The 55,305-nt window shown below is 60.2% G+C and carries 56 protein-coding genes, 1 other RNA gene and 1 pseudogene (1 of these 58 only partly in view); 22 read left to right on the plus strand and 36 right to left on the minus strand.

The window, feature by feature from the left end; all coding sequences use genetic code 11:
• The 8 genes from GA0061102_RS15790 to ybgC form a co-directional block, all read right to left on the minus strand.
• On the minus strand, positions 1-291 hold a 291-nt coding region (locus GA0061102_RS15790; protein WP_139115063.1), incomplete at its 3' end, for a transposase.
• Positions 292-397: 106 nt separating this feature from the next.
• Positions 398-931 (minus strand): peptidoglycan-associated lipoprotein Pal, encoded by a 534-nt coding sequence (gene pal / locus GA0061102_RS15795; protein ID WP_092850471.1) that lies wholly within the window; start codon positions 929-931, stop codon positions 398-400.
• 152 nt (positions 932-1,083) lie between these two features.
• Positions 1,084-2,388, minus strand: coding sequence for a Tol-Pal system beta propeller repeat protein TolB (tolB, locus tag GA0061102_RS15800; protein WP_092850837.1), 1,305 nt, complete (start codon positions 2,386-2,388; stop codon positions 1,084-1,086).
• Positions 2,389-2,408: 20 nt separating this feature from the next.
• The gene (locus tag GA0061102_RS15805; RefSeq protein ID WP_092850473.1) at positions 2,409-2,792 is read right to left on the minus strand and encodes a hypothetical protein; all 384 of its coding nucleotides are present in this window, start codon (positions 2,790-2,792) and stop codon (positions 2,409-2,411) included.
• Between the two features lie 56 nt (positions 2,793-2,848).
• Positions 2,849-4,108, minus strand: a complete 1,260-nt coding sequence (locus tag GA0061102_RS15810; protein ID WP_092850476.1) for a hypothetical protein — start codon at positions 4,106-4,108, stop codon at positions 2,849-2,851.
• Positions 4,109-4,117: 9 nt separating this feature from the next.
• The gene (gene tolR, locus GA0061102_RS15815) at positions 4,118-4,576 is read right to left on the minus strand and encodes a protein TolR (RefSeq protein ID WP_092850478.1); all 459 of its coding nucleotides are present in this window, start codon (positions 4,574-4,576) and stop codon (positions 4,118-4,120) included.
• A 27-nt stretch (positions 4,577-4,603) separates the two neighbouring features.
• Positions 4,604-5,326: a protein TolQ gene (gene tolQ, locus GA0061102_RS15820; protein WP_092850481.1), complete on the minus strand. Its 723-nt coding sequence runs from the start codon at positions 5,324-5,326 to the stop codon at positions 4,604-4,606.
• A gap of 417 nt (positions 5,327-5,743) precedes the next feature.
• Positions 5,744-6,199, minus strand: a complete 456-nt coding sequence (ybgC, locus tag GA0061102_RS15825; RefSeq protein WP_092850841.1) for a tol-pal system-associated acyl-CoA thioesterase — start codon at positions 6,197-6,199, stop codon at positions 5,744-5,746.
• A gap of 136 nt (positions 6,200-6,335) precedes the next feature.
• Here ybgC and GA0061102_RS15830 point away from each other — a divergent pair, with 136 nt between their 5' ends.
• From GA0061102_RS15830 to GA0061102_RS15840, 3 genes are read left to right on the plus strand one after another with little or no spacing between them, the layout of a single operon-like run.
• Complete coding sequence (locus tag GA0061102_RS15830) at positions 6,336-7,556, plus strand: NAD-dependent epimerase/dehydratase family protein (protein WP_092850491.1); 1,221 nt, start codon at positions 6,336-6,338, stop codon at positions 7,554-7,556.
• On the plus strand, positions 7,556-8,419 hold the full coding sequence (locus GA0061102_RS15835) for a glycosyltransferase (RefSeq protein ID WP_245298028.1): 864 nt from the start codon (positions 7,556-7,558) through the stop codon (positions 8,417-8,419). The genes GA0061102_RS15830 and GA0061102_RS15835 overlap by 1 nt, the downstream gene beginning before the upstream one ends.
• Positions 8,416-9,342 (plus strand): NAD-dependent epimerase/dehydratase family protein, encoded by a 927-nt coding sequence (locus tag GA0061102_RS15840; protein ID WP_092850499.1) that lies wholly within the window; start codon positions 8,416-8,418, stop codon positions 9,340-9,342. The genes GA0061102_RS15835 and GA0061102_RS15840 overlap by 4 nt, the downstream gene beginning before the upstream one ends.
• On the opposite strand, the gene GA0061102_RS15845 is transcribed toward GA0061102_RS15840, so the two are convergent.
• From GA0061102_RS15845 to ruvC, 6 genes are all read right to left on the minus strand, one after another.
• Positions 9,311-9,874, minus strand: coding sequence for a DinB family protein (locus GA0061102_RS15845; protein ID WP_092850504.1), 564 nt, complete (start codon positions 9,872-9,874; stop codon positions 9,311-9,313). The two genes, GA0061102_RS15840 and GA0061102_RS15845, sit on opposite strands and share 32 nt — an antisense overlap.
• Before the next feature lie 12 nt (positions 9,875-9,886).
• Positions 9,887-10,396: an NUDIX hydrolase gene (locus GA0061102_RS15850; protein WP_092850511.1), complete on the minus strand. Its 510-nt coding sequence runs from the start codon at positions 10,394-10,396 to the stop codon at positions 9,887-9,889.
• 5 nt (positions 10,397-10,401) lie between these two features.
• Positions 10,402-11,304, minus strand: a complete 903-nt coding sequence (locus tag GA0061102_RS15855) for a metallophosphoesterase (RefSeq protein WP_092850514.1) — start codon at positions 11,302-11,304, stop codon at positions 10,402-10,404.
• 1 nt (position 11,305) lies between these two features.
• Positions 11,306-12,346 carry a Holliday junction branch migration DNA helicase RuvB gene (gene ruvB / locus GA0061102_RS15860; protein WP_092850517.1) on the minus strand — a complete coding sequence of 347 codons (1,041 nt, stop codon included), beginning with the start codon at positions 12,344-12,346 and terminating at the stop codon, positions 11,306-11,308.
• Between the two features lie 153 nt (positions 12,347-12,499).
• Positions 12,500-13,114, minus strand: coding sequence for a Holliday junction branch migration protein RuvA (gene ruvA / locus GA0061102_RS15865; RefSeq protein WP_092850520.1), 615 nt, complete (start codon positions 13,112-13,114; stop codon positions 12,500-12,502).
• 47 nt (positions 13,115-13,161) lie between these two features.
• Positions 13,162-13,689 carry a crossover junction endodeoxyribonuclease RuvC gene (gene ruvC, locus GA0061102_RS15870; RefSeq protein WP_092850523.1) on the minus strand — a complete coding sequence of 176 codons (528 nt, stop codon included), beginning with the start codon at positions 13,687-13,689 and terminating at the stop codon, positions 13,162-13,164.
• 190 nt (positions 13,690-13,879) lie between these two features.
• Between ruvC and GA0061102_RS15875 the strand changes: the two genes are divergently transcribed.
• Positions 13,880-14,878, plus strand: a complete 999-nt coding sequence (locus tag GA0061102_RS15875; protein ID WP_092850526.1) for an LLM class flavin-dependent oxidoreductase — start codon at positions 13,880-13,882, stop codon at positions 14,876-14,878.
• Between the two features lie 69 nt (positions 14,879-14,947).
• Here GA0061102_RS15875 and GA0061102_RS15880 read toward each other — a convergent pair whose 3' ends face one another.
• The 3 genes from GA0061102_RS15880 to GA0061102_RS15890 all read right to left on the minus strand — a co-directional run bounded on the left by GA0061102_RS15880 (position 14,948) and on the right by GA0061102_RS15890 (position 16,953).
• On the minus strand, positions 14,948-15,385 hold the full coding sequence (locus GA0061102_RS15880) for a DoxX family protein (RefSeq protein ID WP_092850529.1): 438 nt from the start codon (positions 15,383-15,385) through the stop codon (positions 14,948-14,950).
• A gap of 106 nt (positions 15,386-15,491) precedes the next feature.
• A complete protein-coding gene (locus tag GA0061102_RS15885) occupies positions 15,492-15,953 on the minus strand; it encodes a tetratricopeptide repeat protein (RefSeq protein ID WP_092850531.1) in 462 nt (153 codons plus the stop codon).
• 25 nt (positions 15,954-15,978) lie between these two features.
• On the minus strand, positions 15,979-16,953 hold the full coding sequence (locus GA0061102_RS15890; protein ID WP_092850534.1) for an MBL fold metallo-hydrolase: 975 nt from the start codon (positions 16,951-16,953) through the stop codon (positions 15,979-15,981).
• A 343-nt stretch (positions 16,954-17,296) separates the two neighbouring features.
• Between GA0061102_RS15890 and GA0061102_RS15895 the strand changes: the two genes are divergently transcribed.
• Both GA0061102_RS15895 and GA0061102_RS15900 read left to right on the plus strand, forming a co-directional pair.
• On the plus strand, positions 17,297-18,052 hold the full coding sequence (locus tag GA0061102_RS15895; protein ID WP_092850540.1) for a sigma-70 family RNA polymerase sigma factor: 756 nt from the start codon (positions 17,297-17,299) through the stop codon (positions 18,050-18,052).
• Positions 18,049-18,852 carry an anti-sigma factor family protein gene (locus GA0061102_RS15900; RefSeq protein WP_092850548.1) on the plus strand — a complete coding sequence of 268 codons (804 nt, stop codon included), beginning with the start codon at positions 18,049-18,051 and terminating at the stop codon, positions 18,850-18,852. The genes GA0061102_RS15895 and GA0061102_RS15900 overlap by 4 nt, the downstream gene beginning before the upstream one ends.
• A 55-nt stretch (positions 18,853-18,907) precedes the next feature.
• Here the strand turns inward: GA0061102_RS15900 and GA0061102_RS15905 are convergent, their stop codons facing one another.
• The 8 genes from GA0061102_RS15905 to GA0061102_RS15940 form a co-directional block, all read right to left on the minus strand.
• Positions 18,908-19,654 carry a YebC/PmpR family DNA-binding transcriptional regulator gene (locus tag GA0061102_RS15905; RefSeq protein ID WP_092850553.1) on the minus strand — a complete coding sequence of 249 codons (747 nt, stop codon included), beginning with the start codon at positions 19,652-19,654 and terminating at the stop codon, positions 18,908-18,910.
• 134 nt (positions 19,655-19,788) lie between these two features.
• Complete coding sequence (locus tag GA0061102_RS15910; protein WP_092850559.1) at positions 19,789-20,631, minus strand: MBL fold metallo-hydrolase; 843 nt, start codon at positions 20,629-20,631, stop codon at positions 19,789-19,791.
• A 125-nt stretch (positions 20,632-20,756) separates the two neighbouring features.
• Complete coding sequence (locus GA0061102_RS15915) at positions 20,757-21,581, minus strand: TIGR00282 family metallophosphoesterase (protein WP_092850568.1); 825 nt, start codon at positions 21,579-21,581, stop codon at positions 20,757-20,759.
• A 3-nt stretch (positions 21,582-21,584) separates the two neighbouring features.
• Positions 21,585-22,172, minus strand: coding sequence for a 5-formyltetrahydrofolate cyclo-ligase (locus tag GA0061102_RS15920; protein WP_092850575.1), 588 nt, complete (start codon positions 22,170-22,172; stop codon positions 21,585-21,587).
• Between the two features lie 105 nt (positions 22,173-22,277).
• Entirely contained in the window at positions 22,278-22,952 is a 675-nt protein-coding gene (locus GA0061102_RS15925) for an HAD family hydrolase (RefSeq protein WP_342588036.1), read from the minus strand.
• A gap of 345 nt (positions 22,953-23,297) precedes the next feature.
• Complete coding sequence (locus GA0061102_RS15930; RefSeq protein WP_092850581.1) at positions 23,298-24,695, minus strand: virulence factor; 1,398 nt, start codon at positions 24,693-24,695, stop codon at positions 23,298-23,300.
• A complete protein-coding gene (gene mprF / locus GA0061102_RS15935; protein ID WP_092850586.1) occupies positions 24,692-27,301 on the minus strand; it encodes a bifunctional lysylphosphatidylglycerol flippase/synthetase MprF in 2,610 nt (869 codons plus the stop codon). Before mprF ends, GA0061102_RS15930 begins: the two co-directional genes overlap by 4 nt.
• Before the next feature lie 498 nt (positions 27,302-27,799).
• Positions 27,800-28,240 (minus strand): MarR family winged helix-turn-helix transcriptional regulator, encoded by a 441-nt coding sequence (locus GA0061102_RS15940; protein ID WP_092850595.1) that lies wholly within the window; start codon positions 28,238-28,240, stop codon positions 27,800-27,802.
• Between the two features lie 125 nt (positions 28,241-28,365).
• Here GA0061102_RS15940 and GA0061102_RS15945 point away from each other — a divergent pair, with 125 nt between their 5' ends.
• Positions 28,366-30,165 carry a chloride channel protein gene (locus GA0061102_RS15945; RefSeq protein WP_092850597.1) on the plus strand — a complete coding sequence of 600 codons (1,800 nt, stop codon included), beginning with the start codon at positions 28,366-28,368 and terminating at the stop codon, positions 30,163-30,165.
• A 74-nt stretch (positions 30,166-30,239) separates the two neighbouring features.
• Here the strand turns inward: GA0061102_RS15945 and ssrS are convergent.
• From ssrS to GA0061102_RS15960, 3 genes are all read right to left on the minus strand, one after another.
• A non-coding RNA gene (ssrS, locus tag GA0061102_RS15950) (6S RNA) lies at positions 30,240-30,398 on the minus strand.
• A gap of 66 nt (positions 30,399-30,464) precedes the next feature.
• Complete coding sequence (locus GA0061102_RS15955; protein WP_092850600.1) at positions 30,465-30,842, minus strand: cell division protein ZapA; 378 nt, start codon at positions 30,840-30,842, stop codon at positions 30,465-30,467.
• 45 nt (positions 30,843-30,887) lie between these two features.
• Positions 30,888-31,163: a DUF4164 domain-containing protein gene (locus GA0061102_RS15960; protein ID WP_004117381.1), complete on the minus strand. Its 276-nt coding sequence runs from the start codon at positions 31,161-31,163 to the stop codon at positions 30,888-30,890.
• A gap of 402 nt (positions 31,164-31,565) precedes the next feature.
• Here GA0061102_RS15960 and tkt point away from each other — a divergent pair, with 402 nt between their 5' ends.
• The 6 genes from tkt (at position 31,566) to GA0061102_RS15990 (ending at position 40,704) form a co-directional block, all read left to right on the plus strand.
• Positions 31,566-33,548 (plus strand): transketolase, encoded by a 1,983-nt coding sequence (gene tkt / locus GA0061102_RS15965; RefSeq protein WP_092850603.1) that lies wholly within the window; start codon positions 31,566-31,568, stop codon positions 33,546-33,548.
• 63 nt (positions 33,549-33,611) lie between these two features.
• A complete protein-coding gene (gap, locus tag GA0061102_RS15970) occupies positions 33,612-34,622 on the plus strand; it encodes a type I glyceraldehyde-3-phosphate dehydrogenase (protein ID WP_092850606.1) in 1,011 nt (336 codons plus the stop codon).
• Positions 34,623-35,121: 499 nt separating this feature from the next.
• Positions 35,122-36,972, plus strand: coding sequence for a potassium/proton antiporter (locus tag GA0061102_RS15975; RefSeq protein ID WP_092850611.1), 1,851 nt, complete (start codon positions 35,122-35,124; stop codon positions 36,970-36,972).
• A 72-nt stretch (positions 36,973-37,044) separates the two neighbouring features.
• Positions 37,045-38,247, plus strand: coding sequence for a phosphoglycerate kinase (locus GA0061102_RS15980; RefSeq protein WP_092850614.1), 1,203 nt, complete (start codon positions 37,045-37,047; stop codon positions 38,245-38,247).
• A 213-nt stretch (positions 38,248-38,460) separates the two neighbouring features.
• Positions 38,461-39,486 (plus strand): class I fructose-bisphosphate aldolase, encoded by a 1,026-nt coding sequence (locus GA0061102_RS15985; RefSeq protein ID WP_092850617.1) that lies wholly within the window; start codon positions 38,461-38,463, stop codon positions 39,484-39,486.
• A gap of 300 nt (positions 39,487-39,786) precedes the next feature.
• Positions 39,787-40,704, plus strand: coding sequence for a PhzF family phenazine biosynthesis protein (locus GA0061102_RS15990; protein ID WP_092850623.1), 918 nt, complete (start codon positions 39,787-39,789; stop codon positions 40,702-40,704).
• A 47-nt stretch (positions 40,705-40,751) separates the two neighbouring features.
• Here the strand turns inward: GA0061102_RS15990 and GA0061102_RS33180 are convergent, their stop codons facing one another.
• Positions 40,752-40,913 (minus strand): hypothetical protein, encoded by a 162-nt coding sequence (locus tag GA0061102_RS33180; RefSeq protein WP_092850845.1) that lies wholly within the window; start codon positions 40,911-40,913, stop codon positions 40,752-40,754.
• A gap of 227 nt (positions 40,914-41,140) precedes the next feature.
• Between GA0061102_RS33180 and GA0061102_RS16000 the strand changes: the two genes are divergently transcribed.
• The 4 genes and pseudogenes from GA0061102_RS16000 to GA0061102_RS16015 all read left to right on the plus strand — a co-directional run bounded on the left by GA0061102_RS16000 (position 41,141) and on the right by GA0061102_RS16015 (position 45,715).
• Complete coding sequence (locus GA0061102_RS16000; RefSeq protein ID WP_092850846.1) at positions 41,141-42,415, plus strand: MFS transporter; 1,275 nt, start codon at positions 41,141-41,143, stop codon at positions 42,413-42,415.
• A 27-nt stretch (positions 42,416-42,442) separates the two neighbouring features.
• Positions 42,443-42,634, plus strand: coding sequence for a DUF1192 domain-containing protein (locus GA0061102_RS16005; protein ID WP_092850634.1), 192 nt, complete (start codon positions 42,443-42,445; stop codon positions 42,632-42,634).
• A 369-nt stretch (positions 42,635-43,003) separates the two neighbouring features.
• The gene (gene rcdA, locus GA0061102_RS16010) at positions 43,004-43,519 is read left to right on the plus strand and encodes a protease adaptor protein RcdA (protein WP_004117396.1); all 516 of its coding nucleotides are present in this window, start codon (positions 43,004-43,006) and stop codon (positions 43,517-43,519) included.
• 259 nt (positions 43,520-43,778) lie between these two features.
• A pseudogene (locus GA0061102_RS16015) lies at positions 43,779-45,715 on the plus strand (GTP-binding protein).
• 157 nt (positions 45,716-45,872) lie between these two features.
• Here GA0061102_RS16015 and rpmE read toward each other — a convergent pair.
• Positions 45,873-46,094 carry a 50S ribosomal protein L31 gene (rpmE, locus tag GA0061102_RS16020; RefSeq protein ID WP_004117397.1) on the minus strand — a complete coding sequence of 74 codons (222 nt, stop codon included), beginning with the start codon at positions 46,092-46,094 and terminating at the stop codon, positions 45,873-45,875.
• Between the two features lie 174 nt (positions 46,095-46,268).
• On the opposite strand from rpmE, the gene GA0061102_RS16025 reads away from it, so the two are divergent.
• Complete coding sequence (locus tag GA0061102_RS16025) at positions 46,269-48,086, plus strand: ABC transporter transmembrane domain-containing protein (RefSeq protein WP_425348536.1); 1,818 nt, start codon at positions 46,269-46,271, stop codon at positions 48,084-48,086.
• 108 nt (positions 48,087-48,194) lie between these two features.
• The gene (locus tag GA0061102_RS16030) at positions 48,195-48,383 is read left to right on the plus strand and encodes a YegP family protein (protein WP_047629082.1); all 189 of its coding nucleotides are present in this window, start codon (positions 48,195-48,197) and stop codon (positions 48,381-48,383) included.
• Positions 48,384-48,675: 292 nt separating this feature from the next.
• Here GA0061102_RS16030 and GA0061102_RS16035 read toward each other — a convergent pair whose 3' ends face one another.
• The 5 genes from GA0061102_RS16035 to GA0061102_RS16055 form a co-directional block, all read right to left on the minus strand.
• Positions 48,676-49,707, minus strand: coding sequence for a peptidoglycan -binding protein (locus tag GA0061102_RS16035; protein ID WP_092850646.1), 1,032 nt, complete (start codon positions 49,705-49,707; stop codon positions 48,676-48,678).
• A gap of 3 nt (positions 49,708-49,710) precedes the next feature.
• A complete protein-coding gene (locus GA0061102_RS16040) occupies positions 49,711-50,754 on the minus strand; it encodes a flagellar motor protein MotA (RefSeq protein ID WP_092850649.1) in 1,044 nt (347 codons plus the stop codon).
• 133 nt (positions 50,755-50,887) lie between these two features.
• A complete protein-coding gene (locus GA0061102_RS16045; RefSeq protein WP_092850651.1) occupies positions 50,888-51,688 on the minus strand; it encodes an inositol monophosphatase family protein in 801 nt (266 codons plus the stop codon).
• 192 nt (positions 51,689-51,880) lie between these two features.
• The gene (locus GA0061102_RS16050) at positions 51,881-53,107 is read right to left on the minus strand and encodes a tetratricopeptide repeat protein (RefSeq protein ID WP_092850658.1); all 1,227 of its coding nucleotides are present in this window, start codon (positions 53,105-53,107) and stop codon (positions 51,881-51,883) included.
• 9 nt (positions 53,108-53,116) lie between these two features.
• Entirely contained in the window at positions 53,117-53,770 is a 654-nt protein-coding gene (locus GA0061102_RS16055; RefSeq protein WP_092850847.1) for a thiamine phosphate synthase, read from the minus strand.
• 222 nt (positions 53,771-53,992) lie between these two features.
• On the opposite strand from GA0061102_RS16055, the gene GA0061102_RS16060 reads away from it, so the two are divergent.
• Positions 53,993-54,253 carry an ArsR/SmtB family transcription factor gene (locus GA0061102_RS16060; protein ID WP_034476040.1) on the plus strand — a complete coding sequence of 87 codons (261 nt, stop codon included), beginning with the start codon at positions 53,993-53,995 and terminating at the stop codon, positions 54,251-54,253.
• Positions 54,254-54,504: 251 nt separating this feature from the next.
• On the opposite strand, the gene GA0061102_RS16065 is transcribed toward GA0061102_RS16060, so the two are convergent.
• Positions 54,505-54,678: a YdcH family protein gene (locus GA0061102_RS16065; RefSeq protein WP_037151622.1), complete on the minus strand. Its 174-nt coding sequence runs from the start codon at positions 54,676-54,678 to the stop codon at positions 54,505-54,507.
• Between the two features lie 231 nt (positions 54,679-54,909).
• On the opposite strand from GA0061102_RS16065, the gene GA0061102_RS16070 reads away from it, so the two are divergent.
• Both GA0061102_RS16070 and purE read left to right on the plus strand, forming a co-directional pair.
• A complete protein-coding gene (locus GA0061102_RS16070) occupies positions 54,910-55,113 on the plus strand; it encodes a YdcH family protein (RefSeq protein WP_037151625.1) in 204 nt (67 codons plus the stop codon).
• Between the two features lie 19 nt (positions 55,114-55,132).
• A protein-coding gene (gene purE / locus GA0061102_RS16075) for a 5-(carboxyamino)imidazole ribonucleotide mutase (protein WP_092850848.1) crosses the window boundary here: on the plus strand, positions 55,133-55,305 show its beginning. 322 nt of this gene lie beyond the right edge of the window; 173 of the gene's 495 nt are visible here — the first part of the coding sequence; its start codon is at positions 55,133-55,135; its stop codon lies off the right edge, out of view.

The following is a 55,305-nucleotide window of genomic DNA, read 5'->3' on the forward strand; positions in this document are numbered from 1 at the left end:
ACGCAGCAGCCACATCGTCTCCACATTACGCCGGCATTCACGCTCCAGTCGCCGGGAGGAGCGCACCTCGTTGAAATAGCCGTAGATGTAGAGCTTCAGCAGATCACGCGGATCGTAGGGGGGACGACCTGTCGAGGCCTCAACCGCTCGCCTGAATCCGAGCTGCGCAACATCAAGCCCATCGACAAAGGCATCGATCACCCGCACCGCAGCATCTGCCGCAACGTAATCCTCGATCCGGGCTGGCAACAGCGACGTCTGACCCCGATCAGTCCCTGAAATGTATCCCATGAAAATGGCCGCATCGTTTCCAATGCGGCCACCTTAATTGATTTGCCGGACTTCTCACACAGGCTGCTGAGGCCGCCTTTATCATCTGGACTGGCCGTTTGACCGATCAGGAACCGGCGCCGTTCAGCACAGTAACGGCGCGGCGGTTCTGCGACCAGCAGGAAATATCGTCGCAGGTGGCGACCGGGCGTTCCTTGCCGTAGGAGATCGTCTTCATGCGCTTGGCCGGAACACCACGCGAAGCGAGGTAGTCGCGGGTGGCAGCCGCACGACGGGCGCCGAGCGCCAGGTTGTATTCGCGTGTGCCGCGTTCGTCGGCATGGCCTTCGACGGTGATTGCGTAGTTCGGATAACGAGCCAGCCACTGGGCCTGACGATCGAGCGTCTGCGCAGCATCGGTGCGGATCGAGGTGCTGTCGGTGTCGAAGAAGATGCGATCGCCGACATTGACCGTGAAGTCCTGCGGCGAACCCGGAGTAGCATTGCCGGCACCATTCAGGCCAAGACCGTTGGCATCGTTCGGCAGACCCTTCTTGGAGGCGCAGCCGGCCAGAGAAAGGCCAACGAAAAGCGCGATCATGATCGGGTTGCGGGCGAGGTTCTGCATATGGCCAACGGCCGGGGTTGCGATGCGGCTCATGGCCGGTCTCTCCTTAAGTCTCTATCAGGGTTGCCAGACTGTAACCGGGTTCGGTTAATCCAATTCCAACGACTATGGTTAATGATGTCCTAAAATTGTCCGGAAAAGGTCCAGTCACAGGACTTTGCGGCGATAAAGTGGCAGTCTCTCTACTACTCGAGAAGCGGCGACCATGCCGGGTCGGAAGCAAAGCCGGGAGTCGGAATTTTCTGCTCGTTATATCCGGTCAGGTCGATGGAGAAGAGCTGCGGGCCACCGGAGCCAGCCGGCTGGCGGAAGAACATGATGACGCGGCCGTTCGGAGCCCAGGTCGGACCTTCGTTGTGGAAGCCCGTCGTCAGCAGGCGCTCGCCGGAACCATCCGTCTTCATCACGCCGATAGAGAAACTGCCGCCGGACTGCTTGGTGAAGGCGATGAGATCGCCGCGCGGCGACCAGACCGGCGTGGAATAGGAGCCGTCGCCGAAAGAGACGCGGCGCTGGTTGGAGCCGTCTGCATTCATCACATAGATCTGCGGCTTGCCGCCGCGGTCGCTTTCAAAGGCGATCTGCCTGCCGTCAGGCGAATAGGAGGGAGAGGTATCAATCGCACCCGTCGACGTCAGACGCGTGGTCGTGCGCGAGCGCAGGTCCATCGTATAGATATTGGCGTTGCCTTCCTGCTGAAGGCTCATGATCACCCGCTGGCCATCCGGCGAGAAGCGCGGCGAGAAGGTCATGCCCGGGAAGTTGCCGACCAGCTCGCGCTGACCCGTCTGCAGCTGCAGCAGATAAACGCGCGGCTGCTGATTGGCGAAGGACATGTAGGTCACCTCCTGCCGGTTCGGCGAGAAGCGCGGCGTCAGCACGAGGTCGCTGCCGTCGGTCAGCATGCGCACATTGGCGCCGTCCTGGTCCATGATGCCGAGCTGCGTCTTGCGGGCCGTCTTCGGGCCGCTTTCCGCGACGAAGACGACGCGGGTATCGAAGTAGCCCTTCTCGCCGGTGATCTTCTGATAGATCGCGTCAGCGATGAGATGGGCGACACGGCGCCAGTTATCGGGCTGGGCATAAAACTGCTGGCCGACCATCTGGCTGTTGCCAAACGTATCCCACAGGCGGAATTCGGCGCGAAGACGGCCGCCTTCCTGCGTCACGCGACCGGTCACCAGCGCCTGCGCGTTGATCGCCGTCCAGTCCGGGAAGCGCGGCGTCGAATCCGGATTGCTGATCTTCTCGATGAAGGCCTGCTTGTTGATCGGTGCGAACAGACCGGAACGCTGGAGGTCGGCTGCGATCACACCCGAGATCTGCGGACCGAGGCTGTCATTCGACAGAAGATCGGTGATCGCGATCGGCATGGGCTGGACATTGCCCTTGTTGATGTTGAGCTCCACCACGGCATAGGCCGGAGTGGCGAAGGCTGCCGTCAAGCCTGCCAGCACCAGCAGGAGACGAACGAGGGAGTTTCTGATCATATGTGCCAAGCCTTTCAGCATTAAAGCGCCATGTCGCCGGGTTCGAAGTTCAGGATGACTTCGACCGAACGAGTTTCATTGTCGAATTGAGTCTGCGGCAGGTCCTTGAAAGGTGCCGCCCGAAGGACGGCGCGAACTGCACTTGCCGCAACAGCAGTCTGCGTCTCTTTGGGGCCGCCCTTTGTGGCGACTTCAGGCTCGCCCAAAATCCGCCCGCCGCGATCAAGTCTGATGCGGATCCGAACGTGAGCATTCTTCACGCCAGGCAGACCCGGAATGAGGTTCCAGTACTTAGCGACTTTCTCGCGAATACTGTCCGCAGCCGCGCGCTCAAGAGGGTGCACGCCTGTTGCGTTCACGGGCCGCACTGACAAGAAGCCTGCCAGCGTAATCCCAAAGGCCATAAGCAAGCTCAGGCTGAAGCGGGAACAGTGTTTCGTCGAAAGCTGTACTCCCCGCATCACAGCCCCAAGTCCCTCGGATCGAAGTTGAGCACCAGCTCGTTCCAACCATCCGCGCCGTCATATTTATCCGGTGGCAACAGCCCTCCGCCGTTCACTTCCTTCTGCAAATCGGTTCGGCTCTTTAACACCGCACGCTCGGCCGCGCCCCTTAGGGCTTCCTGTGTCGTGGCCGGCCCGCCGCTGACGGCGACCTCCGGTGCACCAACAATCTGACCTGACTTGTCAAGACGAACATGAACTTTGATCTTTACATCGCTCGCCCCTTCCATTCCGGGGACGACATTCCAGTTCTTGGCGATCAGATCGCGCAAACCGTCCTTTTGGCTCTGGCTGAGCTTGCCGCCGCCGAGCGATTTCATGCCGCCGCGCGAGGCGACCTGCGTATCAGCGCCGGCTGAGGCCTGCTGGGACGAGCGCTTCGCACCGCCCTTCGACGATGTGTTGTTCAGCATCGCCGAGATTTGATCCTCATTGAAATCGCTCGCAGTCGACTTGGCTCCCTTGGCGGACTCGCGCTTCTTATCTGCGTCTTTTTTACCATCATCAACGGACTTTTCCTTGCTGATGCTCTGAGTCGCGGTCTTGTCCGTCGGCTTAGCGGCGGCCACTTTGGTATCCGGCTTCGTCGCGGGCGTGGTCTCCTGCTTTGGCTCAACAACTTTCGGCGGCGTCGGCTGAGGTTTGATAACCGGCACGGGAACGTTGTTCGGCGTTGGGATTTCGGCCTGCTGCGTCGGCTGTTCGGTCGGCGGCGGGGTCGGCGTCGCATCAGCCTTCGGTGTCGGCGGCGGCGGATCAGCCTTCGGCGTCGGAGTTGGCGTCACATCCGGCTTCTGCTGCGGAATGGCGGCCACTTCCTTCGGCGCAGCCTCTGTTTCCTGCTGTTCAATGGTCTTGGCGTCGTTCGGTCGCGGATCGTCCTGCGGAACGGGAGCATCTACCTTCTTCGGCGCCAGGGCCGCGGTGTCGCTCTCCGGCCGTTGGGTCGGCACGACCGGGTTCTTGATATCGACTTTGTTCTCGCCGACATTCTGAGCGTTGGCGACCTGGTCTTGCTTCGTGGTCTGCTTGCGCGAGACGTGATCCGTCACCGGCGCCTTCTTCTCACCCTGCTGGAGCTGGTCTGCCGTGACGATATCGACATCCATCGCCGTGCTTTCCGGCGTCTCGAGAGGCGCCGGCGCGCTCAGCGTCACCATGGCGCCGATCAGCACCAGGATGTGAAAAACCGCAGATGTGGCAAGACTGCGTTTCATGGCGATCCGTCAGTGATCCGTTATCTGCTGCGTGACCAGACCGATATTCTTGTAGCCGGCCTCCTGGATGCGCGACATCACGTCTGCGATCACGCCATAGGGCGCCTTGCCGTCGCCGCGCACGAAAATGCGTTCATTATAGCCGGTGGTCGCGATCGCCTTCAGCTTGGCGGCGATCTCGGTCACGTTGATCTGCGTTTCCTGCAGGAAGACCTGACCGTCGGCCTTGATCGAAATGGTGATGGGCTGGGTCTGGGCGTTGAGCGCGCCCGCCTGCGTCTGCGGCAGGTCGATCGGCACACCCGAGGTCATCATCGGCGCCGCCACCATGAAGATGATCAGCAGAACAAGCATGACGTCGACCAGTGGCGTCACGTTGATATCGGCGATCGGGCCGCCTCGGCCTCCGCCACGACGACCACCCCGGCGGCGGCCGCCACCGCCATTGCCTCCAACAGACATTGCCATGTGAGCTACTCCGGTTCCGTCCGCTGTTTACTGCGCCGCCTGGCGCGGCTGCAGCTTCTCATCGATCTGGCGCGAAAGGATGGCGGAGAATTCGTCCGCAAAACCTTCCATACGCGCCGAAAGCTTGCCGGCATCGCCAGAGAATTTGTTGTAGGCGATAACGGCGGGAATAGCCGCGACCAGACCGATAGCGGTCGCAAGCAGCGCTTCGGCGATACCGGGCGCGACGACCGCAAGGTTGGTCGACTTCGAACCGGCGATGGCCTGGAACGAGGTCATGATACCGACGACCGTACCGAACAGACCGATGAACGGACCGGCGGAACCGATGGTCGCGAGCGACGCGAGGCGGGCGATCAGATGTTCCGACTCACGCGCCAGCGTGACGTCCATGGCGCGATCGATACGCATCTGCAGACCGATCGGCGAACGTGCGCCGCGCTCGAACGACTTCTTCCATTCCCGCATTGCTGAGACGAAGATAGCGCTCAAGCCCGTGTTGTTGCGCTCCGAAAGCGTGCGGTACAGCTCTTCGAGCGACTGGCCAGACCAGAAGACCTGCTCGAATTGATCGAATTGCCGACGTGCTCGCGCATAGCTCAGATACTTGTCGATAACGATCGCCCAAGTCCATACGGACGCGGCCAAAAGGCCGATCATGACGAGCTTGACCACGAGGCCCGCCTGCATGAAGAGCGACCAGAGCGTGATGTCCGATGTGGTGGCCGCTGCCAATGCTACTTGTTCCATTGATCCAAAATCCCCGAATCCAAACGCCCGGCGCTAGACCGGGCGGCTAAAAGTGATCTCACAAGAAATGTTTGGCAGCCGCCGCTGAACGCCCTGGTCAAGCCTTCCAAGCTTACAACTGCCTTCTTGCCGTCAAATTTGGTCAAAGGAAGGCGTGCACCGCACAAACTCCGACATAAGCAGTAAGACACTATTATGGTTAAAAGAATGTTAGCGTCAAAACATGAAGGATTTAACGGCGGGCGAAGGCTATTCTGGCTCCTGGAAAGAATTGACCGGACGAAACCGGCGGCAGACGCAGACATAACTTGCGCGGCAAATTCCTTCACATAAAACTCAAGTTTTTGCAAGCGCCAGCAGGCGAACGGTCATATCTTTGCATCCCGCCGCCCACCGTCAAACGAACGAAATGCCTTGCTAGCCAGCGGATTCCGCGGCAGTGAGCATCTGCGCAGCGAGCTTTTCCGGCAACCGACGCGGCCGTCCTTTGGCGTTGATCACGGCGATGATGACCTTGGCGGCGATCAGCAAAGTATCGTCGCGACGTATCTCCTGGGAAAGCACCATCTTGGCACCGCCGGCCTTTTCAGTGACGGTGCTGATCGTCAGCACGTCATCCATGCGCGCCGGTCCCTTGAAATCGATCTCCATGCGATGGACCACGAAAACAAGCCCCTCCTCGTCGGCATTCAAGAGTTCGCGCTGTTCCACGCCGAGACAACGCAGATAATCCGTACGCCCGCGCTCGAGGAAATGCAGGTAGCGCGCGTGATAGACGAGCCCGGAAAAATCCGTATCTTCGTAATAGACTCGCTGCACCAGCCGATGGCTTCCGGCTTCCAGTTCCCCAGCAATCAGAAAGGGGCTGTTCATCGTTGCCGCATCTCCTTGAATGTCCGGCACCTCTTTGGCCGAAGTTCTGCCATCAAGCAAGCTTTGAACAATTGTCATAAACTCCGACTATCCGGGATGGTGCCGGAAAGCGGATCGGCGCAGAAGGAAAAACCTCATGAAAATAGCGGTAATGGGTGGCGACGGATTCATCGGTTGGCCAACCTCGCTTCACCTGTCCGACGCTGGTCATGAGATCCACATCCTCGACAACCTCTCCCGCCGCTGGATCGACACGGAACTGGGCGTCCAGTCGCTGACGCCGATGGATTCGATCCAGGAACGCACCCGCATCTGGCATGCCGAAACCGGCCGCCGCATCCATTTCAACCTCATCGATCTGGCCAAGGACTACGAGCTTCTGAAGAAGTGGCTTGCCGAGCATCGCCCCGATGCGATCGTGCATTTCGCCGAGCAGCGCGCCGCCCCCTATTCGATGAAGAGCGACCGCCACAAGAACTACACGGTCAACAACAATGTCAGCGCCACGCATAATCTGCTGAATGCGCTCGTCGAACTCAATCTCGATACCCATCTCGTGCATCTCGGTACCATGGGCGTCTACGGTTATTCCACGGTCGGCGCCGCCATTCCCGAAGGCTATCTGCCTGTTGGCATCGATACGGCCGATGGCCGCACCGTCAGCCAGGAAATCCTTTACCCCGCCAATCCTGGCTCCATCTATCACATGACCAAGTGCCTCGATCAGCTCCTCTTCCAGTTCTACGCCAAGAACGATGGGCTCAGGATCACCGACCTGCATCAGGGTATCGTCTGGGGCACACACACCGAACAGACCCGCCGCCACGAACAATTGATCAACCGTTTCGACTATGACGGCGACTACGGCACCGTGCTCAACCGCTTCCTCATTCAGGCAGCGATCGGCTATCCCCTGACCGTGCACGGCAGCGGCGGCCAGACCCGCGCCTTCATTCATATTCAGGACTCGGTGCGCTGCATCGAGCTTGCGCTGAAGAACCCGCCGGCCCGTGGCGCTCGCGTCGAAATCTTCAACCAGATGACGGAAACACACCGCGTGCGCGATCTCGCCGAGATGATCGCCAGGATCAGCGGTGCGGAAATCGTCCGCCTGCCGAACCCACGCAAGGAAGCCCCCGAAAACGAACTGATCGTCAAGAACGACAAGTTCCTCGAACTCGGTCTGGAACCGACCACGCTGGAGGCCGGTCTCCTCAGCGAAATCGTCGATGTCGCCAAGAAATATGCCTACCGCGTCGATCGCTCGCGCGTTCCGGCGGTCTCAGCATGGACGAAGGATCTCGCCACGACAGTCAACCATGATCCCGAGGGCAAAAGGTTGAAGTCCGTGTCATGATGCTGGGAAGCGAAATGCTCCAGGGGCTGCGCCCGCACAGCCGTCCCCGTGCCGGACAGGCATTCGTGACCCTCGTCACGAATGCAGATTATGCCATGGGCGCGCTGGCGCTGGCGCGTTCGATTGTTCGCACCGGCACCAGGGCCGATATCGTCGTGCTGCATACGGCCTGCGTTCGCGAAAGCGACCTCGCCCCGCTCGTTGCGCTCGACTGCCGTCTCATCGAAGTCGAACACCTGCCGCTGTCGGATGCTTTCAACGAGCGGCATGCGCGCGGTAATCTCCACGCCGCAGCTCCCTTCACAAAGGGCCGCAAGCCTTCCTTCCACACGCCACTCGACAATTTCTGCAAGCTGCGGCTCTGGCAGCTCATCGAATACGACACCTGCGTCTTCATCGATGCCGATGCTCTCGTGCTGAAGAATGTCGACCGGCTCTTCGATTATCCGGAGTTTTCCGCCGCGCCGAATGTCTATGAGAGCCTCGCCGATTTTCATCGGCTCAATTCCGGCGTTTTCGTCGCCAAGCCGTCGCTTGCGACGTTCCAGGATATGCTGCAGCAGCTCGATCGCCTCGATGCTTTCTGGCGGCGCACGGATCAGACTTTTCTCGAGGCTTTCTTCCCGGATTGGCACGGCCTGCCGATCTTCATGAACATGCTGCAATATGTCTGGTTCAGCATGCCCGCCCTCTGGAACTGGAACAGCGTTTCGATCCTGCACTATCAGTACGAAAAGCCCTGGGAGGAAAACCATCCGAAGGCGGAGCTGCTGCGACCCTTGATCGATTTGTGGCATAGCTTCCATACCGGAGAGGATGTGCCCGACATCGCGACGCTTGCAAATCCGAAAGAAGCCGCATGAAGGTTCTGATATCCGGGGGAACGGGTCTTGTCGGCCGATACATCGCCGAGGAGTTGCTTTCCGTCGGATACAAGGTAGCCGTCGGCGGGCGCAACGCGCCACCCGCAGGTTTCTTTTCCCAACCCGTCTCCTTCGTACCGCTCAGCCTGGATCCCGCCGAAACCCAGAGTCATGCCTTCGATGACGTCTATGTCTTCGTGCATGCGGCTTTCAGCCATATCCCCGGCAAATACCGCGGCGGTGAGGGAGAGGACCCCGAGGGATTTCGCCGGCTCAATCTGGATGGCACGGTCAAGCTGTTCGAAACGGCCAGAAAGTCCGGCATCCGCCGCTGCATCTTCCTCTCCTCCCGCGCCGTCTATGGCGATGGGATCGCGGGGGAGCCGACCGAGGCGACCAAGCCGATGCCAAACACGCTCTACGGTGAGGTCAAGCGCGATGCGGAGCATGCCCTGTTTTCCCTGTCCGCACCCGATTTCGCGACCGCGAGCCTGAGGGCGACGGGCGTCTATGGCGACCTGCGACCCAACAAATGGGATGACCTGTTCGACGACTATCTGAAAGGCAAGCCGGTTCCGTCCCGTGCGGGAACCGAAGTTCACGGCCGCGACCTCGGCCGCACGGTTCGTCTTTTGCTGGAAACGGAAGCGGGACGGATCGACGGCGGGGCTTTCAACCTGTCGGATATTCTGACTGATACACACGAAATCCTGGGACACCTCCAGAGCGCAACTGGCTGTCCTCACGCGCTGCCCGTGGCTGCTCCGCATAGCGCGGTCAGCACCATGGATACGTCGAAGATCCGCGCGCTTGGTTGGCAAGGCGGCGGCAAGACCTTGCTCCGGCAAACCATAGAGGCGCTGGCAAAGTCAGCGCCGCGCCATGCCGGCATCAGCGCATCAGCTTTGTCTCATCCCAGCTGAGTGCCGCCAATTCCTCACCCCTGAAACGCGCATCGTCGGCAACGATGAACTCATCAAGCTGTGGCGGAGCGACGCTGGTTCCGGCAAGCATGGCATGCACCTGGCCGCGATGATGCGTCTGATGCTGGAAGAGATGGTTCAGCACATCGTCGGTTCTCTCCCGCTGGATGCGGCCGGTGTGTTGAATATCGATGATCCGCATCGCCGTCTCCGGCGTCAGCCCCTCGCAGAAAGCCACCAACCGGCGATCGACATCCGCCTGCTGCCCGGTCAACTCGTTCAGGCGATCATACGGCTCCTCGATGTCGAAAGCTTTCTGGCCCAGCGTGCCGCCTTCCAGCGCATCGACATAAAACCAGTCCACCGTCAGGATATGATTGAGGGTCCCTTTGATCGACGGAAAGAAGCTGACGCGCTTCGCTTCGAATTCGCCCGGCTGCGATGCCGCACAGGCTCGATGCAGCCGGACATTCGCCAGCGCGTTGTTATAGGCAAGCTTGCGAAAGCTGCGAACAGGATCGAAAGCAGACATGAAGCCTCCTCGCTAGGCCTTGTCGAGATCGCCATCCCGCCAAACGAGATGACGCGGAGCCAAGGGCAAGGTCTCGATTTCCTCGGCGATGAAATAGGGCGGTATGTCGAGTGCAACCAGCGCTTCCCGCGTCGCCCGCACCCATTTGAATTCCAGATCGTTATCGCCATCCTGGACGCGGTGCACGATGTCCTCAGGATGGAAGTGGAAGCTGGCGGGTATGTCCATCAGATAATAGAGGCCGAGCTCGTGCCAGTCGCGCTGCTCATAATGAAAGAAATTCTCCACCGACCAGAGCAGGCGCTCCACCGTGACGTCGACGCCAAGCTCCTCCTGCATTTCCCGCCGCAGGGTCTCTTCGGAGGTCTCGCCGATCTCGGCGCGGCCACCTGGGAACGTCCAGAATTTTTCATGCACGGCGCGATGCACCAGAACATGCCCGTCGCGAAAGCCCAGGCCAGCCACGCGCATCTGAAAACGTGAGCGACCGGCATTCAATCTGATGAGCTTGCGTTTCGACACTATCTTTACCCCACATCGACCACGACGATTTCCGGTGGAACTCCGAAGCGAACGGGCACAATGGAGCAGCCGAGGCCGCCGGAAACGATGATATGGCGGTCTTCCTCGATGATATGGCCATAGACATACCGGTCGCCATAGCGCGACGGCGAATAGGGTGACCAGCCGAAGACCCTCACCTGCCCGCCATGTGTATGACCCGAGAGAGTGAGCGACACCCGCGAGGGAACGGCGGGAAAAACATCCGGCTCATGTGCAAGAAGGATAACCGGCGCATCATCGGTGATCTGCGCCAGCGTCCCGCCGAGATCCTCGAGCCCCTTCGTGAACGGCCGCTTCCAGCGGATGCTCCGGCGCAGCGCAAGCTGATCCTCAATGCCGGCAAGCCAGAACCCATATCCGTCCTTTTCCAGACGCACGGCGCGATTGGAATAGACCTCGATCCCGACGCTGCTCAATGCCCGATGGCTGAATGTGGGACCTCGACCGCTTCTTTGAGCGGCCGCATCGTGCCACCAGTCGTGATTACCGACGATGGCATGGACGCCGAGCGGCGCCTTCAGTGTCGCGAGTTGCTCGGCCCACGCGCGATGACCGACCTTGCCGGTGATGAGATCGGTTCCCGATGTATAATCGCCGAGCAGGACGATGATATCGCCGCCGAGCTCGTTGGCATGGGCGCAGATCGAGCCCATGCGCTCGGCCGACATCCACGGTTCGCAGGCATGAAAATCGGCAAGCGCCACGATGCGAAGCTTCAGCCCCGGCGCCCATCCCGGCGGCGTCAGGGCATAGCGGGTCACCTCCAGGCGGATGACGGGCTCATATCCGAAGGCATAGCCGCCGAGTGCCATCAAACCGAATAGGCTGCCGCCGAAAAGCTTCAGAAAGGCGCGACGGCCAAGCAATTCAATCTCCCTCCTGGAACAACCCGAACTGGGCGGCCTCCAGGTCCTTGGGCGGCTGCATGCCGAGATGTTTCCAGGCAATCGCGGTCAAGACACGGCCGCGAGGCGTGCGCTGAATGAAACCCTGCTGGATCATATAGGGCTCGATAATGTCTTCGATCGCATCGCGCGGCTCGGACAAGCCTGCGGCAATGGTCTCGATGCCGACGGGTCCGCCGCCGAAATTGACCGCAATCATGTTGAGATAGCGCTTGTCGAGCTGATCGAAGCCGACATTATCGACGAGAAGCCGAGTCAGCGCTTCGTCGGCAACCTCCCGCGTCACCGCCTCCACCTTGGCCACTTCGGCGAAATCGCGCACGCGGCGCAGCAGCCGGCCGGCGATACGCGGCGTGCCACGGGCCCGGCGCGCAATCTCGCGCGCGCCCTCATCGGTCATACCAAGACCCATCAGCCTTGCACCGCGCCGGACGATCAGTTCGAGTTCCTCGACGGTATAGAAGCTCAGCCGGACCGGAATGCCGAAGCGGTCGCGCAACGGCGTCGTCAGCAGCCCGAGGCGGGTCGTGGCGGCAACCAGCGTGAACTTGGCAAGATCGATCTTCACCGAACGCGCCGCCGGCCCCTCGCCGATAATGAGATCGAGCTGGAAATCCTCCATCGCCGGATAGAGGATTTCCTCGACGGCCGGATTGAGACGATGGATCTCGTCGATGAAGAGCACGTCGCGCTCTTCGAGATTGGTGAGCAGCGCCGCAAGATCGCCCGCCTTGGCGATTACCGGGCCGGAGGTGGAGCGAAAATTGACGCCGAGCTCCTTGGCCATGATCTGCGCGAGCGTCGTCTTGCCGAGGCCGGGCGGTCCGACGAACAGCACATGGTCCAGCGCCTCGCCGCGCCCCTTGGCCGCTTCGATGAAGACCTTCAGATTGGCGCGGGCTTCCGCCTGGCCGGTAAATTCGTCCAGAGACTGCGGCCTGAGCGTCGCATCGATATCTTCTCCCCGCTTTTCCGGCGATATCAGACGTGCGGCTTCACTCATGTCAGAGGTTCCATTTCCGGTATTCGTTTCTCGGCTTTCAAGCCGAAGGCGGCATTAGTTCTGCCGCGCTCAAAATAGTCTTCCTCGAGAGAGCATCGCAAGTCGATGTCCCGATTTTGAGACAATAGTAAGGAACGCGGAGGGTGCAAAGCCTCAACGCGACAGTTCCTTGAGGCCGAGACGGATCAGCTTGGCGCTATCGGCACCCTCGCCTGCCGTCTTCAACGCTGCGGCAACGGCGTTGGCGGCCTGATCCCGGGAATAGCCGAGATTGGTGAGCGCCGATACGGCGTCGGCAACGGGTGCTGCGGCAACCCCTTCCCCCAACTCCTGCTTGAGCCCGATATTGGCCGCGTCACCGGCAAAGGCCGGCGCCTTGTTCTTTAGTTCCGTCACGATGCGCATGGCAACCTTCGGGCCGACGCCCGGCGCCCGCGAAACGGCGGCGCGATCCTGCAAGGCGATCGCATTGGCAAGCTCGGCCGGCGTCAGGGTCGACAACAATGCCAGCGCCACTTTCGCACCCACACCTTGAACCGTCTGCACGATGTTGAACCATTCGCGTTCCAGCGCCGTCATGAAGCCGAAAAGCCGGATCTGATCCTCACGCACATAGGTCTCGATGAAGAGAGTGCACGCCTCACCGACGGAGCCGAGCTTCGATAGTGTCCGAGCCGAGCAATAGGCAACATAGCAGACGCCGTGCACGTCCACGAGCACATAGTCTTCGCCGATCTCTTCGATTGTGCCTTTCAGCTTGCCGATCATGGGTGAGGTCCGTCAGGGATGGTTTTAAGTGAATGGGATGAATGCGGTTACGATGCCTTGGCAGCAGCAAGCAAAGATGCCTGCCGCAGCCGGTTGGCACCGCGATTGTGGGCGTGGCAAATGGCAATGGCGAGTGCGTCGGCCGCGTCGTTGCCCTTGAATTCGACCTTGGGCATCAGGATCTTCAGCATCATGTGGATCTGTTGCTTCTCACCATGCCCGACGCCGATGACGGCCTTCTTGACCGCATTCGGCGCATATTCCGAGACCGGCAGGCCGGCCCGCGCCGGCACCAGCATGACGACGCCGCGTGCCTGGCCGAGCTTCAAGGTCGCCACCGCATCCTTGTTGACGAAGGTCTGCTCGACGGCGGCCTCATCCGGCTGATAGCTGTGAACGACTTCGGCAAGGCCGTCGTGAAGCTGGCAGAGACGGGACGCAAGATCCATGTCGCCATCCGAAGTGACGGTTCCCGACGCCACGAAGCGGAGCGAGTTGCCGAGCGTATCGATGATACCCCAACCGGTGCGCCGCAGGCCCGGATCGATGCCGATGATGCGAATCGTATTCTGCATAGGTCAACCTATCTTTCAGGCTGAAGATGTGCCAGCAAAATGTGAACAAAACAAAAACAAGACACAGATTGGATCGCTGGAACCACGCTGAAAACATCGCGACGAAATTGCGGCGACGGGGTTTGGAATGAGCGAGCGGCGCTCCTACATGTGGAAGCGACCCTCCCTTCCACCACGCAGGTTTCTTGCCATGGTTCCCTTTTCCATCCTCGATCTTTCGCCTGTTGCCGAAGGCAGCACCATCCGCCAGTCCTTCGACAGCTCGAAGCGCATGGCGCAGAAGGCGGAAGAGCTGGGCTACAACAGGTTCTGGCTCGCCGAGCATCACGGCATGCCGGGCGTCGCCAGCGCTGCGACGTCAGTCGTCATCGGCCATGTCGGCGCTGCGACCTCGCGCATCCGCATCGGTTCGGGCGGCGTCATGCTGCCGAACCATTCGCCGCTCGTCATTGCAGAGCAATTCGGCACGCTGGAAGCCCTGTTTCCCGGCCGTGTCGATCTTGGCCTCGGCCGCGCGCCCGGCACCGACATGCGCACGGCGCAGGCTCTGCGCCGCAATATCGATGCCGGCGCGCAGAGCTTCCCTCAAGATATCGTCGAGCTGCAGCATCTTTTCAGCCCCGCCGACGAGAACCAGGTCATCCTCGCCGTTCCCGGCCATGGCGCCAACATACCGATCTGGCTGCTAGGCTCCAGCCTCTACAGCGCCCATCTCGCCGCCATGCTTGGCCTTCCTTATGCCTTCGCCTCGCATTTCGCGCCGGAAGCCCTGCTGGACGCCGTCGCCATCTATCGCGAGCGCTTCACACCTTCGGCGACGCTCGACAAGCCCTATGTCATGGTCGGCGTCATGGGCGCAGTGGCGGATACCGATGAGGAGGCGCAGTATCACTTCACCTCGGCACAGCAGCAATTCGTCAATCTGCGCCGCAATGTGCGCGGCCCCTTCCCGCGCCCGCGCAGCGACATGGACGATTTCTGGACGCCGATGGAAAAGCTGAACGTGGAAAATACGCTGCGCTACGCCGTGGTCGGCTCGCCTGCGACGGCGGAGGCAAAGCTGTCGCGATTCATCAAGGATACCGAGGCAGATGAAGTCATTATTTCGATGCCGGTTCACGACATCGAGGTGCGTTTGAAATCGGTGGAACTCTTCGCGACGCTTCCGAGTTTTAAGAAAGTGTCCTGACTTTCGAGGACAGGCAAACTATCCGGCGAGCCGATCTTACTTCCGCGGCTCAGCGGGCGATCGACGGGCTCAAGCCACGAGCCTCGTCTTCCAATGACGCCGGATGAGCATGTCCAGGGACAGCTTGCCGGCGCCGGCGACGATCAGTGCGAACATGCCGCCTGAGATCGCCAAATCCTTTTCGAAGTGCAGCAACTCATTGTGACTGGCGAAGTTGGTGTGAAAGAGCAGCGCCGTCAGCAGGCAGAATAGGCCGAGGCCAAATGCCGCCAAGCGGGTCATCAGCCCGAGCGCAATGGCAAGGCCGGCGCCAAGCTGCAGCACGATCGTTGCAGTCGCGATGGGGGCCGTGACGCCAAGCTTGGCCATGGCCTCCAAAGCATTGTCGAAATTGCTGGCGAGTTCGATGCCTTCCTCCAGGAAGAGCAGCGACAGCAGCACGCGGCCGAACAGCAATGCCATGTCGGCCATATTGACAAGAACGGCACTCTCCTCTTCGAATTCCATGGCCTTTCTCCTTCCCGTCAAAATCCGCGCGGTTTCCAATCCGGCCCGGCAGCATTCCCACGACTTGATCGAATGGAAATGCCGCCGGATCGGTTGAAGCCGTGCGCTAGTTGGTACCCTTGGCGGCAATCGCCTTGGTCAGATCTTCAAGCTCTTCGCATCCTGACGGGCAAAGCTTGGTCAGCGCTGCCATCTGCTCGCGTGCCTTGGGCATGTTGCCGGTCTCGACATAAAGTTCGCCGAGATATTCGTGCGCGCCCTTGTGATCGGGCTGCAGTTCCAGCGCCTTGGTGTAGTAGGTCAGCGACGTCTTGAAGTCCCCGGTCTTGCGCAGGGTGAAGCCCATCAGATTGTAGACGTCGGCCTGCTGGTGCTCTTCGGCGATGTCGCGAAGCTCGGCAAGCGCGCCGGCATAGTTCTTCGCATCGATCTTGGCACGCACCGAGGTCAGGTCAGGCGCGTCGGTCGATTCCATGTTGTCGACGGCAAACGCGATGCCTGCTGTCGCGGCCGGGAGGATGGTGACGGCGCAAAGGCCGGCGATCCCGAAAATGGCATTCCTGAACATGGTATTTGCTCCTCTTTTTGGCCGCTCAGGCCTGGATGGTGGGGGTGAATCCGTAGGCATTGCCGTCCTTGACGAAGGTGCCGGAGCCTGGGAATGGAAAATGCGAGCCGCAAATCCTGATCTTGTCGGCAATGATGCGATCGATCAGTCTGCGGCGGGTGGCGACGGCCATCGGGCCGTCCTGGTCGTAGGCGCCTTCCCATTCCGGATGGGGGGCAAGCAGCGCCGGCACATACATGACGTCGGCCGAGACCATCAGCTGCTCGCTGCCGCCGTCGATGAGGAAGACCGAATGCCCAGGCGTATGGCCGTATGCGGCCAGCATGTGCACGCCGGGCGCGACTTCTGCACTATCGTCGACCAGCTTCCAGTTCTTCCATGTCGGGAAGACGGAGGCGATACGCCGGCCGGCTTCCTTGCGTCCCTCCGCCAGCTTGTCGACGCGGCCGGGATCGGTCCACCAATTGTATTCGGCTGCGTTGACGATCAGCTCGGCATTTGGGAAGACAGCCGCATTCGTTCCCTTTTCCATCAGTCCCCAGACGTGGTCCGGATGGAAATGCGAGATCATGATCGTATCGATCTTCTTATAGTCGATGCCGGCAGCGGCCATGTTGGCCGGCAGATGCGTGGCGTTGGTCTGCCATTGCCCGACACCCGAGCCGGCATCCATCATGATCTTCCGTCCGCCGATGTCGAGAACGACGACCGTGAGCGGAATAGGCATGAAATCCGTCGTCAGGCCGGCCTTGGAGAGCGCTTCCTTGGTGTCATCGACCGAAGCATTCTTGATGAAGGCTGGATCATGCGGCTTGCGCCAGATGCCGTCATAAATGGCCGTGACCTCGATCGAACCGACCTTGTATTTGTAGAAGCCGACCGTCGGCTCCAGCGGCGTGGCGGCAAAGGCTTGCGGGATGAATTCGAGCTTTGACGACAGCCCGAAGGCTGCCGCCGCTGCGGCCGTGCCGAGAACGGCGCGGCGGGTCATATCAAACATCGCAATATCTCCTCAGGGTTATGGCTTTTGAGCCAGGCGGAGGACGCTTCAGATCGCGGCCATCCACTGAGGAAGAAGATCGATAACGATGGGCGCTTATTCCCCACCGCGCCCAAAATTCTATCAAGCCATTGATATATATGGAAATTATTTTAGAAAGCCTTGATTGAGACGGCAGAACGGCGACCATCCGCATTCGGTGTTTGCGATTTTTTGCGTGCGATCGGGAATAAAACCCGCTCGAGCGCGATCTACCGTCTCAGGCAACATTGCATGCACCGTATCCGAGGCTTACAGTCGGTATCGGCGTTTTGCGGGGATCATGATGACAGACGCCCGAATTATGACTTCGATGACGCTTGGCGACCAACTCCACTCATTGACATGGAATTGGCCGCAAACCACCGCGATACGCAGGCTGGCGCGGCTTCTGGCTCGGCTGCGAGCCTTCGTTGCGCAGCCGAAAACCGCCTATCATGCCGTCCTGATGGCGGTGGCAGAACCGGCGGCAAATGCCGGGCCGCAGCAACGCGCGATCTCCTCACCCGATGAGACCATGCGCCGCTTCCAGCAGACCATCATCCCGCATCTGGATGCCGCCTATAATTTCGCACGCTTCTTGAGCAGGGACGCCGATGGGGCGCAAGATATCGTACAGGAGGCATTTCTGCGCGCCTATCGTGGCTTTGGCGGCTTTCGCGATGGCGATGCTCGAGCCTGGACCTTCACCATCGTCCGCAACTGTTATCATGCCTGGCTGCAGGAAGGGCGGCGCAAAACCCGCTATGAACAGCCGATGACCGGCGAAAGGGACTTGGATGAAGGCTCGCCGTCATCCGATCCCGCTTCCGAGGAGGATACGCCGGAGGCAGCATTCATCCGCAAGTCGGAAACGCAGCGGGTGCGTGAGGTCATCAACACACTGCCCGATGCCATGCGCGAAGTCCTGGTCCTGCGTGAGCTCGAGGACCTTTCTTATAAGGAGATCGCCGACATCATCGATGCGCCGATCGGCACCGTCATGTCGCGCCTTGCCCGCGCCCGCCGCGATTTCGGCGAGGCCTGGCGCACCCTCGACGAAGAGGGGGCGGCACGATGAGCGAGGGGAAACACAATGATCACGGCGAGTGGGCTGACCTGTTGCACGGTTTCATCGACGGCGAACTGGACGCCGCCAACGCGGCGCGTTTCGAGGCGCATCTTGCGACTTGCCCGGAATGTGCCGGCGAGATGGAGAATGCCGTGATGGTCAAGCGTCTTTCCGCACGCGAAGGAGTGAAATGGCAGGCGCCGGACACCGTCCATGCCCGCGTTCAGGCCGCACTTTCGCTGGAACAGGCCATGACCAAGCGCGCAACGGCTGCCGCGCACCAGACGGAAAGCCCATCGCGGCGCATTTGGCGATTGGTTCGCGAATGGAGCTTCGTGCCGTCGCTTGGCGTTTTGGCCGCGAGCCTCATGCTGGTGCTGAACGTGCCGCAGCAGAGCCAGACGATCGAGGACCAGCTTCTTGCCAGCCATGTGCGCTCGATGCTTGCCGATCATCTGACCGACGTGCTGACCTCCGACCAGCACACCGTCAAACCGTGGTTCAACGGCAAGATCGATTTTTCGCCGCCGGTGGTCGATCTGGCGACCCAGGGCTTTCCCCTTGTCGGCGGCAGGGTGGATTATCTCGACGGCCGCGTAGTCGCGGCGCTGATCTATCGCCGGCATGGCCATGTGATCAATCTGTTCATCTGGCCTGCTGCATCGGGAACCCGCAGCAATGCCGAGAAGGACGGCTATAATTTTGTCGAATGGCATGCGGACGGGCTGATCTTCTGGGCCGTCTCCGATGTCGCAGCCCCCGATCTCGCTGCTTTCCGCGACGATTTCACGCGCGCAACAACCCCATAACGCAAAAAGCCGGCCGCATCGCTGCCGCCGGCTTTTCTGATTCATTGCGAGGGGATCAGGCCGAAAGCTTGGCCAAAACCTCTTCCGAGACTTCGAAGTTCGAATAGACATTCTGAACGTCGTCGTCGTCTTCGAGGCTGTCGATGAGCTTCATCAGCGACACGGCCTTTTCTTCGTCGACCGGCACATTGTTCTGTGCGCGCCAGATCGCCTTGACCGTTTCGGCTTCGCCGAGCGTCGCTTCAAGCGCCTTGGCAACTTCGCCGAGGGATTCGAAGGCGCAGATGATCCAATGACCTTCTTCGTCGCTTTCGACATCGTCAGCGCCAGCTTCGATCGCCGCTTCCATCACCTTGTCGGCATCGCCAACAGTCGCCTTGTAGGTGATCTCGCCGACGTGATCGAAGGAGAAGGACACCGAACCGGTTTCACCAAGCGCACCGCCGGCCTTGGTGAAGATTGAGCGGACGTTGGAAGCCGTGCGGTTGCGGTTGTCGGTCAGCGCTTCGACGATGATCGCCGTGCCGCCTGGACCATAACCCTCATAGCGGATCGCATCGTAATTCTCGGTATCGGCGCCGGATGCCTTCTTGATGGCGCGATCAATATTGTCCTTCGGCATCGACTGCGCCTTGGCGTTCTGAATCGCCAGGCGCAGGCTCGCGTTCATGGTCGGGTCAGGCAGACCCGCCTTGGCGGCGACAGTGATTTCACGCGCCAACTTCGAGAACATTTTCGAACGCACCGAGTCCTGACGACCCTTGCGGTGCATGATGTTTTTAAACTGTGAATGGCCAGCCATGGCACCCCTGTTCACGTCTTTTGTTGGGAATGGCCGCCTTATAAGAGCGAAGCGGCCTTCATTCAAGTAAAAAGCCGGATAATGGCGGCTGGGGGATGCTGACTTCAAGAAGATCGCAGAGACGATCGTGACGCTCAAAGCCCCTTGAGCACATAGATCAGGGGCTTGCGTGGCAAGGTCTTCACCGACACCGTCACGCTTGATGTCGGTGCGTAGCCGACATCGAAGTCGGGACCGAACAGGGCGAGGAACTGATCGATCGGTGGTCCCCAGCGATGCATGGGCAGGATGAGCGACGAACGCAGCCGCTTGACCACGCGGCTCATGCTCTCAGCCCCCATGGTCAGACCGCCATCGACCGGCACCATCACGACATCGAGCCGGCCGATCTCAGCATATTGATGGTCGGTGAGTTCGAAATGCAGGTGTCCCAGGTGGCCGATGCAAAGGCCGGCAACCTCGAAGATGAAGATCGAATTACCGTTGGCCTCGATGCCGCCGCCCCAGGAGCGAATATCGGTCGTGACATTGCGGATCAGCGTGTCGCCGACGGTCAGATGGATCTTTGCCGGCTCTCCGGGCACGTCGCTCCAGCCATGCAGTACATATTTGATCGCCGGATCGGGTGTCAGCGTATAGTGGCTCGGATGCGCCTTGTTCATTGTCACGACTTCAGCCGTGTAGGGTGGCGGATATGCGCCGCTATGATCCGTGGCGATGGAAACCCCGCCGGGCGTCTCGATGAGGAACGTCGCGTGCCCGAGGAAGGTGATCTTCACGTCGCCATCGACGAGTTCATTGGCAAGGGTGGGGCCGGGTAGAGAAAAGCTGGCGAAACTCGCCTTGGGAAAGGATTGCGCGATCGCCTGGCACTGGCTCGGCTCCGGACGCGCCGGCTCTTGCTGGGCGTCAGCCGCGCTCCAGCCGAAGATCATCGATAGGAAGAACGCGGCAAGGACAGGAAATCGCGGCATCATGCCATCCCCTCGAGCCCGACAGTGGCGGAAGGATGCGGCATCGGCGGAGACGGGTCCAGCTGCAATCAGGCGCGATTGCTCACAATCGCGTCATCGCATGGCGATGATGAAAACCCGTGCGGCGATCAGCGCCAGAAGTCCGGAATGGTTTCCGCCAGACGCGGGCCAAGCCGCAGCGGCGCGATCTTCTCGGCCAATCCCGTCGCGTCGGAAATCTCGACGCCGACGCCGCAGATGGTCGCAGGCCCCGAAGCCGCTTCGAACCGTCCCTTCGGCATTTTTGAGATGAACCGGTTGAGCGGCTCTTCCTTTTCCATGCCGAGTGAGGAATCATAATCGCCGCACATGCCGGCATCCGACATATAGGCTGTGCCGCCATTCAGGATCTGCGCGTCCGCGGTTGGCACATGCGTATGCGTGCCGACGACGAAGCTGGCGCGGCCATCGACGAAATGGCCGAAGCATTGCTTTTCGCTGGTCGCTTCCGCATGAAAATCGAAGATGATGGCATCGGCCTGTTCCTTCAGCGGACAGGCATCGAGAATAGCTTCGGCAGACTTGAAGGGATCGTCCAGCTCCGGATGCATGAAGACGCGGCCCATGATGTTGGCAACCAGAACCCGGGCGCCGTTGCGAGCGTAATACAGGCCGGAGCCGCGGCCGGGCGTGCCGGCCGGATAATTGGCGGGGCGCAGGAACTGGTCATGGCGCTCGCAGAAAACGACGGCTTCCTTCTGGTCCCAGACATGGTTGCCGGTCGTCACGACATCGGCGCCGGCGTTGATCGTCTCTAGAAAGATATCTTCGGTGATGCCGAAGCCGCCGGCGGCGTTCTCGCCATTGACGATGACGAAATCGAGCTTCAGATCGGACACCAGCCCCGGAAGGCGGTCCCATACCGCAGTCCGCCCGGTCTTCCCGACCATGTCACCCAAAAAAAGCAGCCGCATTCGCTATCCAATCGCTTTCGAAACGAAATTGAGTCCGCTCTCGGTCAAAATCGCGTCAAGACGGACATCATGCGGCTCAGCCGGTACTGATGGCACTTCTTGGCAATCAAATGCAATGCCGATCAGGCTCGGATTCAGCCCTTTTTCATGCAGGCGGGTAATAGCGCGATCGTAATAGCCGGCGCCATAGCCGATGCGATGGCCGGTTCTGTCGAAAGCCGAAAGCGGCACCAGCATCATCCCTGGGTCGAGCACGGCCGCGTCCGGCCCCGGCCCGGATGTACCGAACCCGCACGGAACGAGCGGTGCGCCCGGCACAAGTTCGCGAAAGACGATCGTGCTGCGATCGAGGATGATGGGCACGCAAAGCCGCGCTCCGCGCTCCCTCAACCGCGCCATCAGCGGCCTTATGTCGACCTCGGAGCGGATCGGCAGGAAGCCGGAAACGACGGTTCCAGGCTCGATATCGATTTCATCGCCGCCATGCATAGCCATGGCGAGGGCCTTTTCGATGCGCTCGTCGGCCGGAATGGCGTCACGCGCGGCCAGACGCTCGTTGCGATATTGGGTTTTCAGCTCTTTGGGGGTCATCGGATCTACGCGATTTTCTACTATATCACGAGAACATAATGAGCCGGCAGCCTATTGCAATGCGCGAAAGCGACATGCGGCGATCGCATCGCCGATCCCGGATTGTCAGCCGTTGCGGACAATCGACATTTTTCCTTCTCCATCCACACGCGCATGGACATTTTCGTAGTTCAGCAACGTCGAGTGGTCGGTTTCCACCGGATGGGAATGCGTCGCGGTAATAACAAGCACATCCGCGCCGGCCGCCTCACCTGCCTTGATACCGGCCATCACATCCTCGAACACCAGGCAATCTGAGGTGCGCAGACCAAGACGTTGCGCTCCGAGGATATAGCCCTGCGGATCAGGCTTACCGACCTTGACGTCCTCCGCAGTCACGATGAAGCGCGGCACCGGGATGCCTGCGGCGTCAAGTCGGGCCATCGCCAGACGGTATGGAGAGGAAGTGACGATCGCCCACCGTTCCGGCGGCAGGGACGCGAGGAAGTCGACGGCACCCGGCAGTGCGACCACGCCCTCGACGTCGGCAATCTCCGCTTCCATGATCAGCGTCGACTCAGCGATCGGATCGACGCCGGGCAGGTTCAATTGGCCGATCGTATCGACGCCGCGCTTGCCGTGCATGGTCGGCATGAACTTCTCGACATCAAGGCCCTTGCTGCGGGCCCAGTTGCCCCAGACGCGCTCGGCAGCGGCGATCGAATTAATGATCGTGCCATCCATGTCGAACAGGAAACCGGAATAGGCTTTGGCGAAGGCAGAAGACTGTACGGCGGACAAGGCAGGCCCTTTCTAGAGCAATTCCAGCAAAAGTGCGCAGCGGTTTTGCGTCCGGAATTGCGTGAAAACAAAGAGACAGAGCATTTCCGCGACTCCGTTTGAAACGGAAATGCTCGGGACGTGGAAACGAGTGGCCGGCACCAGCCGCACCACTCGCGATATGTGCCTCTTTCGACTAGCGGCAGCAGCGGCAAGAAGCAAATGATTGCTGAGCAACGAACCCGGGAAAGGTCCGTTCCTTCGTCTCGACCGACACGATATCGGGAGGTGGTGCTGGCATCGCCAACAGGAAAATGTCGAAGCGGAAACGAGCGGCGGTGCGAACCAGCCGCCCGTATCGATCCATTATTCGCCGAGGCGGCTCTTCAGGCCATTGATAATATGGTTCGACAAGGCCTCATAATCGTCATCGAAATGATGGCCGCCATTCATGGTGATGATTTCCGCACCGGTGCCCTTCAGCAGCGGGCATCCGACATCCTCGTCATCGTCCTTGCCGTAGACGCACTGCACCATCTTCGGGTTGATCGACTTCAGATCCTTGATCGGATCGCCGCCCTTGCCTTCGCTCGAAGCCCCGAGCCAGCCCATGACGGAAATCACGTAGTCGACCTTCTGCGACAGCGACAGCAAGGACATCTGGACGATCCTGTCCTTTTCCGGCTGTTTCAGGCGGTTATAGCTTGCCGGCAGCACGTCGGCGCCGAAGGAATAGCCGATCAACACCACATGCTTGACCTTGAAGCGCTTGGTATAGAACTGGATGATCCGGGCGAGGTCATCGGCCGTCTGCTGTGGATCCCGCTCCGACCAGAAATAATGCAGGGAGTCGACGCCCACTACCGGAATGCCCTGATCCTGCAGATAGCTGCCGACTTCCTTGTCGATGTCGCGCCAGCCGCCGTCGCCCGAATAGACGATGGCAAGCGTATCCTCGGTCGGCGTCGCTTCCATGATATCGAGCGGCAGGCCGAGCGGCGACTTGGCGTCGTCGATCGACTTCATGAGGTCGGCAAGCGAAGCCTCGAGCGTCGCATAGGTATCCGCATTGTCGGAATTCGTAGTCTGGACTTCGGGATGCTCCTTCTGGATCTCCTCGACATGGTCGCGTCCGTCCTTCGGTGCGTTCGCCGTGAAGGTTACGACAATCGGGTTCGGCAGCGCGCCTTCCTGCAGGCCGAAGGACACCATATCGCCATCGGTCTTCTTCTCGGCCGGCGTGCAGAGCTCCTGCTTGAGGCCGATACCGGCTGCCGGATCGACGGCCAGCGTACCCGCAACCGTGGCATCCGGCGTCTGAGCTGCGATCGTCAACGCCATGGCGCCGCCCGCGCCAACGCCGGCAATGATCGGGGATTGATAGGTGCTGTCGGCAAACGAGCGCTGCACCTGCTGGCTCAGCGATTCCAGATCCGCGACGATGTAGATGCAGCCGTCGTTCTTCTTGACGTCGTAGTTGTTGAGCGACGTCAGAAAGGACGGATAGTCGATACCGATGACGAGCGAGCCATTCGCGACGAGCTTGTCGGCAACGGCCTTCTCCTTGTCGCCCCACCCGGCAAGATCGGAAATCAGGACGACCTCGTTCGAAACTTTGCCTTGCGGGCGCAGGATATGCGGCGCCGGGATCATGCCCAGATCGTATTTGGTATCGTCAGCTTCCGCGCGCGCCTGGCCGGACACCAGCAGGCCCGCCGACAGCATCAATCCGAAAGCCAATGACATTGCGTATTTCAAGATCATTTCCTCACGACCCCCTTAAGTCCGCCCCCGATGAGGAATGTGGCATCCATCAACGCAATCATGGGACTTACACCACCCGAAACAGCCAGATAGCGCGGCTGCCATTCGGGATGGAACTTGGATTTGAAGGCACGAAGCCCTTTGAAATTGTAGAAACGCTCGCCGTGTTCGAACACCGTTCCCCCGACCCTATCCCAGACCGGCGCCGATTCACGTCTCGACATGCCCGATAGCGGCGCCATGCCGAGATTGAAACGCTGAAAGCCCTGGCCCTTGAGGTATTCGAGGATCTGCACGAACAGAAAATCCATCGAACCTTTTGGGGCATCGGGCGAAAAACGCATCAGATCGACGGACCCCTCCTCCCTGGTCTCCGTCATCAGAATATTCGCAAAGGCGACGATCTTACCATCCTTTTTCAACACGCCGACGGGCTGTGAGCTCACATAGTCCGGATCGAACGCGCCCAGCGAGAAGCTCTTTTCCTTGGCATTATGATCGGCAAGCCATGTGTCGGAGACTTCGGCAAGCTGCTCTATGACATCAGGCACATCTTGCGGCTGGATAACGGCAAATTCTAGTCCATCGCGAACCGCCCGGCTTGCCGTCTGCCTGAGGTTGGCCCATTTGCCGCCTTTCATCTCGAAATTCGAAAGGTTGACGACCGCCAGCTCGCCGAGCTTGAACGCCCGCAAACCGGCATCGGCGCAATAGGAGAGCAATGCCGGCGAGATCTGATAGAAGACGGAACGGCAGCCGGCCGCGCGCGCCGCCTCGACAAACCGCCAGATAAGATCCGGAAGCGCGTGGCGCGGGCCGACGGGATCGAAAAGCGCGATCCACGAGCGGCCTTGCTTGCTGTACATGATGAAGGCATCGCCCTTTTCCGAGAACATGATGCTCTTGTCACCCATGCGCACCAGATTGGCGTCGGCAATGCCCTGCTTTTGGACGACCTGAACCGCACGCGACACCACTTCCCCAGTGACTGGCTCCAGCCTCCTCGTTGCCGGCCGCAGCAGGCTGAAGATCGCGACCGCCGATGACAGGATGGAAATGCCGAGCGCAGCGCGAAGGCCGCGCGGCGCCTCGTCGGCGAATTCGAACTGCCACCATAGCTGATTGCTATATCCGACATCGCGATAGACGAAGAACAGGACCACCACGGCGCCGATGCAGATCACGGCCATGGCCGTCAGCCATCCGGCCGTGAGCGTCTGGCTCAGCAGCGAGGCCGGCCGCGAGAACAGCCGGCGGCTGACGACGAGGCTGAAGATGAAGAATGCCAGCAATCCGGCTTCGACGATGGCGATGGCTTTCAGCAGCGATAGCAAAAGGGCAAACGCCGCCGAGAAGATCGATACCCACCAGGCGCCGTCGAGACGCTGCCCCAGACCGCGGGCGGCGACGACGATGGTCAGTCCGAGAAGGCTCGAAAAGAAATGCGCGCTTTCGACGACAGGCAAAGGCAGATAGTCGGACAGAACGATCAGGTTCTGGTCCGGCGTTGGCGTCACGCTCGAAAAGATCAGCATCATGCCGAGCAGCAGTGCAAAGGCAGACAGCAATTGCGGCATGAGGCGGCCGCCGACGCGGCGCATGCTTGACGCGGCGGGATGATCGACGAAACGACGCAGTTCCGCCACCGAGATCGCCGCAATCGCAATGACGAGCGGAATGACGTTGTAAATGACGCGATAGAGGACCAGCGAACTCAGCACGGCATCTTCGTTCATCGAGCTGCCGAGCCAAGCGATGATGATCGTCTCGAAAACACCGAAGCCGGCGGGGACGTGACTGAGCACGCCAAGAGCGACGGCGATGGCATAGATGGCGAAAAAGCCCGGCCAGCCGATCGCCGTTTCCGGCAGCAGCACGTAGAGCACGGAGGCAGAGGCGGCAATATCGAACGCGGTCACCAGGAACTGCCGGGACCAGGTACGCGAATCCGGCAACCGGACGGCGATCGAGCCAAGCCTCACCTCGCGGCCATCGCGCCCGGCAAAGACGACGAAAGCAAGCGCCACAAGGATGGCAACTGCAATCAGGCGCAGCCATAGCCCGTCGACATCGACCAGCGGCCCGATCTCATCGGCGATGACCAAAAGCGCGATGGCGCCGACGGCTGCAAGGCCGAGACCGAAGGAAAGCGTGACGAATGCTATGACGCGCGTGATGTCGTCGGGCGCCAAACCCATTCGCGTATAGGCGCGGTAGCGGATTGCGCCGGCGCTGAGCGCACCGAATCCAGCAGTATTGCCGACGGCATAGGCGCTGAACGAGGTCAGCGCCACATGCGGAAACGGCAGGCGCTTGCCGATATATTCGAGCGCGTTCTGGTCGTAGAAGATCAACGAGGCGAAGCTCAGGCCGGTGAACAGCAGAGCGAGCAGCACCGATGAAATCTTCGTCGTCGTCAAAGCATGTACGACGTCGTCATAGCGAACTTGGTTGGTCAGATCGTAGATCGCATAGGCCGCCAAGCAGAAGACCGCGACAGTGAGAACGGCGACGATCAGCGTGCGGTAACGATTGAGGAAACCGATGACACCGCCAATTTCTTCCAGTTCCTCATCGGCTTTTTCAAGATCGATTGGGCTCGACATGCTCTACCTGTTTGTTGACCTTCGCCAGTCCCGATTGTTCGGATATTCAGTAACGCCGACGATGCGTCTCTTTGCTACCGCCCTGCATTTCTTTCGACAGGACCGTTGTTACGCGCTCCCATCGTTCCGAATTTGGGCAATTTTGGCGCGGCTCCCAATTCCGCCAGCAATGAATCCGCGATTATTGAAAGGAATTTGCCAAGCACCCGGCTTTTTAGACTTATCTACACATAAAAGTGATCTTCACATTTACCTTGCGCGCAGCTCCCTATCAGGAATTTTCAACTCGGTCACCTGCTGCACAACAGCTTTCAGATGAACATTTCCTGACAGTCAGGCAGGTGACCACAATGCAGCCGCGACCGGAATTTCCGCGACAATGCCAGCGCGGCGCAGTTCCTCCGGCCATCGAGGCCACGCAACGTTAAATAGATCGGAAAATTGCTCGATCAACCGTTCTTGCGCTGTGAGCTAAGCTGAGGGTACCGCGGATGGCGATCAGCCTTCGGCTTCCACTTCGGCCTGAAGTTGCGTCAGGATCTCGATCAATTCCGGTGCCATATCGCGAATTTCGCGCAGATGGATGGCACTTAGTCGCTGCAGCACCTCTTCGGATCGCTCGGTCAGCTGTAATATCTGCCGGCGTTTGTCGGCGGGATCGGGATGCCGTGTGACATAGTCCGCATCGATGAGGCGTCCCACGAGTTCGGTCGCCGTATGCGGGGCGATCAGCAGCCGCTCAGCCAGCAAGCCGATCGTCATCGCCACACCTTGCGGATTGCCCTTGATCGCCAGCAACGCCTGATGCTGCTGCGGCGGCAGGCCGGCCTCCTGCGCCGCGGACGTGCTGAAATCCGTGAACTTGCGCAGGGTGTAGCGCAATGTGGCGAGCGCCTCGTAATCCGCCTGCGAAAGAACTTCGTCCAAACGTCGCACCATCAAATCATCCTCTTTGCCGCAGCTTGCGGCCCTAGTTGATTTATATCGCATTACGATATATTTGCCATCTCAAAGCGGGAAGCGGCTGAAGGACGGCCGCGCACGCTTAGCACAGAAGGTCGCCAATGCAGGACAGCACCCCCCAACAAACGAACAGGCATGATTTCTCCGGCGGCGCCTCCCGCAAGGACAATGGCGACTTCACCACCGACAAGCGCGTCCTGCTGCTGATCGCCATGGCGCTCGTCGTCGGCACCGGTGGCGCTTTCGCGGCCTGGGTGCTCGTCAATCTCATTGCGCTCGTCAGCAACGCCTTCTGGCTGTTCAAGATCAGCACAGAGCCACTGTCCTTCGCCATGGTGACACGCTCGCCCTGGATGGTGGCCGCTCCCATTGTTGGCGGCCTCGTCATCGGCCTGATGGCACGCTATGGCTCGGAGAAGATCCGCGGTCACGGCATTCCAGAGGCCATCGAGGCGATCCTCATCGGCGGCAGCCGCATGTCGCCGAAGGTGGCGGTGCTGAAGCCCCTGTCATCGGCCATCTCGATCGGCTCCGGCGGCCCGTTCGGCGCGGAAGGCCCGATCATCATGACCGGCGGCGCCATCGGCTCGCTCTTCGCGCAGCTCTTCCATCTCAGCGCCGCGGAGAGAAAGACCCTGCTCGTCGCCGGCGCTGCGGCCGGCATGACGGCGGTGTTCGGCACGCCGATCGCGGCAGTCATGCTTGCCGTCGAGCTGCTGTTGTTCGAATGGAAGCCACGCAGCTTCATCCCCGTCGCGGTCGCGGCCTGCGTTTCGGTCGTCTGGCGGCCGCTGCTGATCGGCAGCGGCGCACTCTTCCCCGCTCATTTCGATATGTCGCTCTCGTGGTGGGGCATTCTGCTCGCCGCCGGCCTTGGCATCATCTCCGGCCTGCAATCCGGCCTGCTGACGACCTTGCTCTATAAGATCGAGGATGCTTTCGAGAAGCTGCCGATCGACTGGATGTGGTGGCCAGCACTTGGCGGCCTCGTCGTCGGGCTCGGCGGCTTGATCGAACCCCGCGCCCTCGGCGTCGGCTACGATATCATCGCCGATCTGCTGCACAGCCACATCGCCGTCGGCGCTGTGCTGGCGATCCTGCTGGTCAAGGCAGGCGTCTGGCTGGTCGCGCTCTCCTCCGGCACATCCGGCGGCGTTTTGGCGCCGCTGCTCATTCTTGGCGGTGCGCTGGGCTGGCTGGTGGGCCTTGTCTTGCCCGGCGATCCCGGTTTCTGGGCGATGCTCGGCATGGCGGCGATGATGGGTGGCACCATGCGCGCGCCGCTCACCGGCACCTTCTTTGCCGTCGAGCTGACCGGGGACACGAGCGCTCTCGTGCCTCTGCTGGCGGCAACGGTGGCAGCCTATGCCGTCACCGTTCTGCTGCTGCGCCGCTCTATCCTCACGGAAAAGATCGCACGGCGCGGCCAGCACATCACCCGCGAATATGGTATCGATCCGTTCGAACTCACCCGCGCCGCCGATATCATGATCGCCAAGGTGGATACTTTGCCCGCCGCCATGCGCCTGTCCGAAGCCCTGGCACACATGACCGAGCGGTTGGATGCTCATCGCTTCTATCCCGTCGTCGAAGCCGATAGCCGCTTGGTCGGCATGATCTCACGCGCCGGTGCCTTGCGGTGGCAGAGCGAGCCGGAGCTTATGGATCAGTCGCTCTATGACGTCGTATCGGATACGTCTCTTCCGGTCGCCCATGCCGACGATACCGTCGGCCGCGTCGCCGACATCATGATCCATGCCGATACGGGACGTATTCCCGTCGTCGAACCGCAAACGGGCCGCCTTGTCGGCTTGATTGCCCGCAAGGACCTGCTGCGCTTGCGCAGCGCGACCAACCGCGCGGAACTCGAGCGCGGTGTTTATCTCGGGTCGAAAAGTTAAGGGGAGGAGGACTGGCGTCAGCGCGGCACAAAGAACTACGCAACGCCTTCCTTGCCTTAGCGAGGAAAATTTAAGAGCGATCCACGACAACCGATGGATGTTTACGATCCTGGGTGCCTACAAACGTAGGTGGGCGCCGTGTGTCCAGGCCCACGGGCCTAGTCAGGGACAGCTCCCTTTGGATCGAGTATGGCCCCAGGGATTGTGGTTCCTGTCGGGAAGCGCAGACCGCTCGAACTATATAAAGTGGATTCAGCCTTTCTGCCAGAGGGTGATGAGCGCCACCCTCAGAAATAAACTCAGCCCTGCTCAGGGCTCGGCCGGGCGAGAAGCTTCTCGGTAATGCCGTGGATGCGTGTCGTCACCTCATCGATGACGCTCGCCAGCGTCTCCTCGGCCCGCGCATTGGCGGCCATGGTCGTATCGCGATTGCTCGTCAGGGATTCCAGCTCGGCTTCGAGCGAAGACACGCGGCGCGTGAGTTCCGCCACTTCGTCGGTGATCATGATGCCGGCCATGACCGTCAGGCGCAGGTCGCCGATCTCTCCGAACTGGTTCTTCAAATGCAGCACATAGCGGTCGAAGCGAGTGGCGAGATCCGTCAGATGATCTTCCTGCCCCTCTTCGCAGGCCATCCGGTAGGCTTTGCCGTCGATCGTTACCGTTACTTGTGCCATTCGACTTTCCGATCATTGCCGTGTCGCGACGGCTGCCCCAAGGGATCAGCGGTCCAGCACGGCTCTTATGGTTTCCATCGCCGTAACAAGCCGGCGCGACACCTCACGATTGACTTCCTCGAGCCGGTTCGCACGGAACTCGGCCTGATCCAGCTCCTGAGCAAGACGAGAGCGATCTGCATGAACCCGCCGCACCTCGCCTTCTATGTCGCTATGCGCACGCTCGCGCTCGAACCGCCCGTCAACTGCGCTTTCCAAAGTGGAAAGCGCCTGGCGCAACTGGGCGAGCGCTGCGTCCACCGTTTTGCCTGAAGGTGTCATGGCCTTCGATACTCCGCGCAAGGCCCGAATCAAAACATCCGGCCACTTGTCTGATTTCGCAACAATATTCAACTCTGCAACAGCACGTCAATAAAGGCTGCCATGTGGCACCCTCCCTATTCTGTGGATGAATGCCTCCTTTGCCGGCCGTACAGGCCTTGTCGCATGATTGTCGTCTTTTGTAAAAGTAAACGGGCAAATGTCAAAAAATTGCCGCAGGGACCCTGGATTGAACCGTCGATTTATTGACTTGCTCGCCCCAACTGCTATGTCTCAGCCGCCTGAGGCGACGTTGAAAATGGCGTTCGGAAGAGCGTCTCCCTTTTACCCGCCTTTCAACCGATGGCCCTCCCTCCCAGGCGTGCGGCCATCCCCCGAACCCGGAACACTGCGGAAAAACCCATGAACTCTCGCGAACAACACGACCGGATGGCAAATGCGATCCGTTTCCTTGCCATGGATGCTGTCGAGAAGGCCAATTCCGGTCACCCCGGTTTGCCAATGGGAATGGCTGATGTCGCTACCGTTCTCTTTGGCAAATATCTGCGCTTCGATCCGAAGAACCCCCATTGGCCGGACCGCGACCGTTTCGTCCTGTCGGCTGGCCACGGCTCGATGCTGCTTTATTCGGTTCTCTACCTCACCGGCTATCCGGACATGACGGTCGAGGAGCTGCAGCGCTTCCGCCAGCTCGGTTCCAAGACCGCCGGACATCCGGAATACGGCCACGCCACCGGCATCGAAACCACCACCGGCCCGCTTGGCCAGGGCATTGCCAATGCCGTCGGCATGGCGATCGCCGAGCGCAAGCTGCGCGAGGAGTTCGGCGCAGAGCTTCAGGATCACTACACCTACGCCATGTGCGGCGACGGCTGCCTGATGGAAGGTATCAGCCATGAAGCGATCGCTCTGGCCGGTCACCTCAAGCTCAACAAGCTGATCCTGTTCTGGGACAACAATTCCATCACCATCGACGGCGCCATCTCGCTTTCGGATTCGACCGACCAGGTCGCCCGCTTCAAGGCCGTTCACTGGAACACCATCGAAGTCGACGGCCACGATCAGGCCGCCATCAGTGCCGCTATCGAAGCCGCCCATAAGTCCGACCGCCCGACGTTCATCGCTTGCAAGACCATCATCGGTTTCGGCGCTCCGAACAAGCAGGGCACCCACAAGGTACACGGCTCGCCGCTTGGCGCCGAAGAAATCGCCGCCACCCGCGTCGCACTGGACTGGCCCTACGAGCCCTTCGTCATCCCGAACGGCATTCTCGGTGAATGGCGCGCTGCCGGCGGGCGCTCGGTCAGCACCCGCGAAGCCTGGGAGGGCCGCCTTGCCGGTGCAGAAGCGGGCAAGAAGGCTGAATTCACCCGCCGCTTTGCTCATGAGCTGCCCGCCGGCTTCGACGCCGCCATCAGCGACTACAAGAAGAAGCTTGCCGAAACCAAGCCGACGCTTGCAACCCGCAAGGCATCGGAAGACGCGCTCGAAGTCATCAACGGCTTCATTCCAGAAACGATCGGCGGCTCGGCCGACCTGACGCCGTCGAACAACACCAAGACGAGCCAGATGAAGTCGATCACCCCGACCGACTTCTCCGGCCGTTACATGCACTGGGGTATCCGCGAACACGGCATGGCTGCCGCGATGAACGGCATCTCCCTGCACGGCGGTCTCATCCCCTATAGCGGCGGCTTCCTGATCTTCTCGGACTATTGCCGTCCGCCGCTCCGCCTCGCCGCTCTGATGGGCATCCGTGCCATCCACGTCCTGACGCATGATTCCATCGGCGTCGGCGAAGACGGCCCGACCCACCAGCCGGTCGAGCAGGTCGCCAGCCTGCGTGCCATCCCGAACTTCCAGCTGTTCCGCCCGGCGGACGCAACGGAGACGGCCGAATGCTGGCAGATCGCGATCAAGACGACGAACCGTCCGTCCGGTCTCGCTCTGACCCGCCAGAACCTCTTGGCCGCTCGCACCGAATACAGCGAGAAGAACCTCTGCGAACTCGGCGCCTACACGCTGGCAGGCAATGCCGACGCCAAGGTGACGATCTTCGCTTCGGGCTCCGAAGTCGAACTTGCTGTCGCAGCCCGCACGGCTCTCGAAGGCAAGGGTATTTCCACGCGCGTCGTTTCCGTTCCCTGCACCGAACTCTTCTTCGAGCAGCCGGACGCCTACCGCAAGGAAGTCATCGGCAACTCGCCGGTCAAGGTCGCCGTCGAAGCCGGCGTTCGCGAAGGCTGGGATGCATTCATCGGACCGGAAGGCGCCTTCATCGGCATGAAGAGCTTCGGCGCTTCGGCTCCGTACAAGGACGTCTACAAGCACTTCGGCATCACCACCGAAGCCGTAGTCGCAGCCGCTGAGGCAAAGCTTTCCTGAGGGCGCTGACAAGCGCCCCCAAATCCAATAGATAAACACCCTGAGTGAAAGGGAGTGACATTCATGACTGTAAAAGTAGCCATCAACGGCTTTGGCCGCATCGGCCGTAACGTACTGCGCGCGATCGTCGAATCGGGCCGCACCGACATCGAAGTCGTTGCCATCAACGACCTCGGCCCGGTCGAAACCAACGCGCACCTGCTGCGTTACGATTCTATCCACGGCAAGTTTCCGGCCGAAGTAAAGGTCGAAGGCGACACGATCATCGTTGGCGGCGGTAAGCCGATCAAGGTCACGGCGATCAAGGATCCGGCAACGCTGCCGCATCGCGATCTCGGCGTTGACATCGCGATGGAATGCACCGGCATCTTCACGGCCCGCGACAAGGCCGCCGCTCACCTGACGGCCGGTGCCAAGCGCGTCATCGTTTCGGCTCCTGCTGACGGCGCCGACCTGACCGTCGTTTTCGGCGTCAACCACGACCAGCTCACCAAGGAGCACCTGGTCATCTCCAACGCGTCCTGCACCACGAACTGCCTAGTGCCGGTGGTCAAGGTTCTCGACGACGCCGTCGGCATCGACCACGGCTTCATGACGACCATCCACTCCTACACCGGTGACCAGCCGACGCTCGACACCATGCACAAGGACCTGTACCGCGCCCGCGCCGCAGCCCTGTCCATGATCCCAACCTCGACGGGCGCCGCAAAGGCCGTTGGTCTCGTTCTGCCGCACCTGAAGGGCAAGCTCGACGGCACGTCGATCCGCGTTCCCACGCCGAACGTCTCGGTTGTCGACTTCAAGTTCGTGTCCAAGAAGGCAACGACGGTTGGCGAAATCAACGAAGCCATCAAGGCTGCATCGAACGGCAAGCTGAAGGGCATCCTCGGCTACACCGACGAGCCGCTGGTTTCCCGCGACTTCAACCATGACAGCCACTCGTCGATCTTCGCGACCGACCAGACCAAGGTCATGGAAGGCAACTTCGTGCGCGTCCTGTCCTGGTACGACAACGAATGGGGCTTCTCCAGCCGCATGTCCGACACGGCAGTTGCCTTCGCAAAGCTGATCTGATCCGGGGCTTCACCCCCTTTGCGACGACAGCCCACCGGTGTCGAAGCAAGTTGGATAAAAAGCCTGCGATCATCATCGCAATCGATAAAGCCGGCGGCGCAGTCATCTGCGCCGCCGGCTTTGTTATAGAAGGGGCTCGAAAGCCGATCTTTTGATCGTGCCGCGTCCCCTCGACGGCTACGGCGCGGCGGGTGCCCGCCCCGCATCATCTTAAAAACATTTCGATTTTTTCTGCACTGCCCTGCTATGGTCCAGATTTACCAATAAATTTTGAAACTCGAAGTCTCCCAGGGCGTTCCAAGCCACTTTGCTGTTCTGGCAGAGTGCATCACACCATGACGTTGCAGTCGTCGGAAAGAGTTTCAATGCGTAGACTCTCCTCCGAGCGATTTCCGTGTTTGCCAATTTGCCCGGCGCGGCGGCATGATGGAAACTGGAGAGATTTTCAAGATTCCGGGCTTTTGGCCCCAGCAGCGGCGCACGGAAAGGGAAAGAAAAGGTGGAGGCATTTTACGTCATCGTGCTGATCAGCACGGTCCTTATTCTCATTGCGGCCTTCTCCAGCCTTATTGCCTTCCGTTTCGGCGCCCCCCTGCTTCTGCTCTTCCTGATGATCGGCCTTGCCGCCGGCACGGATGGGCTCGGCATCGAATTCTCCAACAATTATCTCGCCTATATTCTCGGCTCGCTGGCGCTTGCCATCATCCTCTTCGATTCAGGCTACGGCACGCCGATCCAGGCCTTCAAGCTTGCCGCCGCACCGGCGCTGACCATTGCCTCCGTCGGCGTCATCGTGACGGCTGCGCTGTTCGGCCTTGCCTCCACCTGGCTCCTCGGCTTCACTTGGCTGCAGGGTCTACTGCTCGGCTCCATCGTCGCCTCGACGGATGCGGCCGCCGTCTTCTTCCTGCTGCGCATCGGTGGCATCAATATCCGCGACAAGGTGCGCTCGACGCTGGAAGTCGAATCCGGCACCAACGACCCGATGGCGATCTTCCTGACGCTTGCCTTGGTCGAGCTGCTGGCAAGCGGCGAAGGCTATGCGGGCATCAACATCGCCATGCTGGCGACCTTCATCAAGCAGATGGGCCTCGGCGTCATCCTCGGCCTGTTCGGCGGCATGATGATCGTTCTCATCGTCAGCCGGCTGGAGACCGATCGCGGCCTGACACCGATCTTCGTGCTGGCGCTGGCCCTGCTCGTCTTCTCCTTCACGGGCGCCGTCGGCGGCAGCGGCTTCCTCGCCGTTTATGTCGCCGGCATCTATGCCGGCAATCGCAGAATGCCCGCCTCGGCCTCGATCAAGCGCTTCCAGGACGGCATGACCTGGCTGGCGCAGATCATCATGTTCCTCGTTCTTGGCCTGCTCGCCACACCATCGGAATTTCCCGCCATCGCCATTCCGGCCGTGGCGCTGGCGCTATTCCTGATTTTCATCGCCCGCCCGATCGCCGTATGGCTCTGCCTGCTGCCCTTCGATTACACTCAGCGCGAAACCGGCTTCGTCGCCTGGGTCGGCCTGCGTGGCGCAGTCTCCATCCTGCTTGCCATCATGCCGATCCTCGGTAACCTCCAATCGGGCCAGACCTATTTCAACGTCGCTTTCATCGTCGTGCTGGTGTCGCTGCTCGTGCAGGGCTGGACCATCAAGCCGATGGCGCGGCGCCTCGGCCTCATCGTTCCCCCGCGCATGGGGGCGATCGACAAAGTCGAAGTCGATCTGCCGGGCACCGTCAATCACGAACTCCTCACCTACCGCGTCGTGAAGGACAGTCCGGTCTTGCGCGGCGAACGCATTCCTCGTTGGGCCATGCCCTCGCTTGTCGTGCGCGACGGCAAATCCATGCGTTATCAATATGCCGGCCGCCTGCGCGAACACGATATCGTCTATCTCTTCGTTTCGCCCAATTATTCTCGCCTGCTCGACCGCCTCTTCGCCAGCCGCGCGCCGGTCGATCCGGATGATGCCGAATTCTTCGGTGCTTTCTCGATCTCGCCGCTGCGCCCGGCTGCCGATCTCGATGCAGCCTACGGACCGGGGCTGCTGAGCGAACAGGAGAAGGGTTTGACCATCGCCGAGCTCATGCGCCACCGCTTGGGCGGCAAGGCCGACTATGCGGATCGCGTTCGTCTGGGCGAGATCATCCTCATCGTCCGCGATCTCGACGAGAACGACCATATCCAGTCCGTCGGCATGTCGCTCGAAGCGGTGGAACCACCCAGCCTCCTGCCGATCTTCATCAATCTCCACGATATTTTCAACAGCATCCGCGCCTACCTGCAGAAGCGCCGTGAGCGCACGCATGAAGCCGTTTCAAGCGATTCGACGACGGGCAAAAACGACGCCTGAATGCCTTGCGTCTCCGATCATCCGTAGTATGGTCTGCGCGCTTCACGCCACCAACAATATTGGATCCTCCCCATGGCAGCCTTCAAAACTCTCGACAATCTCACCGACATTACCGGCAAGCGCGTGCTCGTACGCGTCGACCTCAACGTGCCGGTCAAGGATGGCAAGGTCACCGATGCGACCCGCATCGAACGTGTCGCTCCGACGATTCTCGAACTGTCCGAAAAAGGCGCCAAGGTCATCCTGCTTGCTCATTTCGGCCGCCCAAAGGATGGCCCCTCCCCGGAGCTTTCCCTCGGCCTCATCGTACCAGCCGTCGAGGAAGTCCTGGATCATGCCGTTCTCTTCGCCTCCGACTGCATCGGCGCGGCAGCAGTCGAGGCCGTTGCCAAGATGAACGATGGCGACATCCTGCTGCTTGAAAACACCCGCTTCCACAAGGAAGAAGAAAAGAACGACGCAGCCTTCACCAAGGCGCTCGCCGCCAATGGCGATATCTACGTCAACGACGCCTTCTCGGCCGCCCATCGCGCGCATGCCTCCACCGAGGGCCTCGCCCACCTGCTGCCGGCCTACGCGGGCCGCACGATGCAGGCAGAGCTTGAAGCCCTGGAAAAGGGTCTGGGCAATCCGGTCCGTCCGGTGGTCGCCATCGTCGGCGGCGCCAAGGTCTCCACCAAGATCGATCTTCTGATGAACCTGGTGAAGAGGGTCGATGCGCTTGTCATCGGCGGCGGCATGGCCAACACTTTCCTCGCCGCCCGCGGCACCAATGTCGGCAAGTCGCTCTGCGAGCATGATCTCGCCGACACCGCCAAGCAGATCATGATCGAGGCTGCCGCATCCGGCTGCGCGATCGTCCTGCCGGAAGACGGTGTCGTCGCCCGCGAGTTCAAGGCCGGCGCCGACAACGAAGTCGTTGCCATCGAGGCTATCCCGGCTGATGCCATGGTGCTCGATGTCGGTCCCAAGTCGGTCGAAGCTGTCAAGAATTGGATCGGTCGCGCCACCACCCTGGTCTGGAACGGCCCGCTCGGCGCCTTCGAAATCACGCCCTTCGATACCGCAACCGTCGCAGCTGCCAAATATGCCGCTGAATGCACCAAGGCCGGCAAGCTGACCTCCGTTGCCGGCGGTGGCGACACGGTCTCTGCGCTCAACCATGCCGGCGTTGCCGATGACTTCACCTACGTCTCGACAGCTGGCGGCGCCTTCCTCGAATGGATGGAAGGTAAGGTCCTCCCGGGCGTTGCCGTCCTGCAGGCCAGCAAATAAGAAAACCGCTTCGTAGTGATTGATGGAAGCCGCGAAAGCTAAACCTTTCGCGGCTTTTCCATGAATGCTAGGATAGCTTGAAAGACTTTCAAACGGTTGAAATCATTTCAATCGTTTCAATTAGTTAGCCTGCCATTTCCCTCCTTCTACACTTCTGTTATCGCCGATCTATATTGATCTTGTCGCCGACTGAAATCGCCTTGGAGAAACAAAATGAGCGAACGAATTGAAGACATTGCCGTAAAAATGGTTGCTGGTGGCAAGGGCCTCCTGGCGGCGGACGAATCCACCGCCACGATCAAGAAGCGCTTCGACACCATCTCTCTCGTTTCCACGGAAGAGAGCCGCCGCGACTATCGCGAAATGCTCTTCCGCTCCGACGACGCAATGAGGAAGTACATCTCCGGCGTCATCCTTTATGAAGAAACCCTTTTCCAGAAGGCCGCGGACGGCACGCCCTTCGTCGACGTCATCAAAGCTGCAGACAGCATTCCCGGCATCAAAGTCGACCTCGGCGCCAAGCCGATGGCCGGCTTCCCCGGCGAAACCATCACCGAAGGTCTCGATGGCCTCGCCGATCGTCTGGCGAAATATTATGAAGCCGGTGCCCGTTTCGCCAAATGGCGCGGCGTGATCGCCATCTCCGACAAGCTGCCGACCTTCGGCGCCATCAAGGCCAACGCCCACGCGCTCGCCCGCTATGCCGCGCTCTGCCAGCAGGCCAAGATCGTTCCAATCGTCGAGCCGGAAGTGCTGATGGACGGCGAACCCGGCACGCATGACATCGACCGCAGCGAAGAAGTCACCCGCTGGACGCTTCAGATCGCCTTCCAGGAACTCGCCGAAGCCCGCGTCAACCTCGAAGGCATGATCCTGAAGCCGAGCATGGTCATCGACGGCAAGAAGGTCCGCAAGGCCTCCGTCGAGCAGGTCGCCGAGCGCACCGTCAGGGTTCTGAAGGAAACCGTGCCTTCCGCCGTTCCGGGCATCGCTTTCCTCTCCGGCGGCCAGTCCACCGAAGAAGCAACGGCCCATCTCTCCGCTATCAACTCCGGTCATGATCTGCCCTGGCACGTCACCTTCTCCTACGGCCGCGCCCTGCAGGACAGCTCGCTGAAGGCATGGGGCGGCAAGCCCGAGAATGTCGCCGCCGGCCAGCGCGCCTTCACTCATCGCGCCGAGATGAACTATCTCGCCGCCAAGGGCAGCTGGACGAAGGATCGCGAACAGGCCGCCTGATCTGATTTTGCGGTTTGAGTAAACGGGAAGTCCCCATCGCGATGCGGTGGGGGCTTTTTGTTTGTGCCAGTGGCAGTTTGCCTCGAAAGCCTCTCATTCGAGGCATCCATCCAGCCGTTTAACCAGACGAGAAGACAGAGTTCGTCCCCTCTCCTTGTCAAAAACGGGAGAGGGCGATGGTGTGAGGCGCTCCTCGGAACGAGCCAATTGTGAAGTTGTCACCAGCACAAGTTCGCGCTTTAAGCGATGATCGGGCAGCCGCTATATCCCGGTGAACTTATGACAGCACCAGGAGCCGCCATGAACACCGTTGCCTATGTTACCGTCGATGTCTTCACCTCGGAACGCTTCGTCGGCAATCCGCTTGCCGTCATACCCGATGCCCGCGGCCTGAGCAGCGATGCGATGCAGAAGATCGCGACCGAGTTCAATTATTCGGAAACGACCTTCGTGCTGCCGCCGGAAAATCCCGATCACAGCGCGCGCGTCCGCATCTTCACGCCAACGGCGGAAATCCCATTCGCCGGCCACCCCAATGTCGGCACCGCTTTCGCCCTCGGCCGGCAACGAGAAATCTTCGGAAAGCCCGTGGGCGATAGGCTGACCTTCGAGGAAGAGGCCGGCCTGGTGGAAGTAACGTTGCTGCGCAAAGGCGGCGACATCACGGGCGCGAGCATTCGCGCGCCGGGAAGTCTCACGGTCGGGGAGGCAGTTGCCGACGAGCTGATTGCACGCTGCGTGCAGATCGATCCGCTTTCGATCCGCCGCACACCGCATGCCCCGATCTTTGCGTCCGTCGGCCTGCCTTTCGCCTTCGCGGAGCTGGATAGTCTCGAAACGCTCGGAAAAGCATGGCCGAATGCCGCGGTTTTTGCTGAAGCGGCGGCGCGGCACAAGGAAGATAAGACCGGCTTCTCGCTCTTTCTCTACGTGCGCTCTACCGAAAACCCCTGGCATATCCGCGCCCGCATGTTTGCACCCCTCGACAATGTGACGGAAGATCCGGCGACCGGCAGCGCCTCTGCCGCACTCGGCGCCTATCTCACCTCGCTACTGCCGGCGCAGGACGCGGAGGTAAAAATCACCATCGAGCAGGGCGTAGAGATGGGCAGGCGCAGCGTGATCGGCGTCGAGGTCAGGAAAACTGCCGGCGTGGTAAACGAAGTCCTCCTGAGCGGCAGCAGCGTCCACGTCATGCGCGGGGAAATCCTGCTCTGAAAGAAGGTGCGGCGTCCTGAAAGGGCCGATATCCGGCCCAAAACGCCTTAAAGCGTCTCGTTGATGACCAGCGCGATTGCCCAGGCAACGAAGGCGATGATGGCGATCTTCCAGAAATCGCCCCGGCGCTTGAGACCTGGCAGCCCCAAAGGCTTGATCAGCTGCACCGCCATGGCGAGCAGCAGCAGCACCCCGATGGCTTTTGTCACGCTATTTTTCCCCGTTTGCGCAAGAATGAGCATGGCCGCGACCAAAAACCGCTGCGCGGTTTTCGCGATCATGCTCTAATCGTCATAGGACGGACATTTTTCCGCGCCAACAGACTGTTTCTACACGCCGATAGCGGCAATCCGGGACACAATCAATAGTGAATGCGGGCAGGAAGGAATTCCTGTCTTATCGGCTCCTTAAGCGGGGCCGCATGAAGGTGAGGAGCATGAAAAGAAATATTTTGCCCGTATTGGCCTTGCTGTTCGGTACGCTTTTCCTGTTTACGGGAAACGGCCTGCATAGCCTCTTGCTGCCGGTGCGTGGCACGGCGGAAGGCTATGCAACCACGACGCTCGGTCTGCTCGGCACGACCTGGGCCACAGGTTTCGTCCTCGGCTGCCTGACTGCTCCGAAGCTGGTCAGACGCATCGGCCATGTTCGTGCCTTTTCGGGCTTCATCTCCGTCATCGCCATCATAGCGCTGTTGACCGGTATCATCGTTGACCCGATCTGGTGGGTGGCGCTGCGCGCCGTGACCGGTTTCTGCACGGCCGGCACCTCGATGATCATCGAAAGTTGGCTCAACGAGCGCGCCACCAATGAGAGCCGCGGCGCGATCTTCTCGCTCTATATCGGCATCACCCTCATCGGCGCGGTCGCCGGCCAGATGATGGTACCCTTCGCCGATATCCACACGCCCATTCTCTTCATGATGTGCGGCATCTGCTATTGCGTCGCCATGCTGCCGACCACCCTGTCGACTGCCGCCTCTCCGCAGCCGCTCAAGGCCGTCAGCCTCGACCTGAAGGCGCTCTACCGCAATTCGCCGGTGGCCTCGCTTGGTATCCTGCTGGTTGGCATCGCCAACGGCGCATACGGCACGCTCGGCGCCGTCTTCGGCGCCAATGCCGGCCTTTCCCAGAGCGATATCGCGCTGATGATGAGCTTGACCATCTTTGCCGGCGCCGTCATGCAGCTGCCGGCCGGCCGACTTTCGGATCGCATCGACCGCCGCTACGTGTTGGCGGGCATGGCAGCCGTCGCGGCCGTGGATGGCCTGCTGCTTTTCCTGCTGCAGCCCGGCAGCCCTTATTTCCTCATCAGCATGGTGGTGATCTACGGCGCCTTCGCCAACACGCTCTACCCGATCGCCGTCGCCCATGCCAACGACTTCGCCGCGCCGGAGGATTTCGTCAAAGTTTCCGGCGGCCTGCTGCTGCTCTACGGCATCGGCACGATCATCGGCCCGACGATCGGCGGCCCGGTCATGTCTTCCGTCGGTCCCTACTCCCTCTTCTTCCTAACAGCTCTCGCCCATGTACTGATCACGTCCTATTCCATCTTCCGCAGCCGCCGCCGCGCCGCCAAACCCGCAGGCGATCGCGACGCCTATACGACTATGCCGTCCGCCAATGCGCAGATGATCACACCCGAGAGCATGGCGCTTGCACGAAGCGAGACTTCAAAAAAGGACGATATATCTATAAATTACGGTACCTGATCCCTTTAAGGGAAAGGAGGAGCCGAAATGAGCATATTCGACGACGATCGTCGGCAGCAGCCATCGGCGCATGAAATCGGCAGCGACTTGTCGCTGCTGTCGGTCGACGAGCTGAAAAACCGCATAGCCTTGCTCAAGAGCGAGATCACCAGGTTGGAAGAAGAGATCGCCGCTAAGGCATCCGGCCGCGAAGCGGCGGAAAGCCTCTTCCGTTTTTGAAAAGAGTGCCCGGCGCAAAACCTGGGGTGGCAAGTGTAACATTGAGACATGCTCAACAGAATGTTAAGCTTTACGACATATTACTATGATCATCCAGATTCGCTCTGGACTCAGACGATTCCTCGACTTGGCGAATTGGTCTGATTTTTCTCCCTGTTTTACCTTGAGAGCCGCTTTTGCGGCTCTTCTTTTTTGCCATGTATCGTCCTCCCCGACGAAACTGTGGAGATTAACCCTTTCTTAAGAATCGCCTTGCGAATTTCAGTTAAAACTACCATCTTAAAGTCATAAAAGCGGATGCCGAAAGCTCTTAGGGACTTGACCGGCTTTTCCTGAACAAAAGTGTTGCGTGAAGCAGGGATTTATTCGATGTCGGAACTTGGGTTGAACACGATCAGCTTTGCTGGCCACGCAGCATCGTCGGCACAGTTCAGAGCGCTGTATTCAGAAGGCATGTCGCTGGTTGAGGAAACCGCCGGTTATCTCGACGGACAGGGCCGCGCCGCTTCCAAGGTTCTGCCGCGGATGGCCTCCGTACTCTACGCCGCCGAATCCATGCGGCTGACGACCCGCCTCATGCAGATGGCTTCCTGGCTGCTGCTACAGCGCGCTGTCAACAACGGCGAAATGTCCCGCGACCAGGTTCTCGCAGAAAAGAACAAGGTTCGGCTCGACGGCTTCAACGTCGACCGCACCGCCCCCGGCTGGAACGATCTGCCGGAATCCTTCCGTGACCTCGTCGAGCGCTCCCTTCGGCTTCAGAACCGCGTCGCCCTGCTCGACCGCGAGATCTACCGCCCGACCGAGCCTGCGATCGTTCCGGACAATCAGAACAGCGTCAAGGCGCAGCTCACCCTGCTGCAGACTGCCTTCGGCAACAACTGAGCTGATCGCAACATCGATGACGGATTTCAACCGGCTGCGCCTCGCGCGGCCGGTTTTGCTTTGTCGTCGCTCCACGGCCGACCCCAGGTGGCGACAGGCGCGCTTGACGAATTTCGCAAAGCAACTGTAAAAGTGTCCCTGCGTGTTCTCTCAACCTTAGAGAGCCGCGCGAGCTGATATCAAATGTGCCTGGAGGTCCCAATGCGCCGACTCACTTCTCACGAAAATCAAATCCGAAATTCTGAGAAGATGATAGAACATGCGCACTTTGAATTTGGGCATACTGGCCCACGTAGATGCAGGCAAGACTAGCCTTACGGAGCGACTCCTTTTTGACGTAGGCGTAATCGACAAGCTCGGCAGCGTCGATGGCGGCAATACCCAGACCGATAGTCTCGATCTCGAACGGCAGCGTGAATCACCATCGCGACCGCAGTGGTGTCGTTTACCATCGGCGATCTGGTAGTAAATCTCATCGACACGCCCGGTCACCCCGACTTCATCGCCGAGGTCGAGCGTGTCCTGCAATTGCTGGATGCGGCGATCGTCGTCGTCTCGGCCGTTGAAGGCGTGCAGCCTCAAACCCGCGTGCTGGTCCGTGCCCTGAGACAGCTCGGCGTCCCCTTTCTGTTCTTCATAAACAAGATCGACCGCCTCGGCGCACGCTATGAGGAAGTCCTTCAGGAGATTGCGAGCCAGTTATGCACGCATCCGATCGCAATGTCGCTCATCCACGATGCCGGCAGCAAGCTCGCCAAAGTCGAGGCTGCCGACACGGCGAAAGAGCCCCATCTCGGTGCTATTTGTGAGGCACTTGCGGCCGGCGACGAAGGGATAATGGACGACTACATTCTAGCGCCCGACCGACTAACTCCCCAAAGGCTCGAACACGCTCTCGCAGATCAGGTGGCGAGAGGCCTGATACATCCGGCCTTTGCCGGCGTGGCCATGAGCGGCGCAGGGGTCCCTGCCCTGATATCGGCGATAAAAACCCTATTGCCGAGCCGCCGGCCGGATCCCGATGGGCCGGTCAGCGGCAAGATCTTCAAGATCGAACGCGGATGGGGCGGCGAAAAACTGGCATATCTATGCGTTACGTCGGGTACGATCACGGTCCGGGATTACCTCGATCTGCCGAAAGGTCCCGCGAAGGTGAGCAGCATCCAACTTTTCGATGACGGTCATGTCGACAAGGTCACACGGGTCGGTGCGGGGCGGATTGCCAAGATTGGCGGGCTGGCCGGTGCGCGGATCGGCGATTCGATCGGTGGCGAAAACTCCACGCGCGGCAATCTCCATTTCCAGCCGCCGACGCTGGAAACCAGAGTTCGCCCATCCCGCCCCGCCGACAATGCGGCGCTATGGCTGGCGCTCATGCAACTGTCCGATCAGGATCCGCTCATCAATTTGCGCACCAACGAGGGCGCGACCGAGATATTCGTCTCGCTCTATGGGGAGGTGCAAAAGGAAGTCATCCAGGCAACTCTGGCCAACGATTTCGGGCTGGAGGCGCTTTTCGAGGAAAGCACGATCATCCATGCCGAACGCCCGATCGGCATCGGCGGCGCGATCGAGATCATATTCAAGGAGCCCAATCCCTTTCTCGCGACAGTCGGCCTGCGTGTTGAACCAAGGCCGCCGGGAGCAGGAAACCGTTTCGCATTTGAGGTTGACATCGGGCAGATGCCGGCAAGCTTCTATCGTGCCGTCGAGGAGACAGTCTTCGAAACGCTGAAAGAGGGCATCTTCGGCTGGCAGGTCATCGATTGCCATGTTGCCATGACCGCGGCGCGCCAAAGCTCGCCGGCAACCACGGCCGTCGATTTTCGCAGGCTGACGCCGCTGGTATTGGCCGCCGCCCTCACATCGGCGCAAACGGTGGTATGCGAACCGATCGATCGCTTCCAACTCGAAGTGCCGACGGCGGCGTTGACCGGAATACTTACCTTGCTGGCGAAATCAGGCGCATCGACCAGGGAGTCCGTCATTACAGCCGGCATCGCCCGACTCGAGGGTACGGTCGCTTCGGCGCTGATCCAGGGGATTCAAAAGCAGCTTCCCGGACTGACAAGCGGCGCTGGCGTGCTGGATCACACTTTCGATCACTATGCGCCGATCGAAGGTTCGCCGCCCCTGCGCCAGCGCGCAAGCGCCAATCCGTTCGACCGCGCCGATTACCTGCAGCGGATACGCTGACCGGGTGCAGCGGCAACAGCCGCGGGGTAGCTCTCGACGATGGCGATACGTCCGAAGGCTGCCCCACTAATGACCTGCCGCAGGCATCCAGCGATTCACGCAATAAAAAAGCCCGGCAAAACCGGGCTTTTTTTCAAAACATCGAATCGCGAAGCGATTAGATGCCGAGACCGCCGAAGCGCTTGTTGAACTTCGAAACGCGGCCGGCGCGGTCGAGCATCTGCTGGTTGCCGCCGGTCCAGGCCGGGTGGGACTTGCTGTCGATTTCGAGGTTCATGACAGCGCCTTCAGAACCCCAGGTCGAGCGGGTTTCGTATTCGGTGCCGTCGGTCATGACTACCTTGATGGTGTGGTAGTCGGGATGGATGTTCGCCTTCATAACAATCTTCCTGTCATGGCAGGGTCCATTTGTCGCAAGGCATTGCGGCAACCGAACCGATTGAATAAATGAAGCCGCAGTCCGGTTAGGCCACGGCTTCCAATTAAGATGGCGTGCCTATACATGAAGGCGACAGGGATAACAAGGGGCCAAAACGTCAAGTCCCTTGCTGATATGGGGATTGGAGACGACTTGTCGGAAATTGGCCAGGCAGACGAAAAGAGAAACAGATCAATCCGACCCCTTGGACGACTGACTCCTTATCTCAAGCGGTATCGGGGCATGGTCGCAGGAGCGATCGTCTCCCTCGTCGTTGCCGCAGTCACATCCCTCACCCTACCGATCGCCGTACGCCGCATGATCGATCACGGCTTCGATCAGGCCGACCGCGGCCTCATCGACAGCTATTTCATCGCAATGATGATCATGGCCCTGATCCTGGCCGCCGCGAGTGCGCTGCGCTACTACTTCGTCATCACGATCGGCGAGCGCATCGTTTCCGATATGCGCCGCGAAGTCTTCGACCACGTCACGCGGCTGTCGCCCTCCTTCTTCGATGTCAACCAGTCCGGTGAGATCGTCTCTCGCCTGACGGCCGACACCACACAGATCAAATCGGCGGTTGGCGCGACTGCGTCGGTAGCACTGCGCAACCTCATTCTCTGTCTCGGTGCTATGGTGATGATGATCATCACGAGCCCGAAGCTGTCGAGCATCGTGCTGATCGCAATACCCATCATCGTGTTGCCGCTGTTCAGTTTCGGCCGCTCTGTGCGCAAGCGGTCCCGCGCTGCGCAGGACAGGCTGGCCAACGCATCGGCCTATGCCAACGAAACCATCGCCGCCAGCCGCACGATCCAGTCCTATAACGGCGAGGAAGCCGCCTCTCGGCATTACGGCGCGGCCGTCGAAGATGCCTATCAGGCGGCGCGCGCAGCGATCAAATCCCGTTCGATGCTGACGGGCTTTGCGATTGCCATGGTCTTCGGCAGCATCGTCGCCGTTCTCTGGGTCGGCGCGCAGAACGTGCTCGCCGGCACCATGTCGGCGGGGACGCTCGGCCAGTTCCTGCTCTACTCGGTCATCGCCGGCTCTTCGCTCGGCTCGCTATCGGAAGTCTGGGGCGAGCTGTCGCAGGCAGCCGGCGCTGCCGACCGTCTTGGCGAACTCCTTGCGGAGGTATCGCCGATAACGGTGCCGGCCAATCCCGTAACCTTGCCGCAACCCCAAGGCCGGGTCGATTTTTCGGACGTCCGTTTCTTCTATCCGTCGCGGCCCGGCAGATCGGCCCTGCACGGGCTGTCCTTCTCGGTCAAACCAGGCGAGACGGTTGCGATCGTCGGCGCATCCGGCGCCGGCAAGAGCACCATCTTCTCGCTGCTGCTGCGCTTCTACGACCCGCAGCAGGGCAGCGTCGCCGTCGATGGCGTCGATATCAGCCACGTTCTGCCGGAGGCGTTGCGCGAACGCATTGCCATCGTGCCTCAGGACACGACGATCTTCGCCGCCTCGATCCACGACAATATCGCCTTCGGCCGTCCGGGCGCTTCCCGCGACGAGGTACGCGCCGCCGCGATCGCCGCACAGGCCGACGAGTTCATCTCGCGCCTGGAGCAGGGCTACGACACGCAGGTGGGCGAGCGTGGCGTGACGCTTTCCGGCGGCCAGCGCCAGCGCATCGCCATTGCCCGCGCCATCCTGAAGAATGCACCGATCCTGCTGCTCGACGAAGCGACTTCCGCTCTCGACGCCGAAAGCGAAACCCTCGTTCAGAAGGCGCTCGAAGGCCTGATGGAGGCACGGACCACGCTCGTCATCGCCCATCGTCTGGCAACCGTGCTCAAGGCAGATCGCATTCTCGTGCTGGATCAGGGCCGCATCGTAGAGGAAGGCACGCACCAGAGCCTGATCCACCATGGCGGCATCTATGCCAAGCTCGCCCGCCTGCAGTTCGATGCCGGAATAGAGCAGCGCATGCTCATCGCAAAGTAGCGCGAACCGGGTCAAGTCGAGCCGCATACAACCATGTAGAAATGACGTCGAAGTTGAGCTAGATTTTCAGCGTTATCCACGCTGACGCGATTCTAGGAGACGAGAACGATGTATAAATTTGAAGTCTACAAGGACAAAGCCGGCGAGTTTCGCTTCCGCTTCAAAGCCTCGAACGGCGAAATCATGTTCGGATCCGAAGGCTACAAGGCGAAGGCTTCGGCCCTGCATGCCATCGAGTCGATCAAGGCTCACGTTGGCGGCGCCGCCATCGACGATCAGACCACGGCTACCGCCTGAGACTTCGCGTCAAGCCTTTATTGCAAAGACCGGCCGGCCACCCTTTGGTGCGCCGGCCGTTTTGTTTGTCCGGCGACAGATTTAGAGCGTTTCCAGGAATGGTACGCAGCGGTTTTCGGTCCGGAATGCGTAAAGAAACAAGAAGATAGAGCGTTTTCGCGATTCGAGGAAAAACGGAAATGCTCTAGGAAAAGTCCCCCGCGCCCACCGGCTTCGACACTGGCTCGCCTCACCGGCTTCCGTCAATGAGATAAGATCGGAGTTGCAGTCGCGCCCCCGGAGCGCTGACGGATTATTTCTCCGTCAGCTTCAGCTCGATCCGCCGGTTGGTGGCGCGAGCTTCCGGCGTATCGCCGGGTGCGATCGGCTGGAATTCACCGAAACCGGCGGCAACAAGCCTGTCGGAAGGAACACCCTGCGCGATCAGGAACTTGACGACGGCGATGGCGCGCGCCGACGATAGCGCCCAGTTGTCCGCATAGCGGCCATTGCCGGAGAGCGGCACATTGTCTGTATGACCGTCGACACGCAGCACCCAATTGATCTCCGGCGGGATTTCCTTGGCAAGATCGATCAATGCTGCCGCCAGCTTGGTCATTTCCGCCTGGCCGGCCGGATTGAGATCTGCGGCACCCGACGGAAACAACACTTCGGACTGGAAGACGAAACGGTCGCCGACGATGCGGATATTGTCGCGGTCCGAAAGAATTTCACGCAACCGGCCGAAGAAATCGGAGCGATAGCGGTTCAGTTCCTGCACCCGCTGGGCCAGCGCCACGTTCAGCCGCCGACCGAGATCGGCGATCTTGACTTGCGACGACTGATCCTTGGCCTCGGATGCTTGAAGCGCGGCCTCCACCGCAGCGATCTGGCTGCGCAGAGCGGCAATCTGCTGATTGAGGAGATCGACCTGGCTGAGTGCTCGAACACTTGCCTGCTTCTGCTCGTCAAGCTGCTGCGTCAGCGTGCCGACGCGTGTCTCTGCGGCCTGGCTGTTGCCGGAGCCTGCCGTAAGCAGTGCCTGCAGGCGCGAGCGTTCGCTCTCCGCTGAGGAAAGGGAAGCCTGCAGGTTGGCAACACTATCCTCGAGATCCTGCTTGCCGTTCTTCTCCAGCGCAAGCTGCTCGACCAGATCGTTGATGCGGCTGTTGAGGCGGTTGAGCACCTCGTCACGCCCCGAGATTTCACGGCTGAGAATAAACTGGCCGACGACGAAGACCGTCAGCAGGAACATGATGGCCATCAGCAGCGTCGACAACGCATCGACAAAGCCAGGCCAATAATCGACGGTTCGCTGGTGACGTCGGTTGCGGGCGAGCGCCATGGATTACTTGCTCCCGGTCTTCTCGGCATGGCCGATGCGATCGGCAAGACGGTCGAGCGTCCGGCGCATCGATTTCGCTTCTTCCTGCTGTGCCTCGATCCAGTCGCGCAGCATCTGCTGCTCGTTGCGCATGTTCTTGACCAGCCCCTGAATGCCTTCGGCAAGGTTCGCCATCGCCGTCACCGAACGTTGGCCGCCACCCTCATCCGTGATCTTTCGGAGATAGTCCGACAGCGCACGCATATCGTCCGACGAGGAGCCGGCAGCGGCATCGATAACAGGCGAAATATCGGAACCGACATCCGTGACGGAGGACAGCCAGTTTTCAAGCTCGGTATAGAAGCGGTTCTGCGCGCGTCCCGCCTGCAGGTCGAGAAAGCCGAGGATCAGCGATCCGGACAGGCCAAGCAGCGAGGACGAGAAGGCCGTGCCCATGCCGACCAGCGGACCGGAGAGGCCGGTTTTCAGGGCGCTCAGAATATCGCCGCTGTCGCCGGTGCCGGCATCAAGGCCTTGGATGACGTCGTTGATGGAACCGATCGTGCCGATCAGGCCCCAGAAGGTGCCAAGCAGGCCGAGAAAGACGAGAAGGCCGATGAGATAGCGCGAGGTATCGCGCGATTCGTCGAGGCGCGTGGCGATCGAGTCCAGGATGGAGCGCAGTGTCGCCGTGGAGAGCTGCATCGCACGGCGATTGCCGAGCAGCGCCCGCATCGGCGCCAGCAGCCGCGGATTGCGGCCGACCTTGTCGGCATTGCCCACGGCGCGGAAATGATTGAACCAGCGAACTTCCGGCCGCAGCATCAGCACATGATTGAAAACCAGAAGGATGCCGACGGCTAGCACCCCGAGGATCAGGCCATTGAGGCCGGGATTGTGCAGGAATGCAACCTGAGCCTGCCGGAACAGGATGGCAACGATGAAGCCGACGATGATCAGGAAAAGGACCATCGTCCAGAAGAAAGCCATAGGGCTTGAGAGCTTGTAGGCGTAACCGCCCGACACATTGTCGGTCGATCCCAGATCCGCCAGTTTCACATTTTCCATCATAGGCTCCGCCACCGCATTTTCTGCAGCCGGAGACTAGATCAACATTGTGCCGAATTGAAGAGACGGAAAGCACAAAACCGCCCGTTGGCAACAGACTGTTTTGCCGCGCAAAAAACTGGCGGAGGCTAACTTACTTCGTCGGGATCGGCCGCTTGACGACCTCGGCAAGCGCCTTCTGAATATGCTCATTGCCGCAAATGATCGAGCCGGTGTCGAGCATATCGGTGCCACCATCGACATCCGAGGCAAAGCCGCCGGCTTCGCGGATGAGCAGGATACCAGCAGCAATATCCCACGCGGACAGGCCGGTTTCCCAGAAACCGTCGAAACGGCCGGCAGCGACATAAGCCAGATCGAGCGATGCCGAGCCGAGACGACGGACACCGGCAACTTCGCCCATGACATGGCGCAGCTCGACGAGGAACTTGCCGTGATTGCCGCGCCCGAGATTCGGAACGCCGCAGCCGATGACGCTGTCGGACAGCACGCGGCGCGAGGCGACACGCAGGCGACGATCGTTGAGGAAGGCGCCGCCGCCGCGCTCTGCGGTATAGAGTTCATCCGTCGCCGGATTGAAGGTAACGCCGGCAACGATTTCGCCGTTGCGCTCAAGGGCGATCGAGACCGCAAACAACGGAATGCCGTGCAGGAAGTTGGTGGTGCCGTCGAGCGGATCGACGATCCAGCGATGAGCACCGTCCGTACCCTTGATCTCCTCGCCCTCTTCGCCGAGGAAACCGTAGGTCGGGCGGGCCTTCATCAGCTCGTCGCGGATGATCTTCTGCGCCTTGATGTCGGCCTGGCTGACGAAATCGCCCGGTCCCTTCACCGAAACCTGCAGGTTCTGCACTTCGCCGAAATCGCGGCTGAGCGACTTGCCGGCCTTAAGGGCAGCCTGAACCATGACATTGAGAAGAGCAGAACGGGCCATCGGGTTTCCTTGGATAATGCAGAAGGCGCTGACCGGGCCCAAAATCGGACCCCGGCGGAGCGGAGCGTCAGCGCGAATAAAAGATTGGCGGCCTCAAGACCATAAAATCGGGGGAATTTCAAGTGGCGAGGCGACAGCGCAGGCAAAGTGGTGCTGCGAGGCATGTCGTAAGACCGGATTAAGGCCCGCTATTTACCGTACGCGGCGGTATTTGTTGGCAGCGTCGATGGCCGCCTTCTGCTGGTAATCCTCGATGCCCTGATAGAAATCCTCAAGCTGCGGATCTTTCAGGCCGGCCCGACGGGATATGACATACCAGGTGGCCGCCGCCACTGGATCCTGTGTCGTGCCGATGGCATTGATATAGAGATGCGCCAGCTTGTTTTGCGCGACGACATTGCCGCGATAGGCTGCAACCCGCATCCAGTTGAAGCCGTTTTCGAGATCCTGCTTGCCTGCCGTGCCGTTGATGAGCCAGATGCCCATATCGAGCTGCGCGGTATCGAAACCGGCATTGGCAGCGCGCGACAGCCATTCCCGGGCCCGCGCCTTCTTTTCCGCCGGCAGATCGGGAAGGTTGAGATAGAGCTGCGAGACGGCATATTGCGCATCGGCAATGCCCTGCTCGGCGGATTTCTCATAATAGGGAAGCGCCATCTGCAACCCCTTCAATCCGGGGTTTTCGGCAGTGATCATCTGGGCCACGTTGAATTCGGCGGAGGCCTCTCCAGCATCGGCCGCCTTCCGCATCCATTCGTCCGCCTTTTTCCGATCGCGGGGGACGTCACGCCCTTCCACCAGGATCAGCGCGTATTTGAACATCGCTGTAGCATCGCCGCCCTCGGCCGCCTTGCTGTACCAGAAGGCGGCGTCCTTGGTATCGCGCTTGACGCCGAGGCCCTGCGTCATCAGCTCGGCAATCAGGGTCTGCGCGGCAGCATCGCCAAGCTGCGCCCGCGGCAAGGCTCTTTGAAAGGCGGTCAGGTAATAGCCGCGCTGGAAGGCGCCAAAGGCCTCGTCAATCTTGCCGGTGAAAGGCTTTTCCTGCGGCAGATCGGGTAGCTTCGCGCCCATGCGCTCGAATACGCCTACACCTGCCGACGGCTTGACATCGGTTTCTGCCTTGGGTTCGGCGCCTGGCTGGATCTTCTCGTTCTTGAAGGTGCTGACATCGGCATTCAGCGGCCGCGTGACGATGCTATTGTTCTCTTGCGGCGCGCCTTTGTCCGTTACCGCCGAACCATCATCGAGCTGCGCATTGTTTTCGGGCCGCGCACCCTTCTCGGCTTGCGTCGTGACGCCAGGCAGCGAGGTGTCGCTATTTCCCGATTGCGCCACTGCCAACAGCGGAAATGCCGCAAGCCCGATTGCGAGCGCGGCAAGAAAGGATCGATGGCAGAATCGTGGCTTTGACGACATGAAACGCTATCAATCCTCAAACCGTGGCGCTTTTTCGTCGAGAAGCGCATTCACTTCGGCAACGATGGAAGGCGCATTTGCGGGCTCGGCGAACACCGCCGCACGCAGCGCCACGAATTCGGCGCCCGTCAAGGCCACCTCCAGCGCCGATTTCGCATCCGTGCCGCCCATGATGATGCAGGGGATCTCGATCATCGAGGCCCACCATTCCCCCAGCGCCAGATTTTTCGGATGCGCCTCGGGCTTGATATCGCCGTCCAGCTTACCGAAGAAGATATAGTCGGGCCGCAGCTCGCCAACCTCCAGCGCGCTGTGCCTTTCGGTGGCGCTGCCGCCGCCGACGATCAGCTTCGGCACGAATTTCTCCACGGCATCCGCAAGCTCGGCGAGATTGCCAGCGATATGCAGTCCGTCGGCTTTCGCCCGCCCCGCCACGCGGCTATCGCCGGAAATCAAGGCTGCAGCGCCGGCGGCCTGAACGATCGGCACCAGCTTTTCCGCATGCTTCTGGAACGCAACGTCATCCAGTCCGTATTGGGGAATGATCACCGAGGCGACATCGCCGCCCCTGAGTGCATCAGCAACGACCTTCGCCTGTTCCTCGATATCGGCGATATCGGGGACGATGAGAACGAGGCGGCAACGATCTTCGGGCACGGTCATGCGAGCTTCCATGGTTTCGGCTTCCATCGTCAGCGACGGCTCACCGGTTCGATAGTCGTGAGTAAATCCGTTAGCTCTCTCTGACAAGAGGCAGCAATCGAAACGGGCAATCCATGGCGAAAGGCATGCTGTTATCGGCGCCGCTGCAGGCCCCATTCCACAATATATCATGCAGCGCACAATTAGCTTGCCGCACCCTGGCGTTTGACGTAGCTTTTCGCCATGTCGACCATGGATCCTTTCGCAGCCATCGCGGACCCGAACCGGCGCTACCTGCTGGAGGAGTTGCGCCGCGCACCCAAGACGGTCAACGAACTGGCGCAAGGCCTGCCGATCAGCCGCCCGGCTGTCTCGCAGCATCTCAAGGCATTGCTCGACAGCAATCTCGTTTCAGTGACCAATGAAGGTACGAAGCGCATATACGCGGTCAACAGCCGCGGCTTCGATAAGCTCAATTTATGGCTGGATCAGTTCTGGTCCTGAAAGTCGGGCCTTCGCCTTCGTGACTTCAGTGAATTTGCGGAATTCGCCAGCAGATATCATCGAAGCTGACGCTCGCGGCATTTGCTACATAAGAAGGGAAAATTGCGCCAACCCCTACCCCGTACGATATGACGTTGGCGCATCCGCTTTGACGGAAATACTCATCGAATCTTGATTGCGAAATTGCTTCAGGATCTTTCGATCTGCATCTTGCCCCCAAGATCGATGTTTTGATCTCTACAAGCGTTGCGTCAGTGAACCGACGAACGCAGACGCTGGATTTCGTCTTTGACTCGCAATTTCCTGCGCTTGATATCAGCTATCGTGATATCATTGATAGAGGGAGACGTCAGTGCCAGATGCAGCTCCTCCTCAAGAGCGACATGTTTCTTTTCGAGCGATTCAAGATGAGCTTGAACAGTCATATGACCCTTCCTTCCTCTTTAAGGGCCCCGACCATCCATTCGCCAGGGCTCTAGGTGTCAACCTTCCCACTGTGCCATAATATCGAGCCCTTGTCGAAGGTGAAAACGTGGCCTATAGGCGGCAAATTCGTGATGAAGGATAACTTCCCGTTATCGCCATTTGGTGATAGGAGCTTGCGGGATTTACAAGGCGGAAGGGATGCGATTCCGCGAGATGCTGGGGAAATGAACATGGCCGATCAGGAACAGGCGGAAATCAGGCTGATCGTGGCGCGGCTGCGCCAGGAACACGAAGATTATGACGCCGCAATCAATGCCATGATCCAGACGGGCTGCGAAGCCCTTCGCATCCAGCGCATGAAGAAGAAGAAGCTCGTCATCAAGGACAAGCTTTCCAAGCTGGAAGACCAGATCATTCCCGACATCATAGCCTGAGGAGCATAACGCGACGATGATGACCGAAAGACCGCCTGTCGCCATCATTATGGGAAGCCAGTCCGACTGGGAAACCATGAAAAATGCCGCAGACACTCTGGAAACCTTGGAGATCACCTATGATGCGCGCATCATTTCCGCCCATCGCACGCCCGACAGGCTGGTGAGTTTCGCCAAGGGCGCAAGGGACGA

The organism is Martinezella miluonensis, assembly GCF_900094545.1.
Taxonomy (GTDB): Bacteria; Pseudomonadota; Alphaproteobacteria; order Rhizobiales; family Rhizobiaceae; genus Rhizobium; species Rhizobium miluonense.

Excerpts from the sequence above, each read along its gene's own strand:
- GA0061102_RS15875 (WP_092850526.1), top strand. The coding sequence starts at position 13,880 with ATGGTTCCCTTTTCCATCCTCGATCTTTCGCCTGTTGCCGAAGGCAGC.
- GA0061102_RS16000 (WP_092850846.1), top strand. The coding sequence starts at position 41,141 with ATGAAAAGAAATATTTTGCCCGTATTGGCCTTGCTGTTCGGTACGCTT.
- mprF (WP_092850586.1), bottom strand. The coding sequence starts at position 27,301 with ATGTCGAGCCCAATCGATCTTGAAAAAGCCGATGAGGAACTGGAAGAA.
- GA0061102_RS15910 (WP_092850559.1), bottom strand. The coding sequence starts at position 20,631 with ATGATGCCGCGATTTCCTGTCCTTGCCGCGTTCTTCCTATCGATGATC.
- tolR (WP_092850478.1), bottom strand. The coding sequence starts at position 4,576 with ATGGCAATGTCTGTTGGAGGCAATGGCGGTGGCGGCCGCCGCCGGGGT.
- GA0061102_RS16035 (WP_092850646.1), bottom strand. The coding sequence starts at position 49,707 with ATGGCGCTCGCCCGCAACCGACGTCACCAGCGAACCGTCGATTATTGG.
- GA0061102_RS16060 (WP_034476040.1), top strand. The coding sequence starts at position 53,993 with ATGTCGACCATGGATCCTTTCGCAGCCATCGCGGACCCGAACCGGCGC.
- GA0061102_RS15905 (WP_092850553.1), bottom strand. The coding sequence starts at position 19,654 with ATGGCTGGCCATTCACAGTTTAAAAACATCATGCACCGCAAGGGTCGT.
- GA0061102_RS15985 (WP_092850617.1), top strand. The coding sequence starts at position 38,461 with ATGAGCGAACGAATTGAAGACATTGCCGTAAAAATGGTTGCTGGTGGC.
- GA0061102_RS15940 (WP_092850595.1), bottom strand. The coding sequence starts at position 28,240 with ATGGTGCGACGTTTGGACGAAGTTCTTTCGCAGGCGGATTACGAGGCG.
- GA0061102_RS15895 (WP_092850540.1), top strand. The coding sequence starts at position 17,297 with ATGACTTCGATGACGCTTGGCGACCAACTCCACTCATTGACATGGAAT.
- GA0061102_RS15880 (WP_092850529.1), bottom strand. The coding sequence starts at position 15,385 with ATGGAATTCGAAGAGGAGAGTGCCGTTCTTGTCAATATGGCCGACATG.
- gap (WP_092850606.1), top strand. The coding sequence starts at position 33,612 with ATGACTGTAAAAGTAGCCATCAACGGCTTTGGCCGCATCGGCCGTAAC.
- GA0061102_RS15890 (WP_092850534.1), bottom strand. The coding sequence starts at position 16,953 with ATGTTTGATATGACCCGCCGCGCCGTTCTCGGCACGGCCGCAGCGGCG.
- GA0061102_RS16030 (WP_047629082.1), top strand. The coding sequence starts at position 48,195 with ATGTATAAATTTGAAGTCTACAAGGACAAAGCCGGCGAGTTTCGCTTC.
- GA0061102_RS16045 (WP_092850651.1), bottom strand. The coding sequence starts at position 51,688 with ATGGCCCGTTCTGCTCTTCTCAATGTCATGGTTCAGGCTGCCCTTAAG.
- GA0061102_RS15920 (WP_092850575.1), bottom strand. The coding sequence starts at position 22,172 with ATGACCCCCAAAGAGCTGAAAACCCAATATCGCAACGAGCGTCTGGCC.
- tolB (WP_092850837.1), bottom strand. The coding sequence starts at position 2,388 with ATGATCAGAAACTCCCTCGTTCGTCTCCTGCTGGTGCTGGCAGGCTTG.
- GA0061102_RS15810 (WP_092850476.1), bottom strand. The coding sequence starts at position 4,108 with ATGAAACGCAGTCTTGCCACATCTGCGGTTTTTCACATCCTGGTGCTG.
- ruvB (WP_092850517.1), bottom strand. The coding sequence starts at position 12,346 with ATGAGTGAAGCCGCACGTCTGATATCGCCGGAAAAGCGGGGAGAAGAT.
- GA0061102_RS15915 (WP_092850568.1), bottom strand. The coding sequence starts at position 21,581 with ATGCGGCTGCTTTTTTTGGGTGACATGGTCGGGAAGACCGGGCGGACT.
- GA0061102_RS15945 (WP_092850597.1), top strand. The coding sequence starts at position 28,366 with ATGCAGGACAGCACCCCCCAACAAACGAACAGGCATGATTTCTCCGGC.
- GA0061102_RS15840 (WP_092850499.1), top strand. The coding sequence starts at position 8,416 with ATGAAGGTTCTGATATCCGGGGGAACGGGTCTTGTCGGCCGATACATC.
- GA0061102_RS16050 (WP_092850658.1), bottom strand. The coding sequence starts at position 53,107 with ATGTCGTCAAAGCCACGATTCTGCCATCGATCCTTTCTTGCCGCGCTC.
- GA0061102_RS15900 (WP_092850548.1), top strand. The coding sequence starts at position 18,049 with ATGAGCGAGGGGAAACACAATGATCACGGCGAGTGGGCTGACCTGTTG.
- GA0061102_RS15885 (WP_092850531.1), bottom strand. The coding sequence starts at position 15,953 with ATGTTCAGGAATGCCATTTTCGGGATCGCCGGCCTTTGCGCCGTCACC.
- GA0061102_RS15960 (WP_004117381.1), bottom strand. The coding sequence starts at position 31,163 with ATGACACCTTCAGGCAAAACGGTGGACGCAGCGCTCGCCCAGTTGCGC.
- tolQ (WP_092850481.1), bottom strand. The coding sequence starts at position 5,326 with ATGGAACAAGTAGCATTGGCAGCGGCCACCACATCGGACATCACGCTC.
- tkt (WP_092850603.1), top strand. The coding sequence starts at position 31,566 with ATGAACTCTCGCGAACAACACGACCGGATGGCAAATGCGATCCGTTTC.
- GA0061102_RS16025 (WP_425348536.1), top strand. The coding sequence starts at position 46,269 with ATGGGGATTGGAGACGACTTGTCGGAAATTGGCCAGGCAGACGAAAAG.
- ybgC (WP_092850841.1), bottom strand. The coding sequence starts at position 6,199 with ATGAACAGCCCCTTTCTGATTGCTGGGGAACTGGAAGCCGGAAGCCAT.
- rcdA (WP_004117396.1), top strand. The coding sequence starts at position 43,004 with ATGTCGGAACTTGGGTTGAACACGATCAGCTTTGCTGGCCACGCAGCA.
- GA0061102_RS15955 (WP_092850600.1), bottom strand. The coding sequence starts at position 30,842 with ATGGCACAAGTAACGGTAACGATCGACGGCAAAGCCTACCGGATGGCC.
- ruvC (WP_092850523.1), bottom strand. The coding sequence starts at position 13,689 with ATGCAGAATACGATTCGCATCATCGGCATCGATCCGGGCCTGCGGCGC.
- GA0061102_RS15930 (WP_092850581.1), bottom strand. The coding sequence starts at position 24,695 with ATGATCTTGAAATACGCAATGTCATTGGCTTTCGGATTGATGCTGTCG.
- GA0061102_RS15835 (WP_245298028.1), top strand. The coding sequence starts at position 7,556 with ATGCTGGGAAGCGAAATGCTCCAGGGGCTGCGCCCGCACAGCCGTCCC.
- rpmE (WP_004117397.1), bottom strand. The coding sequence starts at position 46,094 with ATGAAGGCGAACATCCATCCCGACTACCACACCATCAAGGTAGTCATG.
- GA0061102_RS16005 (WP_092850634.1), top strand. The coding sequence starts at position 42,443 with ATGAGCATATTCGACGACGATCGTCGGCAGCAGCCATCGGCGCATGAA.
- GA0061102_RS15845 (WP_092850504.1), bottom strand. The coding sequence starts at position 9,874 with ATGTCTGCTTTCGATCCTGTTCGCAGCTTTCGCAAGCTTGCCTATAAC.
- GA0061102_RS15990 (WP_092850623.1), top strand. The coding sequence starts at position 39,787 with ATGAACACCGTTGCCTATGTTACCGTCGATGTCTTCACCTCGGAACGC.
- GA0061102_RS16055 (WP_092850847.1), bottom strand. The coding sequence starts at position 53,770 with ATGACCGTGCCCGAAGATCGTTGCCGCCTCGTTCTCATCGTCCCCGAT.
- ruvA (WP_092850520.1), bottom strand. The coding sequence starts at position 13,114 with ATGATCGGCAAGCTGAAAGGCACAATCGAAGAGATCGGCGAAGACTAT.
- GA0061102_RS15830 (WP_092850491.1), top strand. The coding sequence starts at position 6,336 with ATGAAAATAGCGGTAATGGGTGGCGACGGATTCATCGGTTGGCCAACC.
- GA0061102_RS16040 (WP_092850649.1), bottom strand. The coding sequence starts at position 50,754 with ATGGAAAATGTGAAACTGGCGGATCTGGGATCGACCGACAATGTGTCG.
- GA0061102_RS16070 (WP_037151625.1), top strand. The coding sequence starts at position 54,910 with ATGGCCGATCAGGAACAGGCGGAAATCAGGCTGATCGTGGCGCGGCTG.
- GA0061102_RS15980 (WP_092850614.1), top strand. The coding sequence starts at position 37,045 with ATGGCAGCCTTCAAAACTCTCGACAATCTCACCGACATTACCGGCAAG.
- GA0061102_RS15805 (WP_092850473.1), bottom strand. The coding sequence starts at position 2,792 with ATGGCCTTTGGGATTACGCTGGCAGGCTTCTTGTCAGTGCGGCCCGTG.
- GA0061102_RS16065 (WP_037151622.1), bottom strand. The coding sequence starts at position 54,678 with ATGACTGTTCAAGCTCATCTTGAATCGCTCGAAAAGAAACATGTCGCT.
- pal (WP_092850471.1), bottom strand. The coding sequence starts at position 931 with ATGAGCCGCATCGCAACCCCGGCCGTTGGCCATATGCAGAACCTCGCC.